Origin of the sequence: Kosakonia sp. S57 (genome assembly GCF_016516575.1) — a bacterium.
GTDB classification, from domain to species: domain Bacteria; phylum Pseudomonadota; class Gammaproteobacteria; order Enterobacterales; family Enterobacteriaceae; genus Kosakonia; species Kosakonia cowanii.
The window spans coordinates 170,130-226,726 of sequence record NZ_JACVUL010000001.1 but is presented as its reverse complement, the minus strand read 5'-3'; the positions used below and the strand labels follow the sequence as shown (position 1 = coordinate 226,726).

The 56,597-nt window shown below is 48.6% G+C and carries 58 protein-coding genes (2 of these 58 cut by a window edge); 41 read left to right on the top strand and 17 right to left on the bottom strand.

What is annotated here, in order from left to right; genetic code table 11:
* From IAE48_RS01135 to IAE48_RS23965, 12 genes are all read left to right on the top strand, one after another.
* Positions 1 to 232, top strand: partial view of a terminase small subunit gene (locus tag IAE48_RS01135; RefSeq protein ID WP_233631358.1) — the final stretch only. Its footprint begins 284 nt before the window's first position; 232 of the gene's 516 nt are visible here — the last part of the coding sequence; the start codon falls outside the window, past its left edge; the stop codon is at positions 230 to 232.
* A complete protein-coding gene (locus tag IAE48_RS01130; protein WP_233631357.1) occupies positions 213 to 2,111 on the top strand; it encodes a terminase gpA endonuclease subunit in 1,899 nt (632 codons plus the stop codon). The genes IAE48_RS01135 and IAE48_RS01130 overlap by 20 nt, the downstream gene beginning before the upstream one ends.
* 11 nt (positions 2,112 to 2,122) lie before the next feature.
* Positions 2,123 to 2,653: a hypothetical protein gene (locus IAE48_RS01125; RefSeq protein WP_200133175.1), complete on the top strand. Its 531-nt coding sequence runs from the start codon at positions 2,123 to 2,125 to the stop codon at positions 2,651 to 2,653.
* A complete protein-coding gene (locus IAE48_RS01120; RefSeq protein ID WP_200133174.1) occupies positions 2,653 to 4,161 on the top strand; it encodes a phage portal protein in 1,509 nt (502 codons plus the stop codon). Before IAE48_RS01125 ends, IAE48_RS01120 begins: the two co-directional genes overlap by 1 nt.
* Entirely contained in the window at positions 4,109 to 5,959 is a 1,851-nt protein-coding gene (locus IAE48_RS01115) for a phage major capsid protein (protein ID WP_233631356.1), read from the top strand. The genes IAE48_RS01120 and IAE48_RS01115 overlap by 53 nt, the downstream gene beginning before the upstream one ends.
* A gap of 13 nt (positions 5,960 to 5,972) precedes the next feature.
* Positions 5,973 to 6,296: a hypothetical protein gene (locus IAE48_RS01110; protein ID WP_200133173.1), complete on the top strand. Its 324-nt coding sequence runs from the start codon at positions 5,973 to 5,975 to the stop codon at positions 6,294 to 6,296.
* Position 6,297: 1 nt separating this feature from the next.
* Positions 6,298 to 6,690 (top strand): hypothetical protein, encoded by a 393-nt coding sequence (locus IAE48_RS01105; protein WP_200133172.1) that lies wholly within the window; start codon positions 6,298 to 6,300, stop codon positions 6,688 to 6,690.
* A gap of 18 nt (positions 6,691 to 6,708) precedes the next feature.
* Positions 6,709 to 9,708: a pyocin knob domain-containing S74 family peptidase gene (locus tag IAE48_RS01100; protein WP_200133171.1), complete on the top strand. Its 3,000-nt coding sequence runs from the start codon at positions 6,709 to 6,711 to the stop codon at positions 9,706 to 9,708.
* Between the two features lie 57 nt (positions 9,709 to 9,765).
* Entirely contained in the window at positions 9,766 to 10,227 is a 462-nt protein-coding gene (locus IAE48_RS01095; protein WP_200133170.1) for a phage tail tube protein, read from the top strand.
* A gap of 69 nt (positions 10,228 to 10,296) precedes the next feature.
* Positions 10,297 to 10,596 carry a hypothetical protein gene (locus IAE48_RS01090; RefSeq protein ID WP_200133169.1) on the top strand — a complete coding sequence of 100 codons (300 nt, stop codon included), beginning with the start codon at positions 10,297 to 10,299 and terminating at the stop codon, positions 10,594 to 10,596.
* Between the two features lie 32 nt (positions 10,597 to 10,628).
* Positions 10,629 to 10,991 carry a hypothetical protein gene (locus tag IAE48_RS01085; RefSeq protein WP_233631355.1) on the top strand — a complete coding sequence of 121 codons (363 nt, stop codon included), beginning with the start codon at positions 10,629 to 10,631 and terminating at the stop codon, positions 10,989 to 10,991.
* The gene (locus IAE48_RS23965) at positions 10,981 to 13,401 is read left to right on the top strand and encodes a hypothetical protein (RefSeq protein WP_233631354.1); all 2,421 of its coding nucleotides are present in this window, start codon (positions 10,981 to 10,983) and stop codon (positions 13,399 to 13,401) included. The genes IAE48_RS01085 and IAE48_RS23965 overlap by 11 nt, the downstream gene beginning before the upstream one ends.
* A 33-nt stretch (positions 13,402 to 13,434) precedes the next feature.
* Here IAE48_RS23965 and IAE48_RS01075 read toward each other — a convergent pair whose 3' ends face one another.
* Positions 13,435 to 14,208 (bottom strand): DUF726 domain-containing protein, encoded by a 774-nt coding sequence (locus IAE48_RS01075; protein ID WP_200133168.1) that lies wholly within the window; start codon positions 14,206 to 14,208, stop codon positions 13,435 to 13,437.
* A 72-nt stretch (positions 14,209 to 14,280) separates the two neighbouring features.
* Here IAE48_RS01075 and IAE48_RS01070 point away from each other — a divergent pair, with 72 nt between their 5' ends.
* The 7 genes from IAE48_RS01070 to IAE48_RS01040 all read left to right on the top strand — a co-directional run bounded on the left by IAE48_RS01070 (position 14,281) and on the right by IAE48_RS01040 (position 20,517).
* The gene (locus tag IAE48_RS01070; RefSeq protein WP_200133167.1) at positions 14,281 to 14,838 is read left to right on the top strand and encodes a hypothetical protein; all 558 of its coding nucleotides are present in this window, start codon (positions 14,281 to 14,283) and stop codon (positions 14,836 to 14,838) included.
* Positions 14,838 to 15,461, top strand: a complete 624-nt coding sequence (locus IAE48_RS01065) for a DUF2163 domain-containing protein (RefSeq protein ID WP_200133166.1) — start codon at positions 14,838 to 14,840, stop codon at positions 15,459 to 15,461. Before IAE48_RS01070 ends, IAE48_RS01065 begins: the two co-directional genes overlap by 1 nt.
* Positions 15,461 to 15,865 carry an ornithine carbamoyltransferase gene (locus IAE48_RS01060; protein WP_200133165.1) on the top strand — a complete coding sequence of 135 codons (405 nt, stop codon included), beginning with the start codon at positions 15,461 to 15,463 and terminating at the stop codon, positions 15,863 to 15,865. The genes IAE48_RS01065 and IAE48_RS01060 overlap by 1 nt, the downstream gene beginning before the upstream one ends.
* Complete coding sequence (locus tag IAE48_RS01055; protein ID WP_200133164.1) at positions 15,858 to 19,061, top strand: fibronectin type III domain-containing protein; 3,204 nt, start codon at positions 15,858 to 15,860, stop codon at positions 19,059 to 19,061. Before IAE48_RS01060 ends, IAE48_RS01055 begins: the two co-directional genes overlap by 8 nt.
* Before the next feature lie 189 nt (positions 19,062 to 19,250).
* On the top strand, positions 19,251 to 19,550 hold the full coding sequence (locus IAE48_RS01050) for a hypothetical protein (RefSeq protein WP_200133163.1): 300 nt from the start codon (positions 19,251 to 19,253) through the stop codon (positions 19,548 to 19,550).
* Between the two features lies 1 nt (position 19,551).
* A complete protein-coding gene (locus IAE48_RS01045) occupies positions 19,552 to 20,208 on the top strand; it encodes a hypothetical protein (RefSeq protein WP_200133162.1) in 657 nt (218 codons plus the stop codon).
* 42 nt (positions 20,209 to 20,250) lie between these two features.
* The gene (locus IAE48_RS01040; RefSeq protein ID WP_200133161.1) at positions 20,251 to 20,517 is read left to right on the top strand and encodes a hypothetical protein; all 267 of its coding nucleotides are present in this window, start codon (positions 20,251 to 20,253) and stop codon (positions 20,515 to 20,517) included.
* 42 nt (positions 20,518 to 20,559) lie between these two features.
* Here IAE48_RS01040 and IAE48_RS01035 read toward each other — a convergent pair whose 3' ends face one another.
* Complete coding sequence (locus IAE48_RS01035) at positions 20,560 to 21,009, bottom strand: glycoside hydrolase family protein (protein ID WP_200133160.1); 450 nt, start codon at positions 21,007 to 21,009, stop codon at positions 20,560 to 20,562.
* A 42-nt stretch (positions 21,010 to 21,051) separates the two neighbouring features.
* Here IAE48_RS01035 and IAE48_RS01030 point away from each other — a divergent pair, with 42 nt between their 5' ends.
* Genes IAE48_RS01030 through IAE48_RS01015 form a run of 4 tightly spaced genes read left to right on the top strand, consistent with a single transcriptional unit; the run spans position 21,052 to position 22,693 of the window.
* Positions 21,052 to 21,507 (top strand): hypothetical protein, encoded by a 456-nt coding sequence (locus IAE48_RS01030; protein ID WP_200133159.1) that lies wholly within the window; start codon positions 21,052 to 21,054, stop codon positions 21,505 to 21,507.
* Positions 21,508 to 21,511: 4 nt separating this feature from the next.
* Positions 21,512 to 22,090, top strand: a complete 579-nt coding sequence (locus IAE48_RS01025; RefSeq protein ID WP_200133158.1) for a hypothetical protein — start codon at positions 21,512 to 21,514, stop codon at positions 22,088 to 22,090.
* 1 nt (position 22,091) lies between these two features.
* Positions 22,092 to 22,403, top strand: coding sequence for a hypothetical protein (locus tag IAE48_RS01020; RefSeq protein ID WP_064360455.1), 312 nt, complete (start codon positions 22,092 to 22,094; stop codon positions 22,401 to 22,403).
* The gene (locus IAE48_RS01015) at positions 22,400 to 22,693 is read left to right on the top strand and encodes a hypothetical protein (RefSeq protein ID WP_200133157.1); all 294 of its coding nucleotides are present in this window, start codon (positions 22,400 to 22,402) and stop codon (positions 22,691 to 22,693) included. The genes IAE48_RS01020 and IAE48_RS01015 overlap by 4 nt, the downstream gene beginning before the upstream one ends.
* 9 nt (positions 22,694 to 22,702) lie before the next feature.
* Here the strand turns inward: IAE48_RS01015 and IAE48_RS01010 are convergent, their stop codons facing one another.
* Positions 22,703 to 23,146 (bottom strand): hypothetical protein, encoded by a 444-nt coding sequence (locus IAE48_RS01010; RefSeq protein ID WP_200133156.1) that lies wholly within the window; start codon positions 23,144 to 23,146, stop codon positions 22,703 to 22,705.
* 861 nt (positions 23,147 to 24,007) lie between these two features.
* Between IAE48_RS01010 and IAE48_RS01005 the strand changes: the two genes are divergently transcribed.
* From IAE48_RS01005 to IAE48_RS00995, 3 genes are all read left to right on the top strand, one after another.
* Positions 24,008 to 24,229, top strand: a complete 222-nt coding sequence (locus IAE48_RS01005) for a DUF2188 domain-containing protein (protein WP_200133155.1) — start codon at positions 24,008 to 24,010, stop codon at positions 24,227 to 24,229.
* A gap of 500 nt (positions 24,230 to 24,729) precedes the next feature.
* Positions 24,730 to 25,476 carry a MipA/OmpV family protein gene (locus IAE48_RS01000; protein ID WP_200133154.1) on the top strand — a complete coding sequence of 249 codons (747 nt, stop codon included), beginning with the start codon at positions 24,730 to 24,732 and terminating at the stop codon, positions 25,474 to 25,476.
* A 91-nt stretch (positions 25,477 to 25,567) separates the two neighbouring features.
* Positions 25,568 to 26,422 carry an aldo/keto reductase gene (locus IAE48_RS00995; protein ID WP_200133153.1) on the top strand — a complete coding sequence of 285 codons (855 nt, stop codon included), beginning with the start codon at positions 25,568 to 25,570 and terminating at the stop codon, positions 26,420 to 26,422.
* A 44-nt stretch (positions 26,423 to 26,466) separates the two neighbouring features.
* On the opposite strand, the gene IAE48_RS00990 is transcribed toward IAE48_RS00995, so the two are convergent.
* On the bottom strand, positions 26,467 to 27,351 hold the full coding sequence (locus tag IAE48_RS00990; protein ID WP_200133152.1) for a D-hexose-6-phosphate mutarotase: 885 nt from the start codon (positions 27,349 to 27,351) through the stop codon (positions 26,467 to 26,469).
* A 74-nt stretch (positions 27,352 to 27,425) separates the two neighbouring features.
* The gene (gene gapA, locus IAE48_RS00985) at positions 27,426 to 28,421 is read right to left on the bottom strand and encodes a glyceraldehyde-3-phosphate dehydrogenase (RefSeq protein ID WP_042714614.1); all 996 of its coding nucleotides are present in this window, start codon (positions 28,419 to 28,421) and stop codon (positions 27,426 to 27,428) included.
* Positions 28,422 to 28,763: 342 nt separating this feature from the next.
* Here gapA and msrB point away from each other — a divergent pair, with 342 nt between their 5' ends.
* Positions 28,764 to 29,177: a peptide-methionine (R)-S-oxide reductase MsrB gene (gene msrB / locus IAE48_RS00980; RefSeq protein WP_054802950.1), complete on the top strand. Its 414-nt coding sequence runs from the start codon at positions 28,764 to 28,766 to the stop codon at positions 29,175 to 29,177.
* A gap of 38 nt (positions 29,178 to 29,215) precedes the next feature.
* Positions 29,216 to 29,491, top strand: a complete 276-nt coding sequence (locus IAE48_RS00975; RefSeq protein WP_023481791.1) for a YeaC family protein — start codon at positions 29,216 to 29,218, stop codon at positions 29,489 to 29,491.
* Positions 29,492 to 29,705: 214 nt separating this feature from the next.
* On the opposite strand, the gene pncA is transcribed toward IAE48_RS00975, so the two are convergent.
* The 3 genes from pncA to sppA form a co-directional block, all read right to left on the bottom strand.
* Positions 29,706 to 30,347: a bifunctional nicotinamidase/pyrazinamidase gene (gene pncA, locus IAE48_RS00970; protein WP_200133151.1), complete on the bottom strand. Its 642-nt coding sequence runs from the start codon at positions 30,345 to 30,347 to the stop codon at positions 29,706 to 29,708.
* 10 nt (positions 30,348 to 30,357) lie between these two features.
* Entirely contained in the window at positions 30,358 to 31,374 is a 1,017-nt protein-coding gene (ansA, locus tag IAE48_RS00965; RefSeq protein WP_023481446.1) for an asparaginase, read from the bottom strand.
* Positions 31,375 to 31,436: 62 nt separating this feature from the next.
* Positions 31,437 to 33,290 (bottom strand): signal peptide peptidase SppA, encoded by a 1,854-nt coding sequence (gene sppA / locus IAE48_RS00960; RefSeq protein ID WP_094420113.1) that lies wholly within the window; start codon positions 33,288 to 33,290, stop codon positions 31,437 to 31,439.
* A 162-nt stretch (positions 33,291 to 33,452) separates the two neighbouring features.
* On the opposite strand from sppA, the gene IAE48_RS00955 reads away from it, so the two are divergent.
* Positions 33,453 to 34,004: an NAD(P)H nitroreductase gene (locus IAE48_RS00955; RefSeq protein ID WP_200133150.1), complete on the top strand. Its 552-nt coding sequence runs from the start codon at positions 33,453 to 33,455 to the stop codon at positions 34,002 to 34,004.
* 98 nt (positions 34,005 to 34,102) lie between these two features.
* Here the strand turns inward: IAE48_RS00955 and phoC are convergent, their stop codons facing one another.
* Positions 34,103 to 34,849 carry an acid phosphatase PhoC gene (gene phoC, locus IAE48_RS00950; protein ID WP_042712399.1) on the bottom strand — a complete coding sequence of 249 codons (747 nt, stop codon included), beginning with the start codon at positions 34,847 to 34,849 and terminating at the stop codon, positions 34,103 to 34,105.
* A gap of 263 nt (positions 34,850 to 35,112) precedes the next feature.
* Between phoC and selD the strand changes: the two genes are divergently transcribed.
* Together selD and IAE48_RS00940 are read left to right on the top strand one after the other, a co-directional pair.
* Positions 35,113 to 36,156 carry a selenide, water dikinase SelD gene (selD, locus tag IAE48_RS00945; RefSeq protein ID WP_200133149.1) on the top strand — a complete coding sequence of 348 codons (1,044 nt, stop codon included), beginning with the start codon at positions 35,113 to 35,115 and terminating at the stop codon, positions 36,154 to 36,156.
* 4 nt (positions 36,157 to 36,160) lie between these two features.
* Positions 36,161 to 38,098: a DNA topoisomerase III gene (locus IAE48_RS00940; protein WP_094420109.1), complete on the top strand. Its 1,938-nt coding sequence runs from the start codon at positions 36,161 to 36,163 to the stop codon at positions 38,096 to 38,098.
* A gap of 315 nt (positions 38,099 to 38,413) precedes the next feature.
* Here the strand turns inward: IAE48_RS00940 and gdhA are convergent, their stop codons facing one another.
* Entirely contained in the window at positions 38,414 to 39,757 is a 1,344-nt protein-coding gene (gdhA, locus tag IAE48_RS00935; protein ID WP_200133148.1) for an NADP-specific glutamate dehydrogenase, read from the bottom strand.
* A gap of 236 nt (positions 39,758 to 39,993) precedes the next feature.
* Here gdhA and IAE48_RS00930 point away from each other — a divergent pair, with 236 nt between their 5' ends.
* Positions 39,994 to 40,281 carry a YnjH family protein gene (locus IAE48_RS00930; protein ID WP_200133147.1) on the top strand — a complete coding sequence of 96 codons (288 nt, stop codon included), beginning with the start codon at positions 39,994 to 39,996 and terminating at the stop codon, positions 40,279 to 40,281.
* Here the strand turns inward: IAE48_RS00930 and IAE48_RS00925 are convergent.
* Together IAE48_RS00925 and xthA are read right to left on the bottom strand one after the other, a co-directional pair.
* Complete coding sequence (locus IAE48_RS00925; protein WP_200133146.1) at positions 40,247 to 40,666, bottom strand: pyrimidine (deoxy)nucleoside triphosphate diphosphatase; 420 nt, start codon at positions 40,664 to 40,666, stop codon at positions 40,247 to 40,249. The two genes, IAE48_RS00930 and IAE48_RS00925, sit on opposite strands and share 35 nt — an antisense overlap.
* Complete coding sequence (gene xthA / locus IAE48_RS00920) at positions 40,666 to 41,472, bottom strand: exodeoxyribonuclease III (RefSeq protein ID WP_042713114.1); 807 nt, start codon at positions 41,470 to 41,472, stop codon at positions 40,666 to 40,668. The genes IAE48_RS00925 and xthA overlap by 1 nt, the downstream gene beginning before the upstream one ends.
* A 433-nt stretch (positions 41,473 to 41,905) precedes the next feature.
* On the opposite strand from xthA, the gene IAE48_RS00915 reads away from it, so the two are divergent.
* The 7 genes from IAE48_RS00915 to ves all read left to right on the top strand — a co-directional run bounded on the left by IAE48_RS00915 (position 41,906) and on the right by ves (position 49,603).
* Positions 41,906 to 43,126, top strand: coding sequence for an aspartate aminotransferase family protein (locus IAE48_RS00915; protein WP_200133145.1), 1,221 nt, complete (start codon positions 41,906 to 41,908; stop codon positions 43,124 to 43,126).
* Positions 43,123 to 44,172 (top strand): arginine N-succinyltransferase, encoded by a 1,050-nt coding sequence (gene astA, locus IAE48_RS00910; RefSeq protein ID WP_200133144.1) that lies wholly within the window; start codon positions 43,123 to 43,125, stop codon positions 44,170 to 44,172. The genes IAE48_RS00915 and astA overlap by 4 nt, the downstream gene beginning before the upstream one ends.
* Complete coding sequence (astD, locus tag IAE48_RS00905; RefSeq protein WP_200133143.1) at positions 44,169 to 45,647, top strand: succinylglutamate-semialdehyde dehydrogenase; 1,479 nt, start codon at positions 44,169 to 44,171, stop codon at positions 45,645 to 45,647. The genes astA and astD overlap by 4 nt, the downstream gene beginning before the upstream one ends.
* On the top strand, positions 45,644 to 46,969 hold the full coding sequence (gene astB / locus IAE48_RS00900; RefSeq protein WP_200133142.1) for an N-succinylarginine dihydrolase: 1,326 nt from the start codon (positions 45,644 to 45,646) through the stop codon (positions 46,967 to 46,969). Before astD ends, astB begins: the two co-directional genes overlap by 4 nt.
* 11 nt (positions 46,970 to 46,980) lie before the next feature.
* Positions 46,981 to 47,946, top strand: a complete 966-nt coding sequence (astE, locus tag IAE48_RS00895; RefSeq protein WP_200133141.1) for a succinylglutamate desuccinylase — start codon at positions 46,981 to 46,983, stop codon at positions 47,944 to 47,946.
* 311 nt (positions 47,947 to 48,257) lie between these two features.
* Positions 48,258 to 48,740 carry an ATP-independent periplasmic protein-refolding chaperone Spy gene (gene spy / locus IAE48_RS00890; protein ID WP_094420101.1) on the top strand — a complete coding sequence of 161 codons (483 nt, stop codon included), beginning with the start codon at positions 48,258 to 48,260 and terminating at the stop codon, positions 48,738 to 48,740.
* 308 nt (positions 48,741 to 49,048) lie between these two features.
* Complete coding sequence (ves, locus tag IAE48_RS00885) at positions 49,049 to 49,603, top strand: environmental stress-induced protein Ves (RefSeq protein WP_023481716.1); 555 nt, start codon at positions 49,049 to 49,051, stop codon at positions 49,601 to 49,603.
* On the opposite strand, the gene cho is transcribed toward ves, so the two are convergent.
* Positions 49,600 to 50,463 carry an excinuclease Cho gene (gene cho, locus IAE48_RS00880; protein WP_076769745.1) on the bottom strand — a complete coding sequence of 288 codons (864 nt, stop codon included), beginning with the start codon at positions 50,461 to 50,463 and terminating at the stop codon, positions 49,600 to 49,602. The two genes, ves and cho, sit on opposite strands and share 4 nt — an antisense overlap.
* A gap of 165 nt (positions 50,464 to 50,628) precedes the next feature.
* Positions 50,629 to 51,459 (bottom strand): ammonia-dependent NAD(+) synthetase, encoded by an 831-nt coding sequence (gene nadE, locus IAE48_RS00875; protein ID WP_023481665.1) that lies wholly within the window; start codon positions 51,457 to 51,459, stop codon positions 50,629 to 50,631.
* Between the two features lie 252 nt (positions 51,460 to 51,711).
* Between nadE and osmE the strand changes: the two genes are divergently transcribed.
* Entirely contained in the window at positions 51,712 to 52,080 is a 369-nt protein-coding gene (gene osmE, locus IAE48_RS00870; RefSeq protein ID WP_042716978.1) for an osmotically-inducible lipoprotein OsmE, read from the top strand.
* A gap of 57 nt (positions 52,081 to 52,137) precedes the next feature.
* Here osmE and katE read toward each other — a convergent pair whose 3' ends face one another.
* A complete protein-coding gene (gene katE, locus IAE48_RS00865; protein WP_200133140.1) occupies positions 52,138 to 54,396 on the bottom strand; it encodes a catalase HPII in 2,259 nt (752 codons plus the stop codon).
* A gap of 194 nt (positions 54,397 to 54,590) precedes the next feature.
* Here katE and cedA point away from each other — a divergent pair, with 194 nt between their 5' ends.
* Entirely contained in the window at positions 54,591 to 54,845 is a 255-nt protein-coding gene (gene cedA, locus IAE48_RS00860; RefSeq protein ID WP_258185103.1) for a cell division activator CedA, read from the top strand.
* 46 nt (positions 54,846 to 54,891) lie between these two features.
* Here the strand turns inward: cedA and IAE48_RS00855 are convergent, their stop codons facing one another.
* Positions 54,892 to 56,283, bottom strand: a complete 1,392-nt coding sequence (locus IAE48_RS00855; RefSeq protein WP_023481542.1) for an L-cystine transporter — start codon at positions 56,281 to 56,283, stop codon at positions 54,892 to 54,894.
* A 128-nt stretch (positions 56,284 to 56,411) separates the two neighbouring features.
* Positions 56,412 to 56,597 carry the 3' end of a metal-dependent hydrolase gene (locus IAE48_RS00850; protein ID WP_094420097.1) on the bottom strand. The gene runs 405 nt beyond the window's last position, so the window shows 186 of its 591 coding nt (coding positions 406–591); the start codon falls outside the window, past its right edge; its stop codon occupies positions 56,412 to 56,414.

The following is a 56,597-nucleotide window of genomic DNA, read 5'->3' as shown; positions in this document are numbered from 1 at the left end:
CAGTACTGAATATGTAGAACAAGTACTAACAGAATATCTATTCCAGATCAAAACAGCGGTACGTGCAATACCATCAAAAACTTATCTTGAATTATTTGCACAATCAGATGCAAAGGATTTACGCGATGTATTAAGAACGCATATTGATAAAACATTATACCAATTAGGCTCAATGGAATTTGAGCTACCCGATGACATGGAAGTATTAGAGGATGGAAACAAACAAAAATAAATTAACGAAGATACTGAAGAAAGTACTACCAACGATACAACCGCCGAAGATTCAGAAAACCAGTGAGTGGATTAGTAATGGTGTAGTTAAATTTGTTGATGGGCCGAATATGGGCCTTGATTGGATACCCTTTAGTTTCCAAAAAGAACCAATGGACATAGCTCAAGAGCGAAGTACTAAAAAGATTGTACTTCAATCATGTTCACAGCTTTTGAAAACAACAGTACTTCAATCAATCGCTTTTAGTCTAATGGCAAATGATCCCTGTAACTTTGCTTTTGGTAGTAGTTCTGAATCAGAAGTGAAGAAATTCAAGGATGGTAAATTTTTTCCAGCAATTGAAACAAGTGAAGTACTAAAGCCATTAGTAACCGATAAGAATGATAAGAACGCCGCCAATAACTCTAAACAAACACAAATGGTGAACGGTACTTTTATCTATTGGTTAAATCTCAACACGCCGGGGAACCTTCGCGGTATCACAACACGGTGTGTTCTGTTAGATGAGGTCAGCAACTGCGAAATTACTGATGAAGGGAATCCAATCAAACTGGCAGAAGCACGTACCAGTACCTTCGGTAGTGACTCACTGGTGGTTGTATCTTCCACGCCATTGTATAAAGACGATTTAATCAATGCTGAGTACAACCTCAGTGATAAACGTAGGTACTTTGTTACTCACACATGCGGTCATGAATATACTTTTGAATGGGAACAAGTAGCGTTTGAATTTAAGCAATTAGAAAATGGTAGATCCATTCCTGATAGTACTACTACTCGTTTGTTATGTCCTCATTGCAATGAGGAAATAGATGAACATACACGGCATCAGATGGTTGATCATGGTCGATGGATTGCAACTAACCTTGATGGGGAACCTGGTGTAGTAGGGTATCAAATCAGTAGAATGTATTCCCCCCTGAATACTATTACTGAAATGGTTTCAAAGTTTGCTGATGCTCTATATAACTTCAATCTTCAAACCTTTTACAATAACGAACTTGGTTTACCCTTTGAAGATGAGTATCAAAAAGAATTAGATATTCTCCAATTAGAATCTCTACGAGAAAATGAATTTAACCTTCATAAAATTCCTGAAAGTACCTTAGCGTTGTGTATTTCAGTTGATCAGCAGGGTGATAGGCTTGAAAGTCTGGTTTTAGGTTTTGATGAAAAGAACATTTATGTACTTGGGCATGAGTTTTTCTATTCTCATGATTGTACGAAAATTGAAGCCCCAGCATGGGCAGAGTTAGATAAATTCTGTAGACAAGATTTCCGTACTGTATCAGGTCGCATAGTACCTACACTGGCTGTGTTCATTGATGCAGGGAACGGTAACGCCACGGATACCGTGAAAAAATTCACTGCACGTTGGAGTAAGTACCATCCGATCAAGGGTAGCAGCTCCACTACTGGTGAACTATTCAAGACCAGTACTCAGGCAGGGTACAAACTACAGATCCTAAACGTACATGAACAGAAGAACACGATACGCCGCCTCCTGAACCTAATGTTATCCAGTGAGGCAGATAACGCCCCTGTGAAGCTCCGCTTCAGTAGTACCTTACCATCAGATTTCTTTGAGCAACTTTCAGCAGAGGAGTTAAAACCCGCTGGGGGTAAGTTGGTATGGCGATTAAAGAAAGGCCAAAGAAGAAATGAGGCTTTAGACCTAATCTGTTATGGAATGATCGCCATAGCATATGCTCAATCAAAATTAGGTACTCAACCATTCAGGAAGTTACGCGAGCATAAAGCACAGGAAACCACTAAATACGAGATAAATAAAGTAGAAGAACCAAAACCAGAAACAGTACAAAAACCAAAACGGAATAGACGTACTGGAATGGGATCAAACTGGTTCGGTAAAAGATAAGGATATCAAAAATGGCACTTCTACCAGAAAAGATCTACATGGTATCGAATCCCATGGATCTAACGGTATTAGTACCCGCTGCTACTATTCTTGTTATTAGTTTTACATCATCTGGAAAAAGTACCTCATTAGATAATTTAAATGGTAGTACTTCAAAAGAATTTACGGTTGTATTAGATATGAGTACAGCACAGGAATTAATATTCTGTACTCAAATATCTAATGGTCAAGCCAGTACTTTTACTTCTGAAGTCATTAATCCATTACTTTATACTTCTGAGTACTCCCAATTAAAACAGATGATCAGTGAAATTGATCAGGTTATAGCTAATAAAATTGCTGGCGGTGCTAATTACTCAATAACAATTAATAATAAGACTCTTGTAAGTGAATCATTATCATCACTTGAATCAATGCGGGAACGCTATGTAAAACGTGCTAATACTCTATTTGTGAAAATGAATGGCGGTACTTTCTCTAATGGCGGTAAACCAATCAAGAGTATTACGGTTTTCAAGCTTAAGACAGGGAGTACACGCTAATGTTCTGGAATAAGAAAAATAAAAATTCAGAAACAAAACCCAAGAAGACTAAACAGGAACGTTCCTTAAAACAAAGTACCCTAAAACGAGATCTACAGGCAGTACGCAATACATCGGTAATGAACTTCGGATTTAATTCAAACTCAGGTAGCAATATCAATTTCCTCCTGATGAAAGCACTACCTACCTTCAGGGCTTTCTCACGTGATGCAGTACTTAAGAATCCTATAGGTCGTAAGTACATGAACCTATCGGTGGATGGCGTTGTAGGCTCTGATGGCCTGTACGTTAAACCTTCAGTAGAGATTGACGGTACTGAAGAAGAAATCAATGGAATCAACCTAACCTTGGAAAAGCTCTTTGACCGTTGGGCATATGATGCTGATCGTTTTAGTGTTGATGGCTCATTAAGTTTTGATTTGTTCCAGCAGAACGCAGAGAAGGTAAGGGTACAGGATGGTGAGTGTTTTATCCATATCCACAACATCAACAATACCATCAAGTTAGAAATTCTCGATACGGCTCGTTTGCTTCAGTTAAATAATCAACGTTTGAGTAATGGTAATTATATCAGCAACGGTATTGAGTTTGATAAATGGCATAAACCAGTTAATTACTATTTCTGTAAATTCGATCCTGTTACCTATACTTATATCACTGGCGATTATGAAGTAATTCCCGCTGCGGAAATCTGTCACTACTTTATTGCTGATCAACAAGGTCAGGAACGCGGATTGCCGGACATGGTTGCAACTTCCAAATTAATGGAAGATCTCAAGAACTTCACTGAGGCTGCGTTAACTGCGAAACGTGTTAGTGCTTCAAGCATGGCTTTTATTACCAATAACAATGACACTACCAGTACTGATCTGTTAGGGGCTGATGAACGAGAAGAAGTTACACCAGTATATACAGAGTATTTTGAAGCTGGCTTTATTGGTGAGTTAGCCGAAGGGCAGGATATTAAAACTGTAACGCCTACTAATGGTGTTGATGGGATTGATCAATTTACCAATGAATTGATGAATCAGATCTCGATGGGTCTGAACGTAACAAAACAAGCCTTATTATCTGATACATCAAATGCTTCATTTAGTGCAAGTCGTCTTACTGAGAAACTACAACAAACTACATTCCGTACCCGTACTAATGTACTAATCAGTAAAGTACTTAAACCAATCTATATCGCCTGGTTAAAGAACGAAATGCTAAATAATAATAAGTTAAATCTAAGTTTCTCGGACTTTGATGATCTTATTTGTGCTCGGTATATATCTCAAAAACCAATCAGTTTGGACCCGGTTCGTGATATCCAGGCTGAACTACTCCAGTTAGAAGCAGGTATTAAATCTAAAACACAGGTTATTGCTGAATTAGGCGGTGATCCAGTGAAGGTATTAGCAGAGGTACGGGCAGAAAAGGATAAAGAAAATAAAAACAAGGAAGTAATCCAGGATGGAAATGAAAAACCAGAAGAGGGAACTAACGAAACCCCTACAGGCGATTAATACAGAATCGCGTACCATCGAAGTAGCGTTTTGTTCAGAAACCCCTGTAGAACGTGAAATCAACGGTCAAATCTATAACGAAATTCTTCTATGTGGTTCCAGTAACGCAGACCTAACCCGCCTTAATAATAATGGGGCAGTACTCTTTAATCATAATCGTGATGATCTTATTGGTGCTGTAGTTAATGCCCGTATTGATGCTGATCGCGTTGGTAGAGCTACGCTAAGGATTAGCAGTACCGCCAACGATGAATGGGAAATGATTCAGGAAGGCGTACTAACCCATATTAGCATTGGTTATAACATTAATGATTATCAAATTGATGATAATAATATCTATGTTACCAACTACGAAATTTATGAAATCTCATTAGTAACAGTACCTGCCGATCCTACAGTTGGGGTAGGTCGTTCAATGGACTCACAACTTGAAATGAAATCACTAAATAAAGAAGGTGAAACAATTCAAGAGGGTCAAATGGATATGGATAATCCAGAGAGAGAAAAGGAATCAATTGTTGATAGTACTGAAGAAGTAAATGAAACAGTTGAAGAGGCATTAGTAGAGCCATCGGTCGAACATGCAGAAGAAATCAAACAAGAATTAAGTGATGAAGAACTATTAGAAATTATCTCTAATCGACCTGATTTGCTCAATAAAGTACATGGTGAAGAACCAGAAAGTATAAATAGTACAGAAGATACTGAACGTGTTCGTGAATTAGAAGCACTCGGTAAAGTACTTAATATTGATGTATCTGAAGCAATTGAAAAAGGAATTTCAATTTCAGATTTCAAACGTCAATTGAATGACATTAAACAAAATCCTCTTCATGATAAGGAAATCAAAGAAATGGATAATAAAAATCTATTAAAAGATATGGTACGTGCCATTAAAACTGGCGATAAATCTGCTCTTGAAGCATATGAACGTGGTATTAATGGTTTTGTACGTGCGGCTGTACCAAGTACTAATACTACTACCGCTGCTGGCATTGTAGCTGATGATCTACAAGATCAATACATTCCAGAACTACTAAAAATTTCTGCACTTGGTGAACTAAACACCACTGTTTATTCCGGCCTTGCAGGTCGCGGTAATCTCAGTATTCCAAAAGCGGCTGGTGTAGCTCCGGTATTTAAATTCTATGGTGAGGCAGAAGCACAGGATGACTCTATTGCAAGCTTTACTAAAGTAACCCTAAGCCCTAAAGCTTTTGGTGGTGCTATTCCACTATCCAAACAAGCAATTCTAACGGCTCCAAATATTGAATCATTTGTACAAAGTGAACTACTACGTTATGCCGCTCAGGGTCTTGAGCAAAATGTAATGGATAAAGTAGTTGCCGCTGCTCCGGTGTTCGATGTTGAAACGGCTGGTTCTATCACTCTTGAAGATGTTCAGGGTGCAGTAGCGAAGCTGGCACAGGCTAACGTTGATATGCGTGGCGTTAAAGCTGTTATGAACGCTAAAACACTAAGTACCCTACGCCAGATTGCAGTACTTGATAACACTGCTGCTAAAGCAATGGTTGAAGGTTATCGCAGTACTGAAATGTGGCTTGCTGATGAAGTACGTGTAGTAATTTCTGAATTCGTAGCAGACGGTACTATTCTAATGGGCGATTTCTCCAATGTAATTCTCGCAAATTGGGAAGGACAGGAAGTGGATTTTGATGATACTACCTATCGTTCAAGTAATACTATCGTATATCGCGTTTGGGATTACTCAGATATCGCAATTGCCCATGATACCGCATTCGTAAATATCGTTATCGGTACAGCAGAAACTGAATAATAAGGATTAGATAATGAGAGCATTTAAAGATACGCAGTGTGATGCGTTTCTGAATGCTTTCGGTCAGTCTATCCAAACTGCTACGGGAAGTACTTTTACAGGAATAGTAGAAGTACTTCCCGTTTCTATTGAGGCAGCAGGTGGATTTATCGAAAGCGTGGAAACATACGTAACAATGAGAAAGGACGATCTAATAACCTCAAACGTGGCAATTGGTACAGTACTAATCATTGATGGTGTAAACCAGACAATCTATAACATTGAAGATGATCTATCAGGTATGGTGAATTGCTATTTCCGTAATACTGCTAGTGCTTCATTCGCAGAGGATTACTAATATGATGATAGTACAGAAAGTACGCGGAGCAATGAAACAGCTTATTAATGCTAGTAGAAATCTTACTGTATCACGTGATATTGATGTATTTGAACAAATCGCATTTGATTACAGTATGAGTAGTGTTAATTTTGGTAATCAACGTCAAGCGGCAAGCTTTGCCATTCAATATCTAATCTCACCAAAACCAGAAAGTACTAATACAGCACCTTCAATAACCTATGATCAGATAATTGGTTATTTCGATGCTAATAAAACTATTATTTTTAAAGAAGCTGGTTTGATTATCCTTAGTTATTCATATGAGCAATCCGATATTGTGACAGATCCTATAACTGGCTCTGTTTCCTTGTCATTTACTATAAATATTCAAGTTACGGAAAAGACAAGATAACTATAAGGACATTTTTCAATGGCAGACATAATCACAGGTAGGGGGTTAACCTTACAATATAACGCTGATACGGGTAACCGTTCGCCACAGGGAGTAGGTAACATCACTGTAAATGAAGTGAATACCTTCCCAATCCTTACTATTCATTCTGAAACTAATACATTTGATACATATGATAGTGAATACAATTCAGTACTCCTATCAGATAAAACCGTTGAACCATTCCAAATTGTAGTTAACTATTTGCCTGATGATTCTACACATATGTTTCTTGATGAAATGGCAGAATCACAAGAAATTTTTCAATGTATTATTCAATATGAGTTGAATAGTGATGACAGTACTATCACATATGCGATTGTGAATGGTTACATTACAAGTACAGAACTATCAGGCGATAAAGATACTGTAGTCAGTAAATCCTATACATTTACACCTGAAGATGTGATAGCACGTATGAGTACTACACAAGCTTTCCTACCTCTCTTGCAAGGTGATTATGGGGTTGGGTCTAATGGTGTAGACATTCCTCAGTACGAACCAGACGTACCAGATGGTAACGGTTTTATCAAAGTACCTTCTTCACAAGCGGGGAATCCTGCCGGATCGGATATGTTGGGTATTGGACTTGTGGATGGTGCTAGTGCTGCTGAATTCGCAATCACCAAAACAGGCACACTAAGCCTATTCGCAAAGAACGGATCAACGGCATGGACACGTATCTATACTGCTACGCAGATGGACGCACGTTATGTACCTTTGACACGTACAATCAATGGTCATGATTTGAGTACTAATGTGACTGTTACTAAATCTGATGTAGGTCTAGGAACAGTAATTGATGCTCCACAATTGACAGTGGCGAACAATCTAAGTGACCTGGCGAATAAAACAACGGCACGTAGTAATTTAGGCGTTTATAGTACTGGTCAGGTTGATACACGTATTGATAATTTAAATACTGCTTTAAGTACTGACATTTCAAACGTGAATACAACTCTTAGTACTAATATTTCTGATGTGAATACTAAGGTTGATAATCTTTCAACTAATGTAAGTACTAATTATGTATCAAAAACTACTACTGTAAATGGTCATGCTCTAACTGGTAATGTAACAGTATCTAAAGCTGATGTAGGACTAGGTAATGTAACTAATGATGTACAACTAAAAAAAGCAAGTAATCTATCTGATGTGTCAGATATGAATGCAACACGCTCGAATCTCGGAATCAATACAATTGACCGTGATACTGTAGGTGGATATTCATTCTTATATAGCCCTAGCTTTGGTTATCGTTTCATTGTTGGTAATAATGGCGATTGGGCAATGCAGAATGCTACAAATGGTACTCGCGTTGCGTTAGGTATTAACAGTGGCGGTACTGGTGCAATGAATGCTACAGATGCACGAACTAACCTTGAGTTATTTCGAGATAGACGTACACCAATACCAGTAGGACAGAATCTAAATGATTACACTGGTGCTTATGCTGGCGTTTATAATCAGAATCTGAATGCTAATATTCAAGATGGTATGAATTATCCTGAAAAAGTAGCAGGTTCATTACTAGTACTATCGACTGGTGCTGTTACTTCATGTACTGAAATTTATACTGTATTCAATGTTAACAAGGCATATAGGCGAGCATATAATTCAGAAAATAATACCTGGTCTAACTGGTCATCATTCTTTATGTCAACGGATGTTATTCCGGTTAGTAATGGTGGTACTGGTGCTACTAATGTAGCTGGTGCTCGGTCAGCACTTGATGTAGCTGGTATTCGCACTTCTGGTTGTTATACGGTTGTTAGCAGCCCTAGTTCTGTAACGAACTTAGTACTTGGCAATGATGGTAGTATAGTATTTCAGAACCAAAGTGGTAGTACTTTAGCATTCCCAATTTCTTCAGGTGGTACTGGTGCTACGACTGCTTCTGTCGCTCTTGCTAATCTTGGTGGTATGCCAACTACTGGAGGTACTTTCACTGGAAATGTTGGTGTAACTGGTAATTTAACTTCGAATAACTTTACTTCGAATACAATAACATCAGTAAATAATTTAAGTACTTGGCCTGGGGCGGGTAATACAATTTTAGGTGGGTATCTACGTTCTCAAATTACCGTAAATGGTGATGAACGGGCATCAACAAACCTAAGAGTTATTAAAAGTACTGATTCATCAACAACGATTTCAAGACTATCTGTATATCAAGTTGCTTCAGGATCAGTTACTGCTCAATCTTCAGTTTTTGATTTTACATCTGAAGGTAACGTTTATACTAATGGACGATTATCGCTTGGTAATCCTCGACCAAATGAATGGTGGGCATCAGTTCAACAAGACTGGTCTGGTATTAGATTAGCAGATAGTTACGACACTCCCGGTAATAACGCAATAAGTACTATTACATGGGGATATCAACATTCAAATGGTTATAACTTAAGAACATTGTTAGGTAATGTTGGTAATGGTACAAACACCTGGGCACATACTGCATTAACTCAATTCGGTGATGCTGGCGGTGCAGGTGTACGTTATTGGTATTTTGTACCAACTACCGGTGATCTATTGTGTAATGGTGGTGGTGCGTTTGGTGGTAGTTATACATTCCAGAAAGCCGCTACATCAGATGCAAATCTAAAACATGATATTGAATATAATGATGGTCTTGAATCATACGAAAATATCAAGAAATTCAAACCATGTACATTCATATATAACTTTGATGAATCTGAACGTGTACGTCGTGGTGTTATTGCTCAAGATGTAATGACTATTGATGATGAATATACAAAGTTCATACCTGATGCACCAACGTTTGATGAAGATGGTAATCGTATTGAAAGTGATGGCGGTACTTATGCTCTTGATAATAACGTTATCATGATGGATACAGCTCTAGCATTACGTTATTCAATCGAAAAAATAGAAAAACAAGAAAGTACTATTGATAATCTACAATCACAAATCAATGAATTGAAATCATTAGTACAATCACTACTCGATAATAAATAAATACAATCGGGGTAAATGGACTTACCCCGTATAACTCTTTATATAAGGATATATAATATGGCTATGGATATTTTTGCTGGTGCTAATCTTAAAGTTGAAGTAGGTACTAGTGCTGGTACAACAGTTGCTACTGATTTTCAAGAAGTACCCGAAGTAAACACTTTCACTACTTCTGGTTTTGAAAGTACTGTTATTAGTGTTAAAACTTTTAACTCTGCTTATGATCGTAAACTATTAGGTACTAAATCAATCCCTGATATTTCACTCGCTGTTAACTACCTTGCTGATAATGCAGTACATAAGAAACTTGAACAATTGGCAGATGAACAAAAACGCTGTCAGATTAAACTAAGTTATTTTGAAGATTCTTCTAAAGAAACTGGCTTCTATGTAATTTATACCTGTTTCGTTTCCAGTACTACTATTGGTGGTGACAAAGATGAAGTTGTTACTAAAACCTTTACCCTAGCGGTGGATGGTGCTGCTATTGATTCTGGTATTATTACTGTAACCTCATAATCTTAAACAAACTTGAATAAATAAAGGGAAGGTGAATATCTTCCCTTTTCTATTAATGAGGTGAAATAAATGAACTTACAAGCACTATTAAAAAAACTACAACCTGAACTACATCCATTTGTGATTGAAGGTGAAACTATCTATATTCATCGTCCAAATGGTCGTGATTTTCAGAAATGTACTGATATTTCAAGTACTCTAATTCTATGCGTTAAAGATGAAAATGGTGATTCAATCTTTGCTGATGAAGATATTGATGGTCGCATTAACGTACAATCTGTAGATTACATTCTACAGAATAAAATCTATGCTGCTATCCTTCAATTGATTCAAGATTCTAATCCAACGGACGAAGTTGAAAAAAAGTAAGGTGTGATACTGAATTAAAGTACTTTTGTAAGATGGTTAACAAAAGAGGGCTATCACCAAACGAGTATTTTGAATTAGAACCAGAAGTACTACAAATGTTAATGATTTACGACACTTTCATAGAACCATCAGGTACACATATTGAAATGATGAAACATGCCTATCAGTGTTATTACACGACTTTAAGTAATAGTAATTTAACACCAGAGGCTAAAAAATCAATCAAAGTTAGTGATTTTGATTTTCTTGATTTACTTAATGACAGTACTAAAACTTCATTTGAGAAATCAGAAGAACGAAAAGAGAAATCAAAAGAAAAACAATCTAATGATATTGCGTCATTAGGTGAAGCTATTAAGAAACAGGTTTTAGGGAAAAAACGAAATGGCAAATAACAGGGATATTAGAGTAGATATTGATGGTGATAGTTCTGGCTTAAGCCGTGCTTTGCGTCAAGCAACTGATTCACTTGATGAGTTTGGCGGTAATGCTGGCGGTCTAGTTGGTGATGTTGCCGAACGCCTTAGTGGTGGTTTCGGTCGTGCTGGTTTGGCTATGACTGGTGTTGCTGGGGCAATTGGTGTAGCAGGTGCGGCGATTGCCATAACACTTGCTAAGGTATCAGAACAGGCAGAGAAAGCTTTTGAAGTATTCAAGGCTGCTAACTTAACACAGATGGGTATTGCTCAAATCCAACAAATGGCAAATATGTATGCTCAGGTTGGATTAAACATGGACGCCATCGCTAATCAACAAAAAGATATTGGTGATAAGCTAGGCGATGCTTTTAATAATTTGGGTGGTTCAATGTACACTGATGTTATTCAGCCTCTAGGGTTGAATCTCATTGAACTAAAGAAAATGGCTGATGAAGGTCAGGATGTATATGCTAAGATTTACTTTGCGGCAAAAGCACAGGGTTATAGTGCTTCACAAATGACATTCATGATGGAAACATTAGGGAGTGATGCAGTATTACGTCTATCAGTACTCAAACAGTTTAACAGTGAACAAGATTACCAAAATTCATTATCACAGCAAACAATTCAATTAACACAAGAACAATCTGATCAATTCGCAGAATACAGAAAAGCAACTACAGAACTATCAAACGCTTGGGAACAATGGGAAAACAGTACATTAGCCCCAATCGCTTCACGTCTTGCTGAAATTCTGAATCTAATGACACGCATTATGAACTCTAAACCTGTTTCATCTGCGGCTGTGGCTACTGGTGAAGAGGGGATTAATGCGGTTAAACAGTACCAGCAAGGTTATCAGGATGATCTACTAAAGAATTCATCCATCTATGGTGCTCAGATTGTTGAACAAAACAAGAAAGATACTGAATTACTTGATAAGAACTTATCTTATGTAGTTAGTTTAGCTCAAGCCAATATGAAGGATCTTAAAACTACTATTGATGAAGCTAATAAAGGCGTATCTAAAAGTACTATTGATGGTGGTATGAAAGCCTTTGAAACTACAAAACAGGCAGCACAAGGGAAAATTGATCAATTAGACCAACAATATAAATTCCAGAAAGAAGCAGTTCAGAAATCATTACTTAGTGCTTATGGTGATGATTTTAAGGCTCAGAAGAAAGCACTTGATAGCCTTGAATCTTCATATAGAGAAAAACGTAGTGAATTGGTCAAGGCGATGAATGCCAGCGATGAAGCTGCGAAGAAAGCACTTGAAAGTAAGTTAAAAGCAGAACAGCGACTACAAGAGCAAGCAAATGCTAAACGATTAGCGGCACAAAAGGCACTTGATAAAGCAATCTCTGATTCTACAGCCAATGCGAATCTACGACAAATAGCCGAATATGATCGCCAACAAAAAGAGCTAATGAAAGTAATTGCTGATAACGCTAAAGTACTTGGTATTGATCCATCACAGTTATTAAAAACTGCTGCTAAGACTGGAGCACAAAACCGTAATAACATGCTTAATCAAATGATTGGTTATCAAGATCCTAATCAGGGATTGAAAGATACTAATACATTAATTGGCTCAGGTAATCTCAATGAACAACAAAAAGGCTTCTTAGCAAATCAACAAAATCAACGTATCAATGGTAATAATCCATTTGCTTATGATAATACTGATCAGCGTTTGAAAGATAATGAAGATGCTATGAATGCTGAATTGGCACAGAATGATTTACTTCTTAAAGGTCATGAGGATTACGAAAAGCGTAAGGCACAAATCACTGCGAAATATAACTCTCAGGCGATTGAGATTAGTAATCAGAACGCACAAGACCAATTATCAATCTTTGGTAATACTGCCGATCAGTTGGCAAATGGTATGGTTGCTGCTTTTGGTAAATCTTCTGGTGCTGCTCAGGCTGCGTTTGCTCTAAGTCGTGGTATCAGTATTGCTCAAACAGTACTATCAATCCAGTCAGCTCTCGCACAGGCACTGGCAACGCCTTTTCCTGGATCATTAGCTTCATATGCCAAAGTACTATCACTTGGTATGAGTATTATCAGTACTGCTAAAGGTGCTGCCTCCGGTCAGTTCCACGGTGGTGTAGATGAATTACCAGCAGGTTATGATAATAAATCATTCGTACTTAAAGCGGGTGAACGTGTTGTACAGCCAGAAGCGAATAAGAAATTAACTAAGTTTCTGGATAAGCAAGAAGGTGGAAGTACTTCAGGTGATGTTACTATAAACGCACCATTGATCATCCAAGGTGATGTAGCTGGGGATGATAAGAAATTCAATGAAATGTTGAAGAAACATCAGAATAGCGTAGCACAAGCTTATAGAAGTTCAATTAAACGTAATACCTAGTAAGTACTGCCGTTTGTGGCAGTACTTACAAAATTATATCTTTTTTATAACTTCATCGTAAAGCTCTATTATTGTTTTACTAAAAGCATGGTTTTTATGATACTCAGTATGTCCGATACTTGACTTGTAATTTATTACATTCTCCAAATCACATCGTACTAATCCAATAGGGTTGCTTTTATAGTTTAGCTCACCGATACGGTATAACCATTTTAGTATTGCATCATTATCACTGTACATATTAATATGTTTAATTCTACGCTTTGTTTTGATACCTGAAAGTCTTTTTTTATATTCTTCAGTATCAATGGCTCCTGCTATTGAAATTGATGTCAAAACATTATCATGATTTAAAGTATGCATAGCTTCTGTGATAACTCTAACTCCCAGTGAATGACCTAAAAACACTGCTTTTATCTCGTCATCCCAGATGTCATTTATTATTTTAGATAAATCACGACCTGCTAAAGATGCCTCTTTAGCTGCATTGCTCCAGCCCGAAAACATACAGCTTAGTATAGAAGGTATCCGATAAGTACCTATATATGGTATAGCCAAAGATGGAAGAAATGTAATGAGTGCATTCTGAGTTATTTTCAAAACGGATGAGGATCTCCACTTAACGTAAATCAAAGGGGCATTAATTCTTTTTTCAATATAAGTTAACCAATCTTGCTGATCTTCTGTAAGGAAACCTGGAGCAATTACAATTGGGACGCCATCACAATCCTCATTCTTTATAATTACTTCAATCTCACATTTTCGTTTCAACCCCATTACTGACCGATAGCTGTGTCCGAATAGCATGGTTTATCCCTCTTTTTTTTCGAAGAGTATAAATAGCTTTATATGGAAAATAAAGGACATTGAGGTAATTCTATGACAAATTTTACAAATAATGTGAAGGTTACGAACTTTCAAATCAAAAGTACTGAACCCGTCTACTCAAATCAAACATGGACAGGTCAACTTATCATGAGATCTACGGGTATTCAGTACTATCAAATTCAATTTACACTTAATTTTAACGCCCCAGCACTAGCAGAGGTTAATAACTTTCTGGCTCAATACTCACAAGGAAAGCCATTTACTCTAACTCTTGGTGTTGCTGGAAAATATCATGGTACACAAACTGGTTCAGTTACGAGTACTGCAAATATCAATAAAGGTACTATGTTAATTCCTACCAGTACTAATACGTTAGCTGTTGGTGAATGGGTACAATTCAGTAATCATAATAAACTTTATAGAATAGTTGATAGCACTTCATCGAGTATTACTATTTTCCCAGTACTCCAAAATACAGTACAGGCATCTGAAGTAATTAACTATGAGAACCTTATTATTGAAGCCGTATTAGATCCAGATAATGATTATACAATGCCAGTTGGTAATATCATGAATATTACACTAAAGGCGACGGAGAACATTCAATAATGAACGCAAGCACATATACGAACGCAAATCTTTTAAAGTACTGGAAACTGATAAGAGGAACTACAAAAACACAATTATCATTGATGGAAATTATGAGTCTTGGAGTTTTCGTAACCTGCTTTGATGTACTTCCAAAAGGTACTAATGGTTTTCACTGGACAGATTCACTAATTTATATTTCTCTTGATGGTTATCAGTACATTAGCTTTCCAGACATTATAAGTGGTTCACTCCCTACTTATTCAGAACAGAAGGGTATCAATAATGATGCCATTAATTTCAAAGTAAGTAACGTTAATGCTTCAGTACGTGCTCTTGCTCTTGGTGGTTTCTTTAAAGATGCTCAGATGAATATCAAACTAGTAATCTTGAATCCATATGATAGTACTGTAATTGATTCAATGCTTATGTTTTCGGGATTCATTGACTATGTACAGGCAGTAGCTGATCCAAATCAGAAAACTAATGAAATGACGATTTATGTTAACTCAGTATATAAAAAACTTGATAGACAACCTGCCTTGATTGCGGCTAACTCAGTTTATCAATCAATCTATAAAGGTGATGAATACTTTTCATTACTCGGTCAAGTTAATCAAAACCAAAATTGGAAGTACAAATAATGAAGAATCTACATAATGAAATCATGGCAATTATCCAGTACTCACTTGATAACCCATATAAGTATGGGGATAACGATTGCAACATGATAGTACTCAGGATAATTGATCTAATCAATGGCACAACGTCATTAGCTGATCGTGAATATTCAAGCATTAAAGAAGGTATAGCGGGTTTAAACAAGGAAGGATGGAACCATACAGGGGAAATTGTTGAAGCGTATTGTAAGCCCGTAGAGGCTGTTATAGATGGTGATATATGGCTAGATCCAGATAACCCATTAATCATGGCAGTAGTGGTATCAGATCGAGTACTTGGTGTTAACCAGAAACACGACGGTTTTGAACTTCAACCGAAACCAGTAAAAGGAACATATTACAGAGTAAGGAAACATATAGATGGGTAAGAGTTTAGGCGGCTTCTTTGGAGCCATTATTTCGGCGGTGGTTGTGGCTGCTGCCATCTACTTTTCTGGGGGCACGGCATTAGCTGCTATCGGTTGGGGCAGTGCGACGGCGGCAGTATCTCTAATTGCTACTTCAATGTTAGCTCAAGTGGGGGTAACGGGATATGGGGACGTAAGCGATTCTCTATCACGTTCAACAAGCCCTACTACTGGATTACCAGTTATATACGGTGGACAGTACCCACATAAGAACGGTGTATCAGGTGGTTCATTTGTGCTTACTGGTAGTATCGTAACTTGGTATAACGTACCGAATTCAAATTCTCAATATCTCTTTAGTGAACAAGCAGTAGCATATGCTGGTACTGAAAAATATATTGAACAAATTTATATTGATAATGAACCTGTATTATCTTCCCCAATTACTGAAGATGGGATAGTACCGAATAGTTCAATTGCTGGGAAGTATAAACCATTCCTACAACTTGAAGTACGCTTTGGGGGTGATTATACCAGTACTAAATCCCTTGCGGCACAATATGCGGGTTCAAAATGGACTAATAAATTCTTGGGTAAAGGTGTAGTTAGTATCAGTACTGTAATCAAGAAAACACAATCATCATTAGAAAATAACATCCTTGTTAATGATCAGTTTTCTTTGACTTGCGAGATGAAAGGTCAAAGAATTTATGATTTCGTTGATGGTCAAATCCGTGCTACAAGTAATCCACCTTCCATAATTTACGATTATCTAACTAATACAACTTATGGAATGGGTATTGATCCTGGTTTAATTAATCAGCAAACATTTGCTGAAACTGCGGCATATTGTGATGCTTTCGAATTATACGCTAATGGTGCTATTAGTTATCAAAGTACTTTCATGGATAACATTGAAAATATCTGTCAGAGTTTTGGCGGTATCATGTATGTTCATGCTGGTCAAATCTGTATTACTACTGATCGTAAAACTGTTTCCGTCGCATCATTCAATGAAAATAACATGTTTGGGGCAGTACAGATCAGTACTTCAGGTGGTACTGATTACTTCAATACGGTCGATTGTAAGTATACAAATCCAGAATCAATGTATGCCACTGATTTATTACGTATTCCTTCTGATATCTCAATTGATGAAGCAATACAGCATGATGGGCAAGTAATCGCTCTAAGTCGTGATTATTCATGGTCATATGATCAGGATGTTATTGCTAAGATGGCTAATGTTGATGTACTAAAGGCAAAATATTCTTTACGCACAATCAGCTTTACTACTTCTGAAGGTTGGGATCTTAAGATTTGGGATGCTATTAATGTATCTAATGATGAATTTGGTATCTCAGGTAAATTCAAAGTACTAAACAAGGATATTAGTACTGATCAGGAGAATATCGGTTATGTGACAATCACAGCCGTAGAAGCTCCAGATGCGATGTATGATGGTGTTGATCCTGGTGTTTGGTCTCCGGGTGGTGTAATTCAGTTTCCAGAACTATCAGTACTTCCACCATCTAATCTACAGACAGTTAAAAAGGGTAATACTACTTCCGGTTCAATTGTTGATTTAACATGGAACGCATCTGAAGATCCATATCTACGCGGATATTATGTTTATTATCGTTTGAATGGTTCCAGTACATGGACATATGCGGGGCAAACTGGCGTACAGAAAACAAGTTATGAATTATTTGGTTTATCTGATTCTGGTAGCTATGATTTTGCAGTAGAGGCATTTAATAATCTCGGTCTTAAATCAAGTAAGCTTTCTCTTACTGGAATTGTGCCTACATTTAACTTTACATTACCATCAGTAACGGGTGTGGTACTTACTAACAGTACTGAAACAGCATTGATTACTGATGCTCCTGATTTCATTATTGCGTGGGATTCTCAGAAGAATACTTTAGTTAATGGACGTTCATTTAGTGATTATTTTAAGTACTATGTAATCAATGTTTATAATGGTATAACACTAGTCGATACATTCTATACACAGAGTAATACATTTAACTTAACTCTTACGATGAACCGTTTGAAAATACGTAAACCTACTATTGGAATTATCGCACAGGGTTTTAATGCTGGGACATATTCACAAGAAGTTAAAATTACTGTAGAGAACAAACAGGCAGGTTTAGTAACTGGTGTTAGCTTTACGGGTGGTTTTGGTAACTTATTCTGTAGTTGGACTAAATCAAATGAACGTGATTATGCTGGGGCTATTATTAGTATAGTTTCTGGTACTACTACTAAAATTTATACCAGTTATGCTCCTGAATTCGATAGTGTACCAAACATTGCCGATGGCGAGTATCAAGTTAAGATGGGTTTTTTTGATGTGTTTGGTACTGATGATATTCAATATTGTCCAGTACAGACAATTTCAATCAACTCTAAGTATCAGTTTACGGCAGAAGATGCCGACGCGATTAATGGTATTCTTGATTTAGATGATCGTCTAACTGACACATTGAATAATGCAGTTAATGAATCAAACGCATATACAAATACACGTGTTGATTTCCTTAAGAATACCGTAGACGGGAATACTGCTCAAATTGGTACTTTATCACAGACTGTAGTTAGTAATAATACAGCACAAACGCAGGCAGTCACACAATTACGTAGTGATGTTAATGGACAGATAGCAACGGTTAACCAGCAGATGGCAACTAAGGCTACGGCAAGTACTGTAGATGCTCAGTACTCACTATCTGTTAATGCTAATGGTACTGTAGCTGGTATTCGTCTTGTGGCTTCCCAGGGGGCAAGTAATAACTCTGCCATATATTTTGCTGCTGATAAGTTCATTGTATCTGGTAGTGATTCTGCAACCGTTGGCGGCACTGCTCCATTCGCAATCGTCAATGGTACTACATACATCAAGACAAGCATGATCCAGGCGGCAAGTATCGGTACTGGTTATATTGCTGATGCTGCGATTACAAATCTTAAATTGTCACAGGGTTCAGTTAATACATTAAACGTAGTTGATGGGGCAATACAGAATGCCAAAATAGGCAACCAGATAATGAGTAACAACTATGTTTATAATCAATCTGGATGGTTGATCGATAAGAATCAGGGGATTTTTATCAATGGTCAGGGTGGTACTGGTAGAATGACAATCACAAATAACGTTATTCAAATCTTTGATAACAATGGTGTACTAAGGGTAAGAATGGGGTTGTGGTAATAAATAGGATAGGGGATTGGCACACCGATCCTCTATACATAGGAATAATAAAATGAATATCAAACATTCTACCAATTACATTTATAAAAGTACTGTAGTTAGCCCTCCACACATTGTCATTACTCAAAAACATATTGAAGTATACGACTCAGAAGGGAAGCTAAGGGTACGTATGAATAAGGATTAACTATGGCACAAGGTTTACAATGTTGGGATGGTGCAGGGAATCTAATAGTAGATCTCGGTGATTACAATATTCGTTATTTGGGTACACATTATGTTACTTCTGCATCAGGTGTACCTACATATACAATAGCAGTACCGGGAATGAGAACTACTGGATGGTTTGTACACTATGCCCCTGCTAATGATGTCTTTAATGATTGGTCGGCATTCTGTAATAATGGTTCATTCACGGCTGTTTATATGCCTACTAACTTTCCACCATCTGGCACTTATGCCTTTAATGTTTATAAGTGGGATGTGTAATATGGCAGGTTTTGAAGTTTATAATTCAGCGGGGGCTCTTACAATCGATAGTAGTAACAAATCAATACTAACTGGTTTCGTAAAAGCTATGGGTGGTTTAACTGACTATGGTTACTATACAGGTCTAACGTGTGCCTTTGGTAATGGTGGCTCACTTGGTTTCTTGAATAGCTCAATCATCACGAATAGGGATGTTTATCAGTACTGGTTCCAGTTACAAACAGATGGAGCATGGTGTTTTCCAGGGGCTTCTATGTTCATGCCCAATACTGGTAGATTTATGACAAGCTCACATACAACTGCTCCTACTAGTGGTTATCTTGATGTGTTTAATGCATCAGGTGGTTTGATTTGGTCTGCTGCCAGTGCTGCAACTATGCCTAGAATTGTGGGTTTTTTATCTGCTGGTCCAGGGGTTAACCTTGCAAGTGTAGTTAATTTTACGTCACCGGTTCCTAATCCGTGGTTCTGTTGGTCACAATGTCCAGGTAACCTATCTGATGATGGTGCGGCATTAGGTTACTCAGGAATTGTAATTAGACGTAATTCAAGTACTTCATTTAGTTTTCAGTACATTAATAGATTACAAAAATCATATACTCAGGCAATGGGGAATAATGGTGTACAAATTGCTTTGGCAACGTTTACCGGATACTAATAATAAATACATTATAATAATTACAGCAAGGAATATACACTAATGGATATTGGTACTATTTTAGCCCTTGTTATTTCTGGGTGTGTATTTCTATATACTATCTTCCGTGATAATACTAAAGATACTGATGATTTACTTTGCCGTGTTAGTGAAATTGAAACTAAACAGGCAGTACAAGAAGCAAGTATCTCCCGTATTGAATCGGATCAGGATAAAATGAGAGATTCACTATCTAAACTCGAAGCTCAGATACATGATTTAGATGTGAAGATTGAAAAGATTATTACAATTCTTGAACAGAAACAATAAGAATGAAAAAGGGCAAGTTACTATTAAGTACTTGCCTTTTTTTTATTTGTTAGTTAACGCTGCGATCATTTGATCTACACGTTTTGGAGTTTGTTTATACCATAGTGAATCTTTAGCTTGTTTGATTGCTTCAGGGTAATTCTTTTCCCTTAGTGCCTTTAACATCTTCTGAAACTTCTGAACGCCACCTAGTCCTAATTGAAATACCATAATGACCATGAAATCACGCCAGTCAGTTGGAAGCCAGATGTTAAGGGTTTCTACATTATGAATAGCAGTTTGAATATCACGGTCTAGTAGTTTCTCGGCTTCTGCATCAGTAATCCCATTGGGATAGCTTTCACCATATGTTAATAAATGACCATAACCAATCGTTGGATACCCTAGTGAATCTTTATATACATAAAACTTACCATCACGGTAGTAACCTATTTTCTTTTGGTATGCAATAGTACCCTCATGCTCTTTTAATCTCGTTTTTAAATCACTCATAGATAAATACCTTAGTAAAAATAATTATAATGGTATTTATCTATGGCACAGCGAATTAATAAAAAATGGGAAATGTTTGATCCTACCCAATGGGATATCTCAGATGTAAATGATGGTAACTATACTTCATTCGTCTATCTAATAGAGTTTCCAGATACGGGAGAGTACTATCTAGGTAAGAAAATGATATACAAGAAAGTACGTCATATTCGAGAACTCAAGAGTACTTCCATAGAATCAGATTGGGAAAAATATACAGGTAGTAGTAAATCGGTCAATGCAATGATTGATTCTGGTATGGAATATACTAAAAACATTTTATATTGTTTTAAATCAGATGCTGATGCTACGATTTTAGAAACAGCATTGATTTGCTATTTTGGTTTGCATCCAGATAATTTGAATAAAGCTATTTTGAGTAAAGCAAGATTACCTAAAGACCGACTAGATCTATTCAGAATACTACAACAATTAATAGATATATTAGGAGTAAGGTAAATATATGGCAAGCGGAATAAATGGGATAGGAAGGACTAGAACCTATATACAAACGACAGGGACAAAGTTAAAGAAACAGTTCCAAAATGAAATAATTAAACGGTCGCGTACCCTATCCCAAAAAGTACAAGTAGATTTGAATAATTCTGTAGATAAAGGTGCTGTTAACTTCACACAACGTTCAATACTATTTCTGTATAAGAAAAAAAGTACTGATTCAGTACAATGTTCAATCCTTGTGAAGGATGTGCAAGCAAAGTATCTATATGAAGTTATCGTTAAAGCAAAAGCAATTGATAAATTCATTCCTACCAGTTTAGCTAAACTCACTAAGCAAGGTAACATTTCAGGACTGAAAAAGAACTTATCAAGTGGAAGATTCAAAATTGTTAAAGCGAAGAATGGTAAAGAGCGTTTGATCGATACGAGTAAGAAAGATACTAAGAAGAAAACTAAACGTGTAATTGGTCTACGTGAACAGAAACAACGCAAAATGATTTACGATTTCTATGGTGAAGTTGAATCAGGTTTCCGTGTAGTAATGTCAGGGATTCAGGGATCATTTGCACTAAAAAGGAATTGATATGAATTTTGAACAACATTATGAAGAATTAACAAGTGAAATTACTTTAGATGGCATTACGCCAGATGGTAATTCATTGCCATTGAATAAAATGTTCCTTGGCAAAAAGTTTCAAAAAATCATTAAAAATAGTAATCATGAAATTGATAGCTATATGAATGTTATTTTTGAAAAAAAGCAATCCTTTAAAGATGGTGAAGTACTCGAATGGGAATTACAGGGTGAGGTATTACCCGTTTTTGTAATCGATTATAAAAAGCTATTCGTAAAAGGTAAACACTTTCATGTATACGCAGTGGGGATCATTGAATGATTGGTGTAATAGTAGAACTACTTTCTAAGGGTTTAGATTTCTTTATCAAAAGAAAAGCAATTGAATCTGAAGTAAGTAAAACAAATGCCGAAGGGCAGATTGAAACAAACAAAGAAGAGATTGAAAAGGTATCATTCCATTGGCGTAATGCTCTTGGATTCGTGATTACCCTTATCATCCTTTACAACTGGATCATAGTACCAGTACTTGATGCTTTTGGTATTGTAGTGATACAAGTACCACTAGGGCAACTCTTGCAAGTACTGCTTTTGATGGTTGGTGGAAGCTAAGAAAGCCCCTTATGGGGCTTTTCTGTTTATTTTTGCTTTAAAGGTAATTTCATCATTTTCATCATGAATATCATAAATTTCCACTTGGAGTTTATTTCCCTTCCTATTCCCTATTTTCATGTCTATTAATACTATTACTGTCAAAAATACGATTAAGATACAATAATAGATAGATTCATCAGAGCTAGCATAGTCAAAATGCCATGCAAAGAAAATGGATACTACTGCTATCACAATACTACATACGCACCAAATATCTATTGGATTCCCACCATTTTTCAATACAAGTTTTTGAAGGTTATTAGCAACAAAGTTCGTACCGGCTAATACTGTTAACACTAATGATATAGAACCCAAAGCAAACATTGGTGTTTGCCAAAATATTCTTAGCAGACCAAAGACTGCTAAAACAAATAATACTAATACAAGTAATGGTTTCCAGTTCCTTTCCATAATTACCCTCGCTAGTTATTTTTTATTAAATACCCAAAGATTTTTCACAAGGGTATTTTATGGCAAGAGTCACAAAAAAGGAATCTGCTAATCATAATAGGGTGATGGAGTTAGTACATTCTGATAAGCAACTCACATATGACGATAAAGAATTTATTTTTAATAACTATCGGGGGATGGTATAGGTTCGAACGGGGCTTTCTTCACACCTGAGATGCTTCCATGGGATTTGTTCTTGATGCGGGTTGTAGTGGTTACTGTATTGAACTTTGTGCTGGTATTGGTCGCCTCAGTTACTACCAGTACTTAAGGAATAGACCTACGCACATTACATGCGTTGAACTCAATCCAGAGTACGTGATGATCGGAAAGAGGGTACTACCAGAAGCAGAATGGATCACAGGGAATGTGCTTCAGTACTCGCCAGACCGTTTCTATCAAGTTGCCTATGGCAATCCACCATTCGGTAAGATCAGTACCTCAAAAGCGTTTAAAGGCCGCTATAAGGGTAGTGAGTTTGAAAACAAGGTGATTGAACATGCAAGTACCTTTGCATCCTATGGGGCACGGATAGTACTACAGGGTTCGGCAGGGTTTAAGTACTCTGGACATAGGTACTATGACGCTTAAGTATAAACAGCTAAGTACCAGAAGTTTGTTAATGACATGGGGTACACGTTTCAACCTAGGGTCGGAATTGATACCAGTATCTACAGAGATGAATGGAACGGTACAACGGTTATTTGTGAGGTAGTGACGGTTGAGTACTAAAAATGTGATTTCAAGCAAGCGTAACGCAACATATAGTGTCTATAATTAAAGGTGACACCATATGGTGTACTTCATGTAGCGAGTAACATTATGGGTAAAAACCAACATGTAGTGCCTCACAACGGACAATGGGCTGTCAGAGGTGCTGGCAACGAAAGAGTGACTTCAACTCACAGTACTCAGCAAGAAGCTATAAATGCTGGGCGAGTTATTTCTCGTAATCAGGGGAGTGAATTAGTTATTCATCGCCCTAACGGACAGATTCGAGATAGTGACTCACATGGGAAGGATCCTTACCCACCGAAAGGTTAATGCTCATTATAACAAAAGAGGCTTATGGCCTCTTTTTTGTCTTTTCACAAGTGTTCCCATTGATTGTTGTATGCGTCCTTTCGTTTTTTAGCACAGGTTAAGAGCCGTTCGTATGAGTAATGGAGGCTCCCGGAAGCGTTAGCTGAACGACGCATTTAGTCACCGAGCAACCCTTGTGCCAGGTTGCATGCCAACAACTGAGCGCGGATCAGGTAAATCATCTTCTTAATTTAAGCGTAGAAGGCTTTGCAAATCTTGCATGCGCCCCAAAACCAATTTCAATGGCATATCAATAACTCATCCTAAAAATCCTGTTTTTGTCATAAGCCGCAGCCAGCGCTTTCATCGTTGTTTCATAACGCTGTAATGGGAGCGTCATAACCCGGCTTCAGAGTAGAAAGTTAATTTTTTGTAATCTTCAGACAAAAAGAGTTGGGCGGGGTGCGCGGGGCGACTACACTTCATCCGCCAATTATTTGACGAACAGGAAAGAAAGGACTGTGACCAAATTCAAACTCCTGGCACTGGGCGTAGTGACGGCGATCTCTGCCTGCGCGGCCAATGCAGAAAGCAATTTTTCTCTCGGCGCGGGTGTGGGCGTGATGGAGTCTCCTTATAAGGAGTACGACACGCGCGTCACGCCGCTTCCGGTTGTAACTTATGAGAGCGATGACTTCTGGTTCCGCGGCATCGGCGGCGGCTACTACTTATGGAATGACGAAGCGGACAAACTGTCGGTGATGGCATTCTATTCACCCTGGCAGTTCAAGCCGAAAGATAGCGACAACATCCAGCTGCGCCAGCTGGATCGCCGCAAATCAACGGCAATGGCCGGTTTAAGCTATATCCATAACACGCAGTATGGTTTCCTGCGCACCACCCTTGCCGGTGACGTGCTGGATAACAGCAATGGTGTGGTGTGGGATCTGGCCTGGCTTTACAACTACACCAACGGCGGTCTGACCGTGACGCCGGGTATCGGCGTCGAGTGGAGCAGCGATAACCAGAACGAATACTACTACGGCGTATCACGTTCAGAATCGCGCCGCAGCGGGCTGTCGATCTACGATCCCGACAGCAGCTGGGATCCGTATCTTGAGCTGACCGTCAGCTACCGTTTCGCGGACAATTGGAGCGTTTACGGCACTGGCCGCTACTCGCACCTCTCTGATGAGATCAAAGACAGCCCGATGGTGGATAAATCCTGGTCTGGTCTGCTCTCAACGGGTGTGACCTACCGCTTCTGATTGTGCACGTCTACAGTGCATGTTGTGCATTCCAACAGGGCCTATGGCCCTGTTTTGTTTTATGGTGGTGCGTTCAACCCAGGAGGAGAAGATGGCAGAAAAAACGGTACGTCTCGGCGGCACGCTACTGCCCGCCATTGGGCAGGGCACGTGGTATATTGGTGAAAACGCCCGTTCCCGGCAGCAGGAGGTTGCTGCACTACGCGCGGGCATCGATCTTGGCCTGACGCTTATCGACACCGCAGAGATGTATGCCGATGGCGCGGCAGAAGAGGTGGTCGGCGAGGCATTGCAGGGTGGCCTGCGCGACAAGGTGTTTCTGGTCTCGAAAGTCTACCCATGGAACGCGGGCGGTGAGAAGGCGATTGCCGCCTGCGAAGCGAGCCTGCGACGGCTGAAAACCGACGCGCTCGATCTCTACCTGCTGCACTGGCGCGGGAACTATTCGCTGGCGGAAACCGTTGAGGTGATGGAGACGCTCATTCAGCAGGGGAAAATCCGCCGCTGGGGCGTCTCCAATCTCGATTACGGCGATATGCAGGAGCTGATGCAGGTGAGCGGCGGCGATGCCTGCGCCACCAACCAGGTGCTCTATCATCTTGCTTCGCGCGGTATTGAATACGATCTGCTGCCGTGGTGCCAGCAGCAGGCGATGCCGGTAATGGCCTACTGCCCGCTGGCCCAGGCCGGGCGGCTGCGCGACGGGCTGATGGAAAACCGCGTGGTGCAACAGATTGCCGAAGCGCATCGCGCCAGCGCGGCGCAAATCTTACTGGCGTGGGTGATCCATCATCAGGGCGTGATGGCGATTCCGAAAGCATCGAGCATTAAGCATGTGGAAGAGAATGCCGCAGCGCTCGCTATCGTGCTCAATGATGACGAAATGCGACAGCTCGACGCGGCGTTTCCGGCGCCGAAGGGGAAAACCCCGCTTGATGTGGTGTAAGGCAGGCAATTCCCTCTCCCGGCGGGAGAGGGGAAGCACGGCGATCAGCGTTTAACGACGCGGATGGTCTGCGCAAGGCGGGAGGGTTTCTCTTCGCTCGCTTTCTGCGCCACGGTCGCATTGACCGACTCGACGCAGACAAAGGTTTTATAGCCATCATCCGGCATGTCGGCCATGCTGACAGAGAGCGCCGGGCCCGGGTTCCAGGCAACGACGTTAGCGTTGTGGTGATGAGTCACTTCGATCGCGCGATTCAGCTTCGCGTCGTGGATCAGGCTGCAACCTTCGGCGTTGAGGTAGACGCGGTCAATGCGATCCGGGAAGGTCTGCACGCCGTCGGTCAGCACATCCTCTTTGGCGTCGTTCACTTTATCGATAAAGCGATCGCCGAGGCCGCTTACTTTGACATCTGCGATATCACCAACGTTAAAGTAGGTGTGCAGCGCAGAGGTGGTTTCAAACTCACCGTGCGCTTCCAGCTCCATTTCGCAGGTTGCCGCCAGCTTGAAGCGGGCGAAGAGGGTGAAGTCGTGCGGCCAGTGCTGGCGCGACGCGTCGCTGCTCTGCAGTTCGAAGGTCAGCACCACGCTGCTCTCATCTTCGTTATGCGCCTGCAGTGCCCACGGCAGGTTGCGGGCAAAACCGTGCGCTGGCAGACCCTGCTCTTTCGCCGGGCCGAACCACGGCCAGCAAATCGGCACGCCGCCGCGGATCGCCACACCCTCTTTAAACGGCGTATTGCCGCTCAGCCACAGTACCTCTTCTTCACCCTGTGGTTTCCAGCACAGCAGATGCGCGCCCTGGTAAGCAAACGCGGCTTTCACCTGCGGATGGTCGACAACCAGCACGTCGAGTTCATCCAGCGTGCGGCGCGAGAGCGTCGGCGTGATTTGTTCGACTACCGGAAGTGCAAAAATTTTAGTAATCATTAACGCAATCCTCTGTCTTCAAAACAAAAAAAGAGCGACCGAAGTCGCCCTTTCAGAAAGCTTACCATCTCAACTTATTTGGAGATGTGAGCGATCAGATCCAGAACTTTGTTAGAGTAGCCGGTTTCGTTGTCGTACCAGGAGACCAGTTTCACGAAGTTGTCGTTCAGTGCGATACCAGCTTTAGCATCGAACACGGAAGTGCAGATTTCGCCGTTGAAATCGGTAGAAACAACGTCGTCTTCGGTGTAACCCAGAACGCCTTTCATTTCGCCTTCAGAAGCGGCTTTGATGGCTTTCTTGATCTCTTCGTAGGACGCTGCTTTTTCCAGACGAACGGTCAGGTCAACAACGGATACGTTCGGAGTCGGAACGCGGAACGCCATACCGGTCAGTTTGCCGTTCAGTTCCGGCAGAACTTTACCTACTGCTTTAGCAGCGCCGGTAGAGGACGGGATGATGTTCTGAGCTGCGCCGCGGCCGCCGCGCCAGTCTTTGTGAGACGGGCCATCAACGGTTTTCTGAGTTGCGGTGGTCGCGTGAACGGTAGTCATCAGACCTTCGATGATGCCGAAGTTGTCGTTGATAACTTTCGCCAGCGGAGCCAGGCAGTTAGTGGTGCAGGAAGCGTTGGAAACGATGTCCTGGCCTGCATATTTCTCGAAGTTAGCGCCACGCACGAACATCGGAGTGTTGTCTTTGGACGGACCGGTCAAAACAACTTTTTTCGCGCCGGCAGTGATGTGCTTACGAGCAGTTTCGTCGGTCAGGAAGATACCGGTAGCTTCAGCAACAACGTCAACGCCGATTTCGTTCCACTTCAGGTTAGCCGGGTCTTTCTCAGCAGTAACACGGATGGTTTTGCCGTTAACAACCAGGTGGCCGTCTTTCACTTCAACGGTGCCGTTGAAACGACCGTGAGTGGAGTCGTACTTCAGCATGTACGCCATGTAATCCGCATCTAACAGATCGTTGATACCAACGATTTCGATGTCAGAACGCTCTTGAGCAGCACGGAAAACAATGCGACCGATACGGCCAAAACCGTTGATACCTACTTTGATAGTCATATATTCCACCAGCTATTTGTTAGTGAATAAAAGGTTGGCTGTAAAATTACAAAAACCTTACGCAGCGTCAAGCGGAATCGTGTCAATCATTGCGACAAATCAATCATCCGCATGTCCGTGGTCAGACTGATTAATCTCACTTTCCCTTTGAGCATCTTCCCCATATGGGGTGCCGCCCAAGATTTTAAAGGTCACTAAAGATAAAAGTGTGAGACTCATCACAATTCCCTGGCTGCTTTATCGCAACTGCTAAGTTTAGAACAAAAGTCGAGCCCTGAGTGTTAATGTTTTGTTAGAATCAGGGTGATAAGTTGTCGAATCATGACCGCGAGATGTAAACAAATGGCGAACAATTCCTCCCAGGACGATCTGAAAAACGATCTGACCGAAATGCAGTTCTACGTAACGCAAAATCACGGCACCGAGCCGCCCTTTAGCGGACGCCTGCTGCACAACAAGCGCGATGGCGTCTACCACTGCCTGGTGTGCGATGCCGCGCTCTTCAGCGCCGAGACCAAGTATGATTCTGGCTGCGGCTGGCCGAGTTTTTATGAGCCGGTGAGCGAAGAGGCAATTCGTTATATCAATGATTACTCCCACGGCATGCAGCGCGTTGAAATTCGCTGCGGCAAGTGCGATGCGCATTTGGGGCACGTTTTCCCGGACGGCCCGCAGCCAACCGGCGAGCGTTATTGCGTCAACTCTGCGTCGCTGAGCTTTACCGATGAAGAGAATGGCGACCAGACCCGCGGTTGAAAAATCGATTCAGCTATTATTCCAGAGAGCAGAGTAAGATGAATATTGATGAGATCGTGAGCAATATGACGCCGGAGATTTACCAGCGTCTGGCGACGGCAGTTGAGCTGGGAAAATGGCCCGACGGCGTGGCGCTGACGCCGGAGCAGAAAGAGAACAGTTTGCAACTGGTGATGTTGTGGCAGGCGCGCAATAACGTGCAGGCGCAACATATGACCATCGATACCAACGGGCAGATGGTGATGAAGAGCAAACAGCAGTTGAAAGAGGAGTTTGGCATCACCCCCAAACCGATCGCCACCTTCAAATCCTGACGATCTGCCGGATGGCGGCGTAAACGCCTTATCCGGCCTACGGGGTGGCACACTTTTGCAGGACTGATAAGCGCAGCGCCATCAGGCAGGTTTTGGGACCCGGCGCGGATTGCCGGATGGCGGCATAAACGCCTTATCCGGCCTACGGGGGCATGCTTTTGTAGGCCTGATAAGGCGCAGCCGCCATCAGGCAGTGCACGGGAATCAGCAACACTTACCCGTGCGTTTCCAGCCAGTCCGCCAGCGTATAGAGCGTTGCGCCGCCGCTTGCCATTGCCATAAACGCCTGCGTGCTGTCGTCGGCATGCAGGTTTACACCGCGACAACCATCGGTAATCACACTCACTTCATACCCAAGCTGTAGCGCATCCTGCACCGTAAACTTCACGCAATAATCGGTGGCTAAGCCCATCACCACCAGCTCGCGAACGCCATGCGCCTGCAACCAGTCGTGAAGCGCCGTCTGCTGACGGTGGCCGTTATCGAAAAAGGCGCTATAACTGTCGATACGCGGGTTTTCCCCTTTGTGGAACACCGCATCGATGGCCTGCCGATCGAGCAGCGGATGCAGCGCCGCGCCCTCGCTCCCTTGCACACAGTGATCGGGCCAGAAGGTCTGCGCCAACCCCTCCAGCTCGCCAGTAACAAACGGCTCAACGCCGTGCTGGCTGGCGAAACTGCCGTGCCTGGCCGGATGCCAGTCCATGCTGGTAAGCACCGGTTCGCCGCGACTTTTAAACCACGGGATCAGCGTGTTTGCCACATCCACAGTGCTGTCGCCGCCCTCAACGGCCAGCGCGCCACCAGCACAAAAATCGTTTTGTAGATCGACCAGCAGCAGAGCGCGTGCTTTCATCGTTAACTCCTTACTCGTCCGGCGTCAGTTCACCGCGCAGGTTTTGCGTCATCGCGGTGCGGATCGCATTTGCGTCCAGATCCTGACTTAACAGATAGTGCAGTTTAGTCAGCGTCGCCTCGACCGTCATATCCGCGCCGCCAATCACGCCCGCATGGGCGAGGGCGTTACCGGTAGCGTAACCACCCATATTGACCTTGCCGGACATGCACTGGGTCAGGTTCACAACCACGATGCCGCGCTCGCTCGCTTCCTGCAATGCCTTAAGGAACTCGCGGTTTTGCGGCGCATTGCCCACGCCATATGAACGCAGGATCAGCGCTTTTACCGGCTGCAGCAGGAAGTTACGCACCACATCGGCAGAAATACCCGGGTAGATAGTCACTACGCCAATCGGTTGCGGAGTGATCGGATGAACGATCAGTTCGCCCACGGTGCTCGGCGCAGGCGGCGTGCCGAGACGGCGAATATGGATACCCGCTTCCAGCAGCGGCGAGAGGTTCGGCGAAGCAAAAGCGTCAAAACCGTCAGCGTGGGCTTTAGTGGTGCGGTTGCCGCGATAGAGACGGTTGTTGAAAAAGAGGGTCACTTCGTTAATCGGGAAGTTCGCCGCCACATAGAGCGCGTTAAGCAGGTTGATCTGCCCGTCGGAGCGCAGCTCCGCTAACGGGATTTGTGACCCTGTCACTATCACCGGCTTGCCGAGGTTTTCCAGCATAAACGACAGCGCGGAGGCGGTGTAGGCCATGGTGTCGGTGCCGTGCAGGATCACGAAACCGTCATACTCGTCGTAGTGCGCTTTCACATCATCCGCAATATGCTGCCAGTCTTCCGGCGTCATATCGGAGGAGTCCATCAGCGGGGCATATTCATGGATGGTGAAGTCGGGCATCTCCGGACGATGGAACTCTGGCATCAACGCCAGTTGGCGCTGCAGATGACCGGAAACCGGCACATAGCCATGCTCTGAACGCTGCATGCCGATGGTGCCGCCCGTGTAGGCTACGTAAATGGATTTTTTTTGCATGGTAAGTAGGTTCTGACTGAATCAAAAAAATCCCCTCCGGCGGAGGGGATGCGTAAGGAAAATTAGCGAACGGTGGCGCAGTTCAGGCACAGCGCATAACGGTTCTGCGGATCGTTAAACACCGCCAGTTTATCCGTTTCGGCTTTCACTTCCTGCGCTGCGCTGGCCAGCGGAGCCGGCAGATAAGCCTGCAACGCCTGAGGCAGCATCGCGCGCACCGAGCCGGTCATGCTGTCCACCACGCGATCCAGTAAGCCTGGCTCCTCTTCGTAGTAATCAACATGCCACTGTTTCAGCTTCGCCAGCTCTGCGGCTTTGGCAATCGCGTCATCGAAGTCGCCCAGCGCATCGACCAGACCGTTATTTTTCGCATCCTGACCGGTCCAGACATGGCCCTGTGCGATTTTATCCACCTGCTCCGGCGTGCTGTTGCGCGACTTCGCCACCAGCGTGATAAAGCGCTTATAGCCATTCTCGATGCTCAACTGCATCATCTGCTGAACTTCATCAGGCAGCGCTTTGGTCATGCTCACATCCGCCAGCGGCGAAGTGGCAACGCCATCCGTATGCACCCCGATGCTGTCGAGGCTGTTCTCCAGCGTATTGATCACGCCAAAGATGCCGATGGAGCCGGTCAGTGTGCTTGGGTTGGCAACAATGTAGTTGGCTGGTGTTGAGATCCAGTACCCGCCAGACGCTGCCATGCCGCCCATCGAAACGACAACCGGTTTGCCTGCCGCACGGGCAGCGGCCAGTTCAGCGCGGATCACCTCGGAGGCGCTAACGCTGCCACCCGGGCTGTTGACACGCAGGACGATCGCTTTGACCTTGTCATCCAGACGCGCATCGCGGATCTGCGCCGCGGTGGTATCACCGCCCACGTTCCCCGGGGTCTCTTCACCATCCATGATGGCGCCGTTAGCGAAGATCACCGCCACGGTACCGCCCACGTCGGCCGGCGTTTTGGTTTGATAGTCATAGAAGCTGATGGCGCGGAAGTTTTTATCTTCTTTGCTCCAGCCAAACTGTTTCACCATCGCTTTTTCTGCGTCAGCGGCAGAGCCCAGCTCATCAACCAGCTTGTTATCAAGCGCATATTTCGCCGTATCGCCGTCCACTTTACGCAGGCCGTCGAGCATCGCTTGCGCGCCAGGGAAGACCTGCTGGGCGGTGATCTGGCGGTTAGCCGCCACGGTGTTGAGGTAGTTTTGCCACAGCTCGCCGATCCAGCGGCTGTCTGCTTCGCGCGCGGCAGGGGACATATCGTCGCGAATGAACGGCTCAACGGCGGATTTGTAAGTGCCGACGCGGAAGACGTGGGTCGTCACTTTCAGTTTGTCGAGCAGCGCTTTGTAGTAAAGGCCGTTGGTAGCGAAACCATGCAGATCGACCACGCCCTGCGGCGAGAGCCAGATCTTATTGGCAAAGCTTGCAAGGTAGTACTGACCCTGGCTGTAGTTATCGCCCACCGCATAGACCGGTTTGCCGCTGTCGCGGAATTCGCGCAGCGCTTTACCGATGTACTGCATCGAGGGCTGATCGGCACCGGCGAAATTCTTCAGATCGAGCACAATGCCGGTAATGTTGCGATCCTGCTGTGCCTGACGAATAGTTTCGACGATATCGAAGAGTGAGTTCTCCTGCAGACGATCGGAACTGGCGCCGAACAGCTGGCGACCCAGTGCGCCGAGGCGACCGCTGGCGGAGGTTTTATCGACCACCACGCCGGAGATATCCAGCAGCAGCGCACCGCGCCCGCTGTGCTCCGCTTTGCTGTCACTCATCTGCACCCATACGCCGACTGCGACCAGTATCAGCAGGATGAAGACAATGTTCATCACCAGGTTGCGGGTAAAGTTCAGCAGTCGCCAGCACCACTTAAAAAATCCGGCAATAATGCGCCAAAGGGTTTGCATGTATTCTCCCTGCGAGTTAACGGCCACCGCTGCCCGAGCGGCAAAGTGTGGTTATCCTAATTATCCCGCTGCCTCTTGTCAGCAGGAATCGCCTCCGGCGCTGTAACAATTTCTACGCCCATGTTAATTTTATGAACAAATTTCACAACAAGAGGTTAACTAATGGACGCACTTGAACTTCTCGTCAACCGACGCAGTGCTTCTCGCCTGGCAGAGCCGGCTCCGGCAGGCGAACAGCTGGATAACATTCTGCGTGCCGGGATGCGGGCGCCAGACCACGGCACACTGCAACCGTGGCACTTCTTTGTGATTGAGGGGGAAGGGCGCGAGCGCTTCAGCCAGACAATGGAGCAGGCGGCGCGTGCCGCGGGCCAGGATGAAAAAGGCATTGAGAAAGCGCGCACCTCGCCGTTTCGTGCGCCGATGATTATCACCGTAGTGGCAAAGTGCCAGCAGCACCACAAAGTGCCGCAGTGGGAGCAGTTGCTCTCTGCCGGGTGTGCGGTGATGGCGATGCAGATGGCGGCTCTGTCGCAGGGCTTTAACGGCATCTGGCGTACCGGCCCGCTGACCAACAGCCCCGAGGTTCGCCAGGCGTTTAACTGTGGTGAGTTGGATCAAGTTGTCGGCTTCCTCTACCTCGGTACCCCGCAGCTGAAAGCCTCTACCACGGTGACCGTGCCGGATCATACGCCGTTCGTTACCCACTTCTGAGTGCCACTTTTGCCGGATGGCGATAAACGCTAATCCGGCCTGGGCCACCACGCTGGTTTGCAGGCCGGATTAAACGCTGCCCTCATCCGGCAGCAGGATTACTTATGACTTGCAGCAAACTCCGCTTTGGCTTTTTGCAGCTGCTGCTGGAACGCCGGATTGGTGTGCAGGGTGGCGACAACCGCCGAGCCGACAACGCGCGCGGCGTCCACGTCGCTCTGCCAGTGGTAACCACAAATCACCCGGCTTTGGCCCAGGTCGAAGCCGCGCTTGAGGATCTCATTCTGTCGCTGCGGGTTCACTTCCGCCAGCACCAGCGCCGTAGCCCAGCCAATCGCCGTATGGCCTGACGGGTAGGATCCATTCTTCGACAGCTCATCCTGATCTTTGGTATTGCAGGTTGGCACGTTGTAGAAGGCGAAAGGACGAATGCGCATGTACTTCTGTTTAGCGCCGCGCGTTGCCAGATCGCCCGCATCTTCAATCATATTGGTCAGCAGCTTGTGCAGCTGCGGCGCATCTTTTTCGGTGATCGGTGAACCGAACGCGCCGGAGAAGGCGTTGGCCACGCCGCCGCTGCTCAGGTTGGCGTCTTCAGCGGCAAGCTTGCCGCGCTCGGTATTGCGCAGTAAACGACCCTGCTCATACATCGCCTGATCGTTGAGAAAAGCGATGCTGCCCACTTCCGGCGGTGGCGGCAGCAGCGCCAGGCTATCAATCGCCTGGTCGTTTTTCAGGTAGTAGAGATCCGGTTTGGTGGTGGCATCATTTCCCGTTGGTACAAGAGCAAAGGCGTTGGCAGAAAGTAAACCCGCAAGGCAAAGGGTGATAAGGCTTTTTTTCATTAGAGATTCCTTAGATTTTTGACTGCAACAGCCATAGGTGGCTGTTGTCATATTTCTGTCATAATCTGCGCAAAATAACATTGCGGTGAATCGCAAAACCGCTCCTGCACCGTTCTGCTGCGGTGTGAACGCTTAAAAGATAACCAGCGATTATCACTCTTTCGCTCGCTTAATGAGCAACGGGGCGCGAAATCGGATTGTCACACTTACTACCTTACGGTTTGGGCGCTACCATAGCGCGATTGCAATGACAGGAGATGTCCATGAGCGAGCAAGCTATTCGTTTAACGCAATACAGCCACGGAGCCGGTTGCGGATGTAAAATTTCCCCCAAAGTGCTGGATACCATTCTGCACAGCGAGCAGGCGAAGTTCATCGATCCAAGCCTTCTGGTTGGTAACGAGACGCGTGACGACGCCGCGGTTTACGACCTTGGCAATGGCACCTGCGTTATCAGCACCACTGACTTTTTTATGCCGATTGTCGATAACCCCTTCGACTTTGGCCGCATCGCTGCAACAAACGCCATCAGCGACGTCTTCGCGATGGGCGGCAAACCGATCATGGCGATCGCTATCCTCGGCTGGCCACTTGATAAGTTGCCGCCGGAGGTTGCCCGTGAAGTGATCGAAGGCGGGCGTTTTGCCTGCCAGCAGGCGGGGATTGCGCTGGCCGGTGGCCACTCAATCGATGCCCCGGAACCGATTTTTGGCCTCGCCGTCACCGGCGTGGTGCCGACCGAGCGCGTGAAGAAGAACAGCACCGCGCAGGCGGGCTGTAAACTCTTCCTCACCAAACCGCTGGGTATTGGCGTGTTGACCACCGCGGAGAAGAAATCCCTGCTTAAGCCGGAGCATGTCGGGCTGGCGACGGAGGTGATGTGCCGGATGAACCTCGCCGGTGCGGCCTTTGCCGATATTGAGGGTGTGAAAGCGATGACCGACGTCACCGGCTTTGGTCTGCTGGGCCACCTGAGCGAGATGTGCCAGGGCGCGGGCGTGCAGGCGCAACTTACCTACGCCGACGTGCCGAAGCTGCCTGGCGTGGAGGAGTACATTGCTCAGGGCGCGGTGCCGGGCGGTACGCAGCGTAACTTTGCCAGCTACGGCCATCTGATGGGCGAAATGCCGGACGCGGTGCGCAATCTGCTGTGCGATCCGCAAACCTCCGGCGGTCTGCTGCTGGCGGTGACGCCGGAGGCCGAAGCGCAGGTGAAAGCCACGGCGGCGGAGTATGGTATTGAACTGAGCGCCATTGGCGAGCTGGTCACCGCCCGCGGCGGTCGCCCGATGATTGAGATCCGATAAGTCGATGCGGTTATTTATTGCCGAAAAGCCCAGTCTGGCGCGCGCCATTGCCGATGTGTTGCCCAAGCCGCATCGCAAAGGCGATGGCTACATTGAGTGCGGTAATGGCCAGGTGGTGACCTGGTGTATTGGTCACCTGCTGGAGCAGGCGCAGCCGGATGTCTATGACAGCCGCTATGCGCGCTGGAACCTGGCGGATTTGCCCATTGTGCCGGAGAAGTGGCAGCTGCAGCCGCGCCCGTCGGTGCTCAAGCAGATCAATGTTATTAAGCGTCTGCTTGCCGACGCCGACGAAGTGGTGCATGCCGGTGACCCGGATCGCGAAGGGCAACTGCTGGTGGATGAAGTGATTGACTACCTGCAACTGCCCGCGGAAAAGCGCCAGCATGTGCAGCGCTGCCTGATTAACGATCTCAACCCGCAGGCGGTGGAGAGAGCGATTGGGCGGCTGCGCGCCAACAGCGAGTTTATTCCGCTCTGCGTCTCGGCGCTGGCCCGCGCCCGCGCAGACTGGCTTTACGGCATTAATATGACCCGCGCCTATACGCTTTTAGGCCGCAACGCCGGCTATCAGGGGGTGCTCTCCGTTGGGCGTGTCCAGACCCCGGTGCTGGGGCTAGTGGTGCGGCGCGATGAAGAGATTGAGAACTTCGTCTCGAAAGATTTTTTTGAAGTGAAAGCGCACATTGTGACGCCCGCCGGGGAGCGGTTTACCGCCCTCTGGCAGCCGAGCGATGCCTGTGAGCCTTACCAGGATGAAGAGGGGCGCCTGCTCCATCGCGCGCTCGCGGAGCATGTGGTTAACCGCATTAGCGGTCAACCGGCGATGGTCACCGCCTATAACGATAAACGGGAATCAGAACTGGCACCGTTGCCGTTCTCCCTCTCCTCACTGCAGATTGAGGCGGCGAAGCGTTTTGGCCTGAGCGCGCAGAATGTGCTCGATATCTGCCAGAAGCTGTATGAAACCCACAAATTAATTACCTATCCGCGCTCCGACAGCCGCTATCTGCCGGAGGAGCATTTCGCCGGTCGCCATGCGGTGCTGAACGCGATTGGCGTGCATGCCGCCGATCTGCTGCCGCAACCGGTGGTTAACCCCGATACGCGCAACCGCTGCTGGGATGATAAAAAGGTGGATGCTCACCACGCCATCATTCCGACCGCGCGCAGCTCGAAGGTGAGCCTTAGCGATAACGAAGCCAAAGTCTACAACCTGATTGCGCGGCAATATCTGATGCAGTTCTGCCCGGATGCGGTGTTCCGCAAGTGCCAGATCGATCTCGATATCGCTAACGGCAAGTTTATCGCCAAAGCGCGTTTCCTGGCGGAAGCGGGCTGGCGTACGCTGCTCGGTGCGAAAGAGCGCGATGAAGATGATGACGGCACGCCGCTGCCGGTGGTAGCAAAGGGCGATGAATTGTTGTGTGAGAAGGGCGAAGTGGTGGCGCGCCAGACGCAGCCGCCGCGCCACTTCACCGATGCGACGCTGCTCTCTGCGATGACCGGTATTGCGCGCTTTGTGCAGGATAAAGATCTGAAAAAGATCCTGCGCGCCACCGATGGATTAGGCACCGAAGCGACGCGCGCGGGCATTATCGAACTGCTGTTTAAGCGCGGCTTTCTGGTGAAGAAAGGGCGCTATATTCACTCTTCCGATGCAGGACGGGCATTGATCCACTCGCTGCCGGAGATGGCGGCGCGACCCGATATGACCGCGCACTGGGAGTCGGTGCTGACGCAGATCAGCGAAAAAGAGTGTCGCTACCAGGACTTTATGCAGCCGCTGGTCGGCACGCTGCATGAGTTGATCCACCAGGCGCGCAGCACCCCGGTACGGCAGTTCCGCGGCCTGGTGGCACCCGGCGGCGATAAGAAAAAATCCTTCGCCAAAGGAAAGAGTAAGAAACGCCCGCCCGCGGCGGAAGCGCCTGCCTCGTAATTCCGTCAGCAATGCCCGATGGCGCTGCGCTTATCGGGCCTACAAAAGCGTGCCACCTCGTAGGCCGGATAAGGCGTTTATGCCGCCATCCGGCATTCTGCACCGTATCTGATACCCTGCCTGATGGCGCTGCGCTTATCAGGCCTACAATAGCGTGCTAACCCGTCGGACGGATAAGGCGTTTATGCCGCCATCCGGCACTCCGCACCGGTTCTGCAAATTGCCCGATGGCGCTGCGCTTATCGGGCCTACAACAGCGTGCTAACCCGTAGGCCGGATAAGGCGTTTACGCCGCCATCCGGCAATGCGCGGCGGTTAAATCACGCCCTGGGCGATCATCGCGTCGGCGACTTTAACAAAGCCCGCGATATTCGCACCGCGCACGTAATGCGTCTGCTTCTCTTCGCCGCCGTACTCCACGCAGGCCTGGTGAATATCCAGCATGATGTGCTGCAAACGGGCATCCACCTCGTCGGCTTTCCAGCTGATGCGTCCTGCATTCTGCGCCATCTCCAGACCCGATGTCGCGACACCGCCGGCATTCGCCGCTTTGCCCGGGGCAAACAGCACGCCCGCGTCGAGGAACAGATCCGTCGCTTCGATGGTGGTCGGCATATTTGCCCCTTCGGCTACCGCTTTGACGCCGTTGGCGATAAGCGTCTGCGCGGCCTCAACGTCCAGCTCATTCTGCGTGGCGCAGGGCAGCGCGATATCGACCGGCACTGACCACGGTTGTTTCCCTTCCAGATAGGTCAGGCCAAACTCCCGCGCATAATCGGCGACCCGGCCGTCGCGGCTCGCCTTGATCTCGCACAGGCGCGCCAGTTTTTCCGCCGTGAAGCCCGCTTCGTCAACCACCGTTCCCGCAGAGTCAGAGGCGGTAATCACGCGCGCGCCGAGCGACATCGCTTTCTCAATCGCGTACTGGGCAACGTTACCGGAGCCGGAAACCGCCACGCGCATCCCTTCAAAGCCAAGGCCGTGGCGCTCCAGCATCGCCTGGGTGAAGTAGACCAGGCCGTAGCCGGTCGCTTCCGGGCGGATCAGGCTGCCGCCAAACGAGAGGCCTTTTCCGGTAAAGACGCAGGCGGTGTTGTTGGAGAGCTTTTTCATCATCCCGGCCATAAAGCCCACTTCACGCCCGCCTACGCCGATATCGCCGGCAGGCACATCGGTGTCTGCGCCAAGGTGGCGATAAAGCTCGGTGATCAGCGCCTGGCAGAAGCGCATCACTTCACCGTCGCTTTTGCCTTTAGGATTGAAATCGCTGCCGCCTTTACCCCCGCCCATCGGGAGCGTGGTGAGGGCATTTTTAAAGGTCTGTTCGAAGCCGAGGAACTTGAGGATCGATAAGTTTACCGAGGGGTGAAAACGCATGCCGCCTTTATAGGGGCCGATGGCGGAGCTGAACTGTACGCGCCACGCGCGGTTAACCTGCACCTGATTACGATCGTCTACCCAGGCGACGCGGAACTGAATCACGCGCTCCGGCTCAACCAGACGTTCAAGCAGCGAAAGCTGACGGTAGCGCGGGTTGGCCTCAAGAAAGGGCCAGAGGGTGCTCATCACTTCGCGAACGGCCTGGGAGAACTCCGGCTGGTGCGGATCGCGTTGATGAACAGTGTCGAGGAATGTTGCAAGAGAGGGGGTCTGATCCATAGATATAAGCGTCTCTTATTATGTTGATGAGTGTTGTTGTGTTTGCAATGCGCAAAAAACGGGCGCTTTTCGACTATAACATCGGCGACAGGCCACGCCGCAAGGGAAAATCTCGCTCATCAGATAAATTAAGAACCTGTTTACGGTCATAATGAAAAACGATGAAGCGGGAAACTAAAGTCCCGGAAAATAGATCCGTTATAGTAATAAGTGCAGTCAATCAAAAAGGAGAGGCTATGAGCCGATTTACAGGCGTTGCCGCCGCGTTATTGCTGATCGCATCGGGCAGCGCGCTGGCGGATCGCTACCCGTCACCGGGTGTGGAAGTGAATGTGCCGGCTGAAGTATTCAGCAGCGGCGGGCAGACGCAAACGACACAGCCCTGCATGCAGTGCTGCGTCTACGGCAATCAAAATTACAGCGAAGGGGCTGTGATCAAAATGGAAGGGGTGCTGCTGCAGTGCCAGCGCGATGAACGCACGATTTCCACTAACCCGCTGGTGTGGCGTCGCGTAAAACCCTGAACGCCTCCAGTAGGGGGATATCCGCCGGAGCCAGCGCATAGGTGAGCGCGTCGGCGGGTGTCACCCACGCAAGCTGGCTGTGATAATGGCGCGTTGGCTCGCCTGCAAAGGTGCGCACGTGCCAGGCGTGAAGCGTAATCAGCCGCCCGGAGACTTCCCGCTGATGGCTGGCAACAAAGCGCGCCGGAACCGCCTCGATACCCAACTCTTCACGCAATTCGCGCACCAGCGCCTGCGGCTGTGTTTCGCCCGCTTCCACCTTGCCGCCCGCGAACTCCCATAAACCGGGTTGATCCGCGTGCGGCGGGCGTTGCGCGAGCAGAATATGGCCGTCGCGCTCAATGATGGCGGCGACCACGTCGATACTCTTTGGTTTCTGCGTCATCAGAGTTTAAACGTTGCCCAGACCGGCGCATGGTCAGAGGGTTTTTCCATGCCGCGGATATCGTAATCGATGCCGGTCTCAATGCAGCGCTCCGCCAGCGGCTGGCTCGCCATCAGCAGATCGATACGCAGCCCGCGGTTATCATCAAAGCCTCTTGAGCGGTAATCAAACCATGAGAAGCGATCCGTGGTGTCCGGGTTGGCTTCGCGGTAGGTATCCACCAGCCCCCAGTTTTTCAGGCGTTCCATCCACTCACGCTCTTCCGGCAGGAAAGAACATTTACCGGTACGCAGCCAGCGCTTGCGGTTCTCCTCCCCGATGCCGATATCGAGATCCGTCGGGCTGATATTCATATCGCCCATGATCAGCACCGGGTTCTCGCGCTTCAGTTCGTTATCGAGGAAGTGTTGCAGATCCTGGTAGAACTTCTCTTTTGCCGGAAACTTGGTCGGATGGTCGCGGCTTTCGCCCTGCGGGAAATAGCCGTTAATTACCGTGATATTGCCAAGCGGGGAGGGGATCTCCGCCATGATGATGCGACGCTGTGCCTCTTCGCCATCTTCCGGGAAGCCGCGACGCACCAGAACCGGTGTCTCTTTGGTCAGCAACGCCACGCCGTAGTGACCCTTCTGGCCGTGATAAAAGACGTTGTAACCGAGACGCGCCACCTCTTCGAGGGGGAACATATCGTCATGGACTTTCGTCTCCTGCAAACCAATCACATCGGGCTGGTGTTGTTCGACGATTGCCTGAAGCTGGTGGGGTCTGGCGCGCAGGCCGTTGATATTGAACGAGACAAATTTCATAGTCGCAGCCACTTAATGGGGTGAAAGATGCAGGAATGTTATCAGAGTTTACTTTCAATCACTGCCACTTATTCCGAAGCTCATCGCGTCTGCGCAAAAATCAGGCCAGCTGCCTCTTTTCAGGGCGCGCTGCGCCAAAATGGGGCGCGTTGGCAGAATTAATTTCGCGGACGATCACAGTTCCAGAATTAAATTTCATAAATGCATAAACTATCGCTAAATCCCGCCCTGGTTCGCCGCAATATCTAAAATTATTCACTTTTTATGCATGATAAGTGAATAGCGATCGGTTGTAAGTTATTGAAATAACGTTGTTGCACACCGTTTATGCATTTTTCCCTCTAGCTGGCACGAAGCGTGCAATCTACATTAAGGGCGAAAACGTCATTTTTATTAACATTTATTCAACCATTTATTTACCGGTGAGGTCGCTATGTCTCTGTCTGTTACGCGTGAAAATTTCGATCAATGGATGCTGCCAGTCTACGCGCCTGCGCCCTTTATCCCGGTTCGCGGCGAAGGCTCACGTCTGTGGGATCAGCAGGGCACGGAGTATATCGACTTCGCCGGTGGCATTGCGGTTAACGCGCTGGGCCATGCTAACCCGGTGCTGTGCAAAGCATTAAGCGAGCAGGCGGCGAAGTTCTGGCATACCGGTAATGGCTACACCAACGAGCCGGCGCTGCGGCTGGCAAAACGGCTGATTGATGCCACCTTTGCCGACCGCGTCTTCTTTTGTAACTCCGGGGCGGAAGCCAACGAAGCGGCGCTGAAACTGGCGCGTAAATATGCTCATGACACCTTTGGCGCGCAGAAGAGCGGCATTGTCGCCTTCAAAAATGCCTTCCACGGGCGCACGCTCTTTACCGTCAGCGCCGGTGGTCAGCCCGCCTATTCACAGGATTTCGCGCCGCTGCCGCCGCAGATCCAGCATGCCACCTTTAACGATCTCGCCTCTGCCAGCGCCCTGATTAACGACGACACCTGCGCGGTGATTGTTGAGCCGATGCAGGGCGAGGGCGGCGTAGTGCCTGCCGATCCGGCCTTTTTACAGGGGCTGCGCGAGATCTGCTCCCGCCACAATGCGCTGCTGATTTTTGATGAAGTGCAGACCGGCGTCGGTCGTACCGGCGAGCTCTATGCCTATATGCACTATGGCGTGACGCCGGATGTATTAACCACCGCGAAAGCGCTCGGCGGCGGCTTCCCGATTGGCGCGATGCTCACCACCGAAACCTTCGGCAAGGTGATGAATGTTGGCACCCACGGCACCACCTATGGCGGTAACCCGCTGGCGGGCGCGGTGGCAGGCGCGCTGCTTGATACCGTCAACACCCCACAAATGCTCAACGGCGTCAAACAGCGCCACGAGTGGTTTACGGAACAGCTTAACGCCATCAACGCCCGCCATCTGCTGTTCAGCGACATTCGCGGCCTTGGGCTGTTGATTGGCTGCCAGCTGGTGCCCGCCTTTAGCGGTAAAGCTAAGCAGATCTCCCAACTGGCGGCGGCGGAAGGGGTAATGGTGCTGATTGCCGGTGGCAACGTACTGCGTTTCGCCCCGGCGCTGAACATCAGCGAAGAGGAGGTGCGCATCGGCCTTGAGCGCTTTGCCCGCGCCTGTGAAAAATTCCTCTCGGAGAGCACAACATGATGGTGATTCGTCCGGTCGCGGCAAGCGATCTCGCAGCCCTGATGAAACTCGCTGGCAAAACCGGCGGCGGTTTAACTTCACTGCCCGCCGATGAGGCAACCCTGGCGGCGCGTATTGAGCGCGCCCGCCAGACCTGGCAAGGCACGCTGCCGAAGGGCGAGCAGGGCTATGTCTTTGTGCTGGAAGATACCCAGAGCGGCGAAGTGGGCGGCATCTGCGCCATTGAGGTCGCCGTCGGGCTTAACGACCCGTGGTACAACTACCGCGTCGGCACTCAGGTGCACGCCTCGAAAGAGCTGAATGTCTACAACGCGCTGCCGACGCTGTTTCTCAGTAACGATCACACCGGTAGCAGCGAACTCTGCACCCTGTTTCTCGACCCCGCCTGGCGCAAAGCGGGCAACGGCTACCTGCTGTCGAAATCGCGCTTTATGTTTATGGCGGCGTTTCGCGATCGCTTTAATGAGAAAGTGGTTGCCGAGATGCGCGGGGTGATTGATGAGCATGGTTACTCCCCCTTCTGGGAGAGCGTTGGTAAGCGCTTCTTCTCGATGGAGTTCAGCCGCGCGGATTATCTCTGCGGCACCGGGCAGAAAGCGTTTATCGCTGAGCTGATGCCGAAACACCCGATCTATACCCACTTCCTTTCGGAAGAGGCGCAGTCGGTGATTGGTCATGTCCATCCACAAACCGCGCCTGCGCGCGCGGTGCTGGAGAAAGAGGGGTTCCGCTACCGCAACTATGTCGACATCTTTGATGGCGGGCCGACGCTGGAGTGCGACATCGACCGCGTGCGGGCGATCCGCAAAAGTCGCCTGGTGGCGATTGGTGAAGGGCAGCGCGCGCCGGGCGAGTGGCCAGCCTGCATGGTCTCGAATGAGCGCTATGACGATTTTCGCGCGATGCTGATCAATGTTGACCCGCAGACGGAACGGCTGCTGCTGTCGGCGGGCGAGCTGGATGCGCTGAAGTGTCAGCCCGGCGATAGCGTCCGGCTGGTGCGACTATGTGCGGAAGAGAAGAGTGGTGAGGAGAGAGCGCAATGAGTTTATGGATCAACGGTGAGTGGATAAAGGGTCAGGGCGCGCGGCGGGAGAAAACCAACCCGGTGAATCATGAGGTGCTGTGGCAGGGCTTTGACGCGGATAGCGCCCAGGTCGAGGCGGCTTACCAGGCCGCGCGCGCGGCTTTCCCCGCCTGGGCGCGCCAGCCCTTTAGCGCCCGCCAGGCGATCGTGGAGAAATTTGCCGCGCTGCTGGAGAGTAATAAAGAAGAGCTGACAACCATCATCGCCCGCGAAACCGGCAAACCGCGCTGGGAAGCCGCCACCGAAATCACCGCGATGATCAACAAAGCGGCAATCTCGGTAAAGGCATATCACACGCGCACCGGCGAACAGCAGACGGAGATGGCCGACGGCGCGGCAACCCTGCGTCATCGCCCGCACGGCGTGCTGGCGGTGTTTGGCCCCTATAACTTCCCCGGCCACCTGCCAAACGGGCATATCATCCCGGCGCTGCTGGCGGGCAATACGCTGCTGTTTAAACCGAGCGAGCTGACGCCGTGGATCGGCGAGGCGGTGGTGAAACTGTGGCAGCAGGCGGGCTTACCGGCTGGCGTGCTCAATTTATTGCAGGGCGGGCGCGAAACTGGCCAGGCGCTGAGCGCGCTGGCAGGGCTGGATGGGCTGCTGTTTACCGGCAGTGCCAATACCGGCTATCAACTGCATCGGCAGTTGGCAGGCCAGCCGGAGAAGATCCTCGCGCTGGAGATGGGCGGCAATAACCCGCTGATTGTTGAAGATCCTGATGATATTGATGCGGCGGTGCATCTGGCGATCCAGTCCGCCTTTGTGACCGCCGGGCAGCGCTGCACCTGCGCGCGGCGGCTGCTGGTGAAACGCTCGGCAGCGGGCGATGCCTTCCTGAAAAGGCTGGTGGAGGTCGCCAGCAAGCTGATACCGGCTGCCTGGGACGCCGAGCCGCAGCCCTTTTTCGGCGGGCTGATCTCACCCCAGGCGGCGGAGCAGGTCTATCACGCCTGGCAGGAGCATGAAGCGCGCGGCGGTAAAACGTTACTGGCTCCGCGTCTGCTGGCGGCGGGCACCTCTCTGCTGACGCCGGGCATTATTGAGATGACCGCGGTGGGCAACGTGCCCGATGAAGAGGTGTTTGGCCCGCTGCTCTGCGTCTGGCGTTATGACGACTTTGACGATGCGATTACGCTTGCGAACAACACGCGCTATGGCCTCGCCTGCGGCCTGATTTCGCCGCAGCGGGAGAAGTTCGATCGCCTGCTGCTGGAGGCGCGCGCCGGGATCGTTAACTGGAACAAACCGTTAACCGGTGCGGCGAGCACGGCGCCGTTCGGCGGTGTTGGCGCGTCCGGTAACCATCGCGCCAGCGCCTGGTATGCGGCGGATTACTGCGCCTGGCCAATGGCGAGCCTTGAGACGGCGGATCTCTCTCTGCCGCAGAGCCTCAGCCCGGGGCTTGGCCATTTGCGTGAGGAGCAGCCATGAGCGCGCGTGAAGTGAACTTTGATGGCCTCGTCGGGCTGACGCACCACTACGCGGGTTTATCCTTCGGTAATGAAGCCTCGACTAAACACCGTTTTCGGCGATCCAACCCAAAGCTGGCGGCGAAGCAGGGGCTTTTAAAGATGAAAGCGCTGGCGGACGCCGGCTTTCCACAGGCGGTCATTCCGCCTCACGAGCGCCCGAACGTCGCTGCGTTACGCCAGTTAGGTTTTCGCGGTAGCGATGAACAGGTCGTTGAAAAAGCGGCAACCCAGGCACCGGAACTGCTCTCTGCCGCCAGCTCCGCTTCAGCGATGTGGGTGGCGAATGCCGCCACCGTCTGCCCGTCGGCAGACGCCGAGGATGGCAAAGTCCACCTGACGGTGGCGAACCTGAACAATAAGTTCCACCGCTCAATCGAAGCGCCGACTACCGAAGCGCTGCTGCGGGCGATTTTCCGCGATCCGCACACCTTCAGCGTGCACGGCGCGCTGCCGCAGGTGGCACGTTTTGGCGATGAAGGCGCTGCCAACCATAACCGCTTCGGCGGCGAGTATGGCGATGCGGGGGTGCAGCTCTTTGTGTATGGCCGCGAAGAGGGCAATGAACTGGCTCCCGGGCGTTATCCGGCGCGCCAGACGCTGGAGGCGAGCCAGGCCGTTGCCCGCCTCAACCAGGTGCGTGCGCATCAGGTGGTCTATGCTCAGCAAAACCCGGCGGTTATCGATCAGGGCGTGTTCCATAATGATGTGATTGCGGTCTCCAATCGCCAGTTGCTGTTCTGCCACGAGCAGGCGTTTGCCGGGCAGCCTCAACTGCTGGCAGAGCTTGCGGCAAAAGTGCCAGGCTTTATGGCGATCGAAGTGCCACAACAGGCGGTATCGGTCACAGACGCGGTGGCAACTTACCTGTTTAATAGTCAATTATTGAGCCATGATGATGGAGGCATGACGCTGGTGTTGCCGCAGGAGTCGCAGGAGCATGCGGGCGTCTGGCGTTACCTCAACGACCTGCTGGCGCAGGATAACCCGATTAGCGCTCTTAAGGTCTTCGATCTGCGCGAAAGTATGGCGAACGGTGGCGGGCCAGCCTGCCTGCGTTTGCGGGTGGTGTTGAGCGAGGCGGAGCAGCGGGCGGTCAACCCGGCGGTGATGATGAACGATACGCTGTTTGCTGCGCTCAATGCGTGGGTAGACAAATACTATCGCGACCGTCTCACGCAGGCCGATTTAGCCGATCCGCAGCTGCTGCGCGAAGGGCGTGAAGCGCTGGATCGCCTCACTCAACTGTTGGATCTCGGGTCGGTTTATCTTTTTCAGCGTTAAGCGGAGGCGGTATGGAGAACTTTCTGGCAGCAACCATTGCGGGCGATATTCCACGCAAGATGTCCGGTGAAGCGGGCGGTATTCACTGGTTGTGGCATGAGCAGGGGATCCTTGAGCTGGTGCCGCCGCAGCCGGTAGGGCGTTCGCTGGTGATCTCCTGCGCCATTCACGGCAATGAGACGGCGCCGGTGGAGCTTGTCGATCAACTGCTGCACAACCTCTTCTCCGGTGAGCAGCCGCTGACCTGGCGATTGCTGATTATTCTTGGCAATCCGCAGGCGCTGGCGCAGGGCAAGCGCTATATCAAAAGCGATCTCAACCGCATGTTCGGCGGGCGCTGGCAGCAACTTCCGCCGAGTGATGAAACCATCCGCGCGGCGCAGCTTGAGCGGGCGGTGACGCACTTTTTCTCTGAAGGGGACGAGACGCGCTGGCATCTCGACCTGCATACCGCCATTCGCGGCTCGCACCATGTGCGTTTTGGTGTCCTGCCGCAGCGCGCCACGCCGTGGGATGAAGCTTTCCTGACGTGGCTCGGCGCGGCCGGGCTTGAAGCACTGGTGTTCCATCATGCACCTGGCGGAACCTTTACCCACTTCAGCTGTGAAAGCTTCGACGCGCTTGCGTGCACGCTGGAGCTGGGCAAAGCGCTGCCCTTTGGTGCCAACGATCTGAGCCAGTTTCAGCGCACCGCCTGGGCGCTGGCGGCGCTGCTTGCCGGTGAACCCGCGCCTGATACTGAGCTTGCTCCCCTGCGTTACCGGGTAGTGCAGCAACTGACCCGGCGCAGCGAGGCGTTTACCCTCTATATGGACAATGAGACGCTGAACTTTACCCCGTTCAGTGAAGGCACGCTGCTGGCGGAGGATCGCGGCGAGCGCTATGTGGTGACGCACCCGCAGGAGTATGTGCTGTTTCCCAACCCCAATGTCGAGATTGGATTACGCGCCGGATTAATGCTGGAAAAAATAGCCTAGCGTTAAGCCCTGCCACCGCAGGGCTTATTTTTGCTCTCTGAATTTATTACGGAATTATCTTGTTGAGTGCTGAAAAAAATAGCATACTCAGTTTTTACTTATCTCCACAAAAAACTTATATTTCAGTGCCTTGTTTATTTTTATTTCCACTCTTCATCGTTTATCCTTATTTCCTTCATATTTGATTAAATCCTCACTTTTATACTTTCACTGTTTTACCATCGCTCTGATTAATTGACGCTTGAAGCGCTAAAATGATTAGCGTCAACACGGCAACCGCCGTATATAAAACTGAAGTAAGGAAGAATATTATGCGTAAATTGACTGCCCTGTTTGTTGCCTCTACCCTGGCGTTTGGTGCTGCAAGCCTTGCGCACGCTGATGATGCTCCGGCTGCACCGGCCGATGCCAAACCGATGATGCATCATCACAAAGGAAAAGGGCCGCATGAGATGATGTTCCAGGGCCTGAACCTGACCGATGCGCAGAAAACGCAAATCCGCGACATTATGAAGAGCCAGCGTGAAGAGATGAAACGTCCGCCAGTGGAAGAACTGCGCGCGATGCATGAGATTGTTGCCAGCGACAGCTTCGACAAAGCCAAAGCCGAAGCGCAAATCAATAAGATGGATGAGCAGCGCAAAGCCGACATGCTCAAACATATGGAAACGCAGAACAAGATCTACAACATTCTGACGCCGGATCAGAAAAAACAGTTCAATGCCAATTTTGAGAAGCGTCTGACAGAACGTCCAGCCGCAGGCGATAAAATGCCTCCTGCACCGGCTGAATAATTTAGTCAACCCCTCTTAAGACCGCCGGTTTTGCCCATCGCCAGTAGCACATGATGGGCAGAACCGGCGGTTTTTTCTCGCCTGCCTCTTGCCAGCCGCTACCGGCGCGGTATCCTCGTTGTTCCTGTGTGCCCGAAGTTGCTACTTATCTGAAGTTTATACTTTTTTACATCTCTGGTTACGTCGTAGCCTAAGGCATCGCTGCCTGGCTGCCGATAACCTGTTTATAGCAATGTGAACAAGAACAAGAATGCACGCTGTTTCAGAAGCAGCGGCGCAGCGTATCGCTGTGCTATTCAGGAGTGATGATGGAATTCTTTGATATTCGCAAAATGCCGGTCAATCTCTGGCGAAATGGCGCAGGCGAAACGCGCGAGATTTGCTGCTTTCCGCCCGCTACCCGCGAATTTAACTGGCGCGCCAGCATTGCCTCGCTGGCCGGAAACGGCGAGTTTACGCCGTTTCCCGGCGTCGATCGCGTGATCACACTGATTGAGGGCGGGGAAGTGACGCTCAACGGCGGCAGCGTGCGCCATACGTTGAAACGCCACCAGCCCTTCACCTTCGCCGGGGATCAGCCGGTCAAGGCCGAGCTTTGCGAAGGCCGCATGTCGATGGATTTTAATATTATGACCCGCCGCGATCGCTGCCAGGCGAACGTGCGCATCGCCGATCGCACCTTTACCACCTTCGGCTCGCGCGGCGGGGTGGTGTTTGTGCTGAGCGGCGCATGGCAGCTGGGCGATAAACTGCTCACCGCCGATCAGGGCGCCTGCTGGCAAGAGGGGAGGCAGACCCTGCGGCTGCTCCGCGCCGAAGGGCAGCTACTCTTTAGCGAAATCACGTGGCTGGCCGGGCACTAAGCCAGCTCAACGATCTCGTGTTCGCCCGACAGCAACGGTTTACACAGAATTTTATAGCCATCGTGATCGAAACCAGCGGGGGTGCGCAGTAAAGCTGCCGCCTCGCCTGGCGTATTGACCGAACCCAGCCAGAGCCAGTTATGGATGATGTGGTACTGCGTCATCTCACCGAAGCTCTCTTTTAAGCCAATCGGGCCCTGCCACGGCCAGCACACCAGCTGCATACGCGCCATCGCGGCGAGAAAACGGCTGTTGTGCTCTTCAACGCTCTCTTTCCCGCAGCAGGCACCGGCGCAGCGCTTTAACGCCGAGCGAAAACAGGGGCGGCCACGGCTGAGTGGTTCAAGACCGAGCAGGCCGTAACAGAGCTTCTCTTCATCAGCGATAGATTGCAGCGCCTGCAGCGCCGTGCGCCGGTTGGCAAACAGGCCAAAAAGATGCGGCGATGAGGAGAAGTCCACTTCGCGGGCGTAGACCACCTGCGGTTTACCTTCCTCCACGCGCAGGGAACAGAGCTGGCGGTTACGGCGCAGGCGTTTATTAAACAGCGGCTGTTGCTCTTTAATAAGCCTGGCTTCCAGCAGCAGCGCGCCAATCTCACCGGCGGTGCAGATCCAGCTGACGCGCCTTGACTGGCGCAGCATGGAGGCTTCATCCGGGGTGCGGAAATGGGACATCACCCGGCTGCGAATATTGACGCTTTTGCCGATATAGAGCGGCATTGCCTCGCTGTCACCGTGAAAAATATAGACGCCAGGGTGCTTAGGCATCGCCTCAAGCCATTGACGCAGATGTTCGGGGTATTCATAGATTGCCGCCGCCTCAAATGAAAGACGCGGGGCCGATTGACGCCTTGCCACACGGAACTCCTGATACTGGTTACTTGTACAGTGTAGCAGGGTGCTTCAGGTTAAAAAAGAAACATTTGGAAAGATCAGGTAAGTGTGGGGCGGGAAGAAGGGCGCTGACACCGCTTCGCTTAGCAGGCCTACAGCGTATCTGTAGGCCTGAGCGGTCGTTACGGTTTACTGTTTTTTCCAGAAATCGTCGAAAATGGTGATTGGCGGACGGCGCTTGTGCTCGGTCTTCACATACCAGCCCTCAATAATGCGGGCGGTTGCTTCATCCAGCGTTTTGCCTTCCAGATAATCGTCAATATTCTCGTAGGTGACGCCGAGCGCGGCTTCATCCGGCAGAGAAGGGCGGTCATCTTCCAGATCGGCAGTCGGTGCTTTTTTGTAGAGATGCTCCGGGCAGCCAAGGTGCGCCAGCAGCTGTTTGCCCTGACGCTTATTGAGGCGGAACAGCGGGTTAATATCGGTACCGCCATCGCCATACTTGGTGTAGAAGCCGGTGACCGCTTCGGCGGCGTGGTCGGTTCCGACAACAATCCCTTTGCACATCCCGGCGATGCTGTATTGCGCTTTCATACGCTCGCGCGCTTTCTCATTCCCGCGCACAAAGTCGCTCAGCTCAATACCGGTATCGCGCAGCGCCTGCTCGCTTGCCAGCACCGAGGCTTTGATATTGACGGTCAACACGCGGTCAGGTTTGATAAACGCAATCGCGTCCTGGCAATCCTGCTCATCCGCCTGCGCGCCGTAGGGCAGACGCACGGCGATAAACTGCAACTCGCTGTCGCCGCTCTCTTCACGCAGCTCCGAGATGGCTAACTGGGAGATTTTCCCCGCCAGCGTCGAGTCCTGGCCACCGCTGATGCCGAGCACCAGTGATTTGATAAAGGGATAGGTTTTCAGATACGTTTTCAGAAAATCCACGCTGCGGCGAACTTCTTCTTCGGCATTGATGGTTGGCTTGACGCCCAGTGCCTGAATAATCTCTTGTTGCAGAGCCATTAACCCCTCCGTTGTTGAATCCTGCTGTGCAGGTTGCAAATTGTTATTCATTAAAGCTAACCCCTTCGTGGGAAAACGACAAGGTTCACAGTTTTACGTGCCGTAATTTGCGCCGATTCAGGTCGTTTACGCACTTTTATTAGATTTTTCTGAAAGATATATCATTTTCTGTCCTGAGTTGAAAATTCCAATATTATATTCCAGGCTTAGTTAACACGCTGATACAGAAGCGGATACTAAAGAGGATGGAATATGAATAAGAATATCGCAGGAATTCTGGGCGCCGCAGCAGTACTGACTATGCTGGCTGGTTGTACCGCTTACGATCGCGCGAAAGATCAGGTTAGTCAGCCGGTCGTTAAAGATGTGAAAAAAGGGATGAGCCGCCAGCAGGTAATGCAGATTGCAGGCCGTCCGTCATCAGAAGTGAGCATGGTTCACGCTCGTGGTACCTGCCAGACCTATATCCTGGGTCAGCGTAACGGCAAAACTGAAACCTACTTCGTTGCACTGGATGAGACCGGTCACGTGCTGAACTCGGGTTATCAGACCTGTTCTGAATATGACACCGACCCGCAGGCGCCGCAGCAACAGTCTCAGCAGAAAAAACCTTTCCAGTAATTTTTTGATTCGCCTGAGCACACAAAAAACCGGCCATCTGGCCGGTTTTTTTATGCCTTATGCCGGCACGTTATCGATTTTGCTGATACGTGACCAGACGCGGTGCGCGGAAAGCTGTTCGATAAAGTCCTCCACCAGCGCGGTGGACGCGATATCACCTTCAATAATGCCCTCTTCACCCTGCGGATTCACATGGATCACTCCTTTAAACTGGCGGGCGTCACCGGCAAGACCGATAGTCTTGAGATGCTTATAGGCTTCCAGCAGGTAGTATTTCGCATCGCCATTTTGCAGCAGCGTGCTGACATCGCCGCCGGGCACAAAGACGCCATCCACCGTCAGCGAAGGTGAACCGGCAAAAGTTGCCGCCACCGGCAGGCGGGAGCCATCATCAGCCACCACTTCGCCCATACGTGAGTAGAGCAGTTTGGCGTGCACGCCTTTGTTCTTCAGCCCCTGCAACAGAGTAAGCACATCCTGCGCGCGAACATTGTCATGCAGCAGCACCGCGACCACGCGGCCCTTCACATCGCCATCCGGAATGGCATACAGGCTGAGGGAGGGATCTTTCTCCACGCCATTTACCGCAGGCGGCGGCGTAATGTTGCACTGCTCTTCCGTCAGGGTAATACCCAGGTTTTCCGCGACGGACTGCGCCAGCTTGACATCGATATGTGCCAGCAGATCGACCACGCGCTCGCGAATATAGGGGCGTGCCACTTTGCTTAGCTCAAAGCTGAAGGCATCAACGATATGGCGTTGTTCAAACGGCGTCTGGCTTAGCCAGAAGAGGCGAGGATGGGCGTAGTACTCACCAAATGAGGGGCTGCGCTCGCGCACTTTATGCCCTTCGACACGCTCCTGATAGCTCTCAAAACCGCCGCGTTTCGGCCCCGGCGGCGTTTCGCGCGGCCAGTTATCGTTGATGGAGTTCGGCTCATAGTTGGCCGGATTGGTATCGATATCCATCCGGTGCATGCCGTCACGCTGGAAGTTGTGGTACGGGCAGGTCGGGCGGTTAATCGGAATTTCGTGGAAGTTCGGCCCGCCGAGACGGCTGATCTGCGTATCGGTATAGGAGAAGAGGCGCCCCTGCAACAGGGGATCGTTGGTGAAATCGAGCCCTGGTACAATATGACCCGGATGGAAGGCCACCTGTTCGTTTTCGGCAAAGAAGTTATCCGGGTTACGATTGAGCACCATTTTGCCGACCCGCTGCACCGGCACCAGCGCTTCCGGGATCAGTTTAGTCGGGTCGAGCAGGTCGAAATCAAACTTGAACTCATCCTCTTCCGGGATCAGCTGTAGCCCCAGCTCGTACTCCGGGTAGTCGCCCGCTTCAATCGCTTCCCACAGCTCACGGCGGTGGAAGTCCGGATCGCGCCCGGTCAGCTTCTGCGACTCGTCCCACACCAGCGACGCTTTACCCGCCAGCGGTTTCCAGTGGAAGCGTACAAAGGTCGCTTTCCCTTCGGCGTTAATCAGGCGGAAGGTGTGAATACCAAACCCTTCCATGGTGCGATAGCTGCGCGGAATGCCGCGATCCGACATCGCCCACATCACGTTATGCAGCGTTTCCGGTTGCAGGGAGACGTAATCCCAGAAGGTGTCGTGCGCGCTCTGACCCTGCGGAATAGCCCAGTGTGGCTCCGGTTTTACCGCATGGACAAAGTCGGGGAATTTGTGCGCATCCTGCAAGAAGAAGATCGGCGTGTTGTTGCCGACCAGATCGAAGATACCCTCTTCGGTGTAGAACTTGGTGGCGAAACCGCGAATATCACGCACGGTATCCGCTGAACCGGCACCGCCCTGTACGGTTGAGAAGCGCACAAACACCGGGGTGATCTTCTCCGGGTCGGAGAGGAAATCGGCCTTGGTAATATCTTGCAGGCTGCGGTAGGGCTGGAAGTACCCGTGCGCCGCCGAGCCACGCGCATGCACGATACGTTCAGGGATACGCTCATGGTCAAAATGGGTGATCTTTTCGCGCAGAATAAAATCTTCCAGCAGCGTCGGGCCGCGCGAGCCTGCGCGCAACGAGTTCTGATCGTCGCTGATGCGCACACCCTGGTTAGTGGTTAGCGCGGCGTTCTCGCCGCCCTTACGGAACGGCTCCAGCGCATTCAATTTCTCATTGGCGGTATCGGGTGATTTCAGGCTGCCAGGTGCGGTGGGCTCTTCACCGGGTGCGGTCGGTTTTGGCGAAGGGCGGTGGGAGTTATCGGATGGTGCGAGGGAATCCAGTCCCGGGCGGGCTTCGTTTTCATCATCAACCGGGGCGCGGGAAGGTTGCGTCTCTTTCTCATGCTGCGACATTGAACTCGTCTCCTGTTATCCATGACTAAAAAGGCAGGTTATTGCCATTAACCCTTCTAACTATAGAACAATGTCCCGGTCGCGCCCGTTTACCGGCCCGGCCTTGAAAACGCGCAGAGAAGCTCACGCCGGGCGCGACGCGCGGGGTCACAATCGGCTATCATTGGCTTTCGTGTGTGTGAAATTTGTCTTTAGTGAATGCATCGCTTATGAAAACGCTTCGTCAACAGAATCGAGTCATTATCAGCTATGTCCCGCGCGTCGAACCGGCGCCCCCCGACCATGCGTCAAAGGTCGAAGGTTATCGTGATGTCTGGAGGCTGCGCGCTAAATATGTCGCGTTTGTGTTGATGGGCGAGAATTTCCGCCGCTCGCCGACCTTCACTACGCCGGATGCGGCGCAGCGCTGGGCGACGCAGATGCGCCAGGAAGGCGAGATAGAGGAATAAAAAAACGCCTGCAGTGTGCAGGCGTTTTTGTTTTTACGCGGGAAGCTTAGCGATGTGCCAGTTCTGCGTGCTCTTCGCTATCGAGAATGGTTTTATCTGTCTGCTTCAGCCACTGGCTGGTCAGCGTCCCGGCGGTCATGGAGCCGCTGACGTTCAGCGCGGTACGGCCCATATCGATCAGCGGTTCAACGGAGATCAGAAGCGCAACCAGCGTAACCGGCAGGCCAAGCGCCGGCAGCACAATCAGCGCTGCGAACGTTGCACCGCCGCCCACGCCCGCCACACCGGCAGAGCTGATGGTGACGATGCCGACCAGCGTTGCAATCCACATCGGATCCAGCGGGTTGATGCCAACTGTCGGCGCTACCATTACCGCCAGCATTGCCGGGTAGAGACCGGCGCAGCCATTCTGGCCAATGGTCGCACCAAAGGAGGCGGAGAAGCTGGCGATCGACTCCGGTACGCCAAGGCGACGGGTCTGCGCTTCCACATTCAGCGGAATAGAGGCGGCGCTGGAGCGGCTGGTAAAGGCAAAGGTCAGCACCGGCCATACTTTACGGAAGAACTTCAGCGGGCTGACGCCATTCACGCCCAGCAGCACGCCATGTACCACGAACATAATGCCGAGGCCGAGGTAAGAGGCGATAACAAAGCTGCCCAGCTTGATGATGTCGTGGATGTTGGAGCCAGCAACCACTTTGGTCATCAGCGCCAGCACGCCGTACGGTGTCAGTTGCATTACCAGACGTACCAGCTTCATCACCCAGCTCTGCAGCGTGTCGATGGCGGTCAGCACGCGCTGGCCCTTCGGCGCATCATCTTTCAGCAGCTTCAGCGCGGCAACGCCGAGGAAAGCGGCAAAGATAACGATGCTGATGATCGACGTTGGGCTTGCGCCAGTCAGATCGGCAAACGGGTTTTTCGGCACAAACGACAGCAGCAATTGCGGCACGGTCAGATCGGCCAGTTTACCGACGTAGTTGCTCTGAATGGCGTTCAGACGCGCGGTTTCTGCGCTGCCCTGCACCAGCCCTTCAGCGGTAAGACCAAACAGATTGGTCACCAGCACACCCACCAGCGCGGCGATAAGCGTGGTGAACAGCAGCGTGCCGATAGTAAGGAAACTGATTTTGCCCAGCTGCGACGCGTTGTGCAGACGTGCAACGGCGCTGAGGATCGAGGCGAAAACCAGCGGCATCACAATCATTTGCAGCAGTTGCACATAGCCGTTACCGACTACGTTGAACCACTGAATAGACTCTTTCAGCACCGGATTATCGGCACCGTAAATAGCCTGCAGCGCGAGACCGAATGCCACGCCAAGCCCGAGACCAACCAGTACTTTCTTTGCCAGGCTCCACTGTTTGTGGCGCGCCTGCGCCAGCAAAAGCAGCAGTGCAGCGAACACGACAACGTTCGCGATTAATGGAAAATTCATCCCCGTTCTCCTGATTTCATTATATTGATGACATCGAGGTCATCCTGTGGCGCAAGGTTAGCAGAAGTGCCCGGGGCGGCTTATATCCAAATGGAATGCTTTATAGCGAAGTGTTCAAAAGCGACTATTTATCGTGCAATCTGGCGATCAATAAAGCGATTGAACTCATTTTGCAGAATATTTATCGCTTCGGATGACCAGCGGATTGCACCATTTTCGGGCAAGGTTTGCGGCATCCACACGGCATAGGTGAGCAGGGCCATGCAGAGCACACGCTCCATCTGGTTACCTTTTTGTGACGCGAGAATGGGTAG

What these genes read in the sequence shown, in the direction of transcription:
- IAE48_RS00940 (WP_094420109.1), top strand. Translation starts at nt 36,161, where the DNA reads ATGCGGTTATTTATTGCCGAAAAGCCCAGTCTGGCGCGCGCCATTGCC.
- selD (WP_200133149.1), top strand. Translation starts at nt 35,113, where the DNA reads ATGAGCGAGCAAGCTATTCGTTTAACGCAATACAGCCACGGAGCCGGT.
- osmE (WP_042716978.1), top strand. Translation starts at nt 51,712, where the DNA reads ATGAATAAGAATATCGCAGGAATTCTGGGCGCCGCAGCAGTACTGACT.
- IAE48_RS23965 (WP_233631354.1), top strand. Translation starts at nt 10,981, where the DNA reads ATGGCAAATAACAGGGATATTAGAGTAGATATTGATGGTGATAGTTCT.
- msrB (WP_054802950.1), top strand. Translation starts at nt 28,764, where the DNA reads ATGGCGAACAATTCCTCCCAGGACGATCTGAAAAACGATCTGACCGAA.
- ves (WP_023481716.1), top strand. Translation starts at nt 49,049, where the DNA reads ATGGAATTCTTTGATATTCGCAAAATGCCGGTCAATCTCTGGCGAAAT.
- IAE48_RS01130 (WP_233631357.1), top strand. Translation starts at nt 213, where the DNA reads ATGGAAACAAACAAAAATAAATTAACGAAGATACTGAAGAAAGTACTA.
- IAE48_RS01050 (WP_200133163.1), top strand. Translation starts at nt 19,251, where the DNA reads ATGGCACAAGGTTTACAATGTTGGGATGGTGCAGGGAATCTAATAGTA.
- katE (WP_200133140.1), bottom strand. Translation starts at nt 54,396, where the DNA reads ATGTCGCAGCATGAGAAAGAGACGCAACCTTCCCGCGCCCCGGTTGAT.
- IAE48_RS01090 (WP_200133169.1), top strand. Translation starts at nt 10,297, where the DNA reads ATGAACTTACAAGCACTATTAAAAAAACTACAACCTGAACTACATCCA.
- IAE48_RS01025 (WP_200133158.1), top strand. Translation starts at nt 21,512, where the DNA reads ATGGCAAGCGGAATAAATGGGATAGGAAGGACTAGAACCTATATACAA.
- IAE48_RS01065 (WP_200133166.1), top strand. Translation starts at nt 14,838, where the DNA reads ATGAACGCAAGCACATATACGAACGCAAATCTTTTAAAGTACTGGAAA.
- IAE48_RS01115 (WP_233631356.1), top strand. Translation starts at nt 4,109, where the DNA reads ATGGAAATGAAAAACCAGAAGAGGGAACTAACGAAACCCCTACAGGCG.
- xthA (WP_042713114.1), bottom strand. Translation starts at nt 41,472, where the DNA reads ATGAAATTTGTCTCGTTCAATATCAACGGCCTGCGCGCCAGACCCCAC.
- IAE48_RS01040 (WP_200133161.1), top strand. Translation starts at nt 20,251, where the DNA reads ATGGATATTGGTACTATTTTAGCCCTTGTTATTTCTGGGTGTGTATTT.
- IAE48_RS01015 (WP_200133157.1), top strand. Translation starts at nt 22,400, where the DNA reads ATGATTGGTGTAATAGTAGAACTACTTTCTAAGGGTTTAGATTTCTTT.
- nadE (WP_023481665.1), bottom strand. Translation starts at nt 51,459, where the DNA reads ATGGCTCTGCAACAAGAGATTATTCAGGCACTGGGCGTCAAGCCAACC.
- IAE48_RS01125 (WP_200133175.1), top strand. Translation starts at nt 2,123, where the DNA reads ATGGCACTTCTACCAGAAAAGATCTACATGGTATCGAATCCCATGGAT.
- IAE48_RS01045 (WP_200133162.1), top strand. Translation starts at nt 19,552, where the DNA reads ATGGCAGGTTTTGAAGTTTATAATTCAGCGGGGGCTCTTACAATCGAT.
- phoC (WP_042712399.1), bottom strand. Translation starts at nt 34,849, where the DNA reads ATGAAAAAAAGCCTTATCACCCTTTGCCTTGCGGGTTTACTTTCTGCC.
- IAE48_RS01035 (WP_200133160.1), bottom strand. Translation starts at nt 21,009, where the DNA reads ATGAGTGATTTAAAAACGAGATTAAAAGAGCATGAGGGTACTATTGCA.
- IAE48_RS01105 (WP_200133172.1), top strand. Translation starts at nt 6,298, where the DNA reads ATGATGATAGTACAGAAAGTACGCGGAGCAATGAAACAGCTTATTAAT.
- astD (WP_200133143.1), top strand. Translation starts at nt 44,169, where the DNA reads ATGAGTTTATGGATCAACGGTGAGTGGATAAAGGGTCAGGGCGCGCGG.
- gapA (WP_042714614.1), bottom strand. Translation starts at nt 28,421, where the DNA reads ATGACTATCAAAGTAGGTATCAACGGTTTTGGCCGTATCGGTCGCATT.
- IAE48_RS01095 (WP_200133170.1), top strand. Translation starts at nt 9,766, where the DNA reads ATGGCTATGGATATTTTTGCTGGTGCTAATCTTAAAGTTGAAGTAGGT.
- IAE48_RS00930 (WP_200133147.1), top strand. Translation starts at nt 39,994, where the DNA reads ATGAGCCGATTTACAGGCGTTGCCGCCGCGTTATTGCTGATCGCATCG.
- IAE48_RS01070 (WP_200133167.1), top strand. Translation starts at nt 14,281, where the DNA reads ATGACAAATTTTACAAATAATGTGAAGGTTACGAACTTTCAAATCAAA.
- IAE48_RS01110 (WP_200133173.1), top strand. Translation starts at nt 5,973, where the DNA reads ATGAGAGCATTTAAAGATACGCAGTGTGATGCGTTTCTGAATGCTTTC.
- IAE48_RS01030 (WP_200133159.1), top strand. Translation starts at nt 21,052, where the DNA reads ATGGCACAGCGAATTAATAAAAAATGGGAAATGTTTGATCCTACCCAA.
- IAE48_RS01005 (WP_200133155.1), top strand. Translation starts at nt 24,008, where the DNA reads ATGGGTAAAAACCAACATGTAGTGCCTCACAACGGACAATGGGCTGTC.
- IAE48_RS01075 (WP_200133168.1), bottom strand. Translation starts at nt 14,208, where the DNA reads ATGCTATTCGGACACAGCTATCGGTCAGTAATGGGGTTGAAACGAAAA.
- gdhA (WP_200133148.1), bottom strand. Translation starts at nt 39,757, where the DNA reads ATGGATCAGACCCCCTCTCTTGCAACATTCCTCGACACTGTTCATCAA.
- pncA (WP_200133151.1), bottom strand. Translation starts at nt 30,347, where the DNA reads ATGAAAGCACGCGCTCTGCTGCTGGTCGATCTACAAAACGATTTTTGT.
- IAE48_RS00990 (WP_200133152.1), bottom strand. Translation starts at nt 27,351, where the DNA reads ATGATTACTAAAATTTTTGCACTTCCGGTAGTCGAACAAATCACGCCG.
- IAE48_RS01020 (WP_064360455.1), top strand. Translation starts at nt 22,092, where the DNA reads ATGAATTTTGAACAACATTATGAAGAATTAACAAGTGAAATTACTTTA.
- ansA (WP_023481446.1), bottom strand. Translation starts at nt 31,374, where the DNA reads ATGCAAAAAAAATCCATTTACGTAGCCTACACGGGCGGCACCATCGGC.
- IAE48_RS00975 (WP_023481791.1), top strand. Translation starts at nt 29,216, where the DNA reads ATGAATATTGATGAGATCGTGAGCAATATGACGCCGGAGATTTACCAG.
- IAE48_RS01100 (WP_200133171.1), top strand. Translation starts at nt 6,709, where the DNA reads ATGGCAGACATAATCACAGGTAGGGGGTTAACCTTACAATATAACGCT.
- sppA (WP_094420113.1), bottom strand. Translation starts at nt 33,290, where the DNA reads ATGCAAACCCTTTGGCGCATTATTGCCGGATTTTTTAAGTGGTGCTGG.
- IAE48_RS00915 (WP_200133145.1), top strand. Translation starts at nt 41,906, where the DNA reads ATGTCTCTGTCTGTTACGCGTGAAAATTTCGATCAATGGATGCTGCCA.
- IAE48_RS01060 (WP_200133165.1), top strand. Translation starts at nt 15,461, where the DNA reads ATGAAGAATCTACATAATGAAATCATGGCAATTATCCAGTACTCACTT.
- IAE48_RS00855 (WP_023481542.1), bottom strand. Translation starts at nt 56,283, where the DNA reads ATGAATTTTCCATTAATCGCGAACGTTGTCGTGTTCGCTGCACTGCTG.
- IAE48_RS01010 (WP_200133156.1), bottom strand. Translation starts at nt 23,146, where the DNA reads ATGGAAAGGAACTGGAAACCATTACTTGTATTAGTATTATTTGTTTTA.
- IAE48_RS00995 (WP_200133153.1), top strand. Translation starts at nt 25,568, where the DNA reads ATGGCAGAAAAAACGGTACGTCTCGGCGGCACGCTACTGCCCGCCATT.
- IAE48_RS01120 (WP_200133174.1), top strand. Translation starts at nt 2,653, where the DNA reads ATGTTCTGGAATAAGAAAAATAAAAATTCAGAAACAAAACCCAAGAAG.
- IAE48_RS01055 (WP_200133164.1), top strand. Translation starts at nt 15,858, where the DNA reads ATGGGTAAGAGTTTAGGCGGCTTCTTTGGAGCCATTATTTCGGCGGTG.
- IAE48_RS01085 (WP_233631355.1), top strand. Translation starts at nt 10,629, where the DNA reads ATGGTTAACAAAAGAGGGCTATCACCAAACGAGTATTTTGAATTAGAA.
- astB (WP_200133142.1), top strand. Translation starts at nt 45,644, where the DNA reads ATGAGCGCGCGTGAAGTGAACTTTGATGGCCTCGTCGGGCTGACGCAC.
- spy (WP_094420101.1), top strand. Translation starts at nt 48,258, where the DNA reads ATGCGTAAATTGACTGCCCTGTTTGTTGCCTCTACCCTGGCGTTTGGT.
- astE (WP_200133141.1), top strand. Translation starts at nt 46,981, where the DNA reads ATGGAGAACTTTCTGGCAGCAACCATTGCGGGCGATATTCCACGCAAG.
- astA (WP_200133144.1), top strand. Translation starts at nt 43,123, where the DNA reads ATGATGGTGATTCGTCCGGTCGCGGCAAGCGATCTCGCAGCCCTGATG.
- IAE48_RS00955 (WP_200133150.1), top strand. Translation starts at nt 33,453, where the DNA reads ATGGACGCACTTGAACTTCTCGTCAACCGACGCAGTGCTTCTCGCCTG.
- IAE48_RS00925 (WP_200133146.1), bottom strand. Translation starts at nt 40,666, where the DNA reads ATGACGCAGAAACCAAAGAGTATCGACGTGGTCGCCGCCATCATTGAG.